Genomic DNA, 55,254 nt, shown 5'->3' with positions numbered 1-55,254 from the left:
TCACCGCATGGCGGATCACATGATAATCGGCCGAGATGCCGTTGCCGCCGTGCATATCGCGCGCGACGCGCGCGATATCGAGCGCCTTGCCGCAATTGTTGCGCTTGAGCAGGCTGATCGCGTCGGGAATCAGGCGGCCTTCGTCGATCAGCCGGCCGACGCGCAATGCGGTCTGCAAGCCCAGCGCGATTTCGGTGAGCATGTTGGCCAGTTTCAGCTGGACGATCTGGTTCGCCGCGAGCGGCCGCCCGAACTGCTTGCGCTCGCCGGTATAATTGCGCGCCGCTTCGTAGCAGAATTCGGCGGCGCCCATCGCGCCCCAGCCGATGCCGTAACGCGCGCGGTTGAGGCAGCCGAACGGGCCCTTGAGCCCCGACACATGCGGCAACAGCGCATCCTCGCCGACCTCGACCGAATCCATCACGATTTCGCCCGTCACCGACGCGCGCAAGGACACCTTGCCCTCGATCTTCGGCGCCGAAAGCCCCTTCATCCCTTTTTCGAGCACGAAGCCGCGAATCGCGCCGTCATGCGCCTCCGACTTCGCCCACACGACGAAGACGTCGGCGATCGGCGAGTTGGTGATCCACATCTTCGCGCCCTTGAGGCGGTAGCCGCCCTCGATCTTCTCGGCGCGCGTGCGCATCCCGCCCGGGTCGCTGCCCGCATCGGGCTCGGTCAAGCCGAAACAGCCGACGAGTTCGCCCGAGGTCAACCCGGGCAGGAACTTCCGCTTCTGTTCCTCGCTGCCATAGGCGTTGATCGGATGGATCACGAGCGAGCTTTGCACCGAACAGGCCGAGCGATAGCCCGAATCGACGCGCTCGACTTCGCGCGCGATCAGCCCGTAACTGACATAGTTGAGCCCCGCACCGCCATATTCGGGGTCGATCGTCGCGCCGAGCAGGCCGAGCGCGCCCATTTCGGACATGATCTCGCGGTCGAAGCGCTCGTCGAGAAACGCCGAGGTGACGCGCGGCAACAGCGCATCGGTCGCATAGGACCGCGCCGTATCGCGAACCATCCGCTCCTCTTCGCTGAGCTCGGCGTCGAGCTGGAGAGGATCGAGCGGGTCGAGCGCTTCGATGCGCTGCGGATCGGCGAGGGCCATGGAACGGGCTTTCTCTCTAAACGGCGGGCAGCCCTACCGGATTGCGCGCTATGGGGTCGGATCGGCCGCGTTGCGGGCGATCGCGGCAGCGGGGCTGTCGCGCGGCTCCAATATCGCCGCCGTCTCGATCAGGTCAAGCGCACGCCGTGCCTCATGATAGCGCCGCGCATCGATCACCCACTCCCCCGCGACCTCCGACCCGGGCATCGCCTCGACCTCGGCGATCGCGAGGTCGGCTTGCCCGGCCGCGAGATAGCGCCGGGCGCGGTCGAGCCGTTCTGAGGCGCGCGGCGACTGGGTTCCGGCGGCACGCACCACGAACAATTCGCCCAGCTCGCGGCGCAGCCCGGTCCACAGGCTGCCGCTTCCGTCGCCGCCGCGCCCGACAAGCTGCGGCCCCATCGCATCGAGTTCGGCGCGCAGCTGTTCGAGCGTCACCGGATCGCGCGACGTATCGATGATCGTCTTGACGGCGTTGGGCTGGTCGTCGCCGAAGCGCAGCCGCAGCTGCGCGTCGAGATAGCCCAATGACAGCCCGCGATCGAGCGCGCGGCGCACGGCAAAGGCGACGAGCAGCCCCTCGGCGCGCGATGCGTTGCCCGACGCCGATTCGGCCTCGAGCGTGATCCGCGACAGGCGCTGTTCGAGTTCGGCGACGCGCGCCGCGAGCGCATTGGCGCCGTCGATCGGCGCGACCATCAGCGGCGGCGCGTTAGCCCCGCTTTTTGCGGCAAGCGGATTGGCCGCCCCCGCGGGCGCCGCGACCATTTTCGCGGTGGGTGGTAAGTTGTTGCCCGTCAGCCAGCGATTCACAGCCCATCCGCCGCCGGCGATACCGATCAGAAGCAGCAGGAAGGCACCGATGGCGAGAGCGCGAAACGATAGTCCCCTTTCGGGTACTGCCTCGTCCGCCGACGAGGACGTGTCGATGCTGTCGATTGCCATGTTTCTCTTTCGAACGACCCTATTTTGCACCCTTGTGCCACAAAGCACGCGCTTGTGCCAATATTGCGACATCGTCGGGCTGTCCCGCGATGGCCAGATCGCGCCAGCCGTCGCCCGCCGCCGCCGCCGCCGCAGGGCTGATCGCGACAAGCGACAGGTGCGCGCGCGCACCGCCAACGAGCTGCGAAATTCGCTGGGCGGCGCGCGCCGAATGCGCGAGCAGGATCGCTGGGGCGGCGATCAGTGCGTCCCATTCCGCCGGCACCGGGACGGGATCGACGGCATAGCAGGGCAGCGCCGTAATCATCGCCCCCCGTGCGTCGAATTCCGACCGGTCGGAGCCGCAAAGCCAAAGAATATTGTGGATATTTTCTGACGTCATATCGTCAAGAAGCCGCTGTGCGCCCGATGATCCGGTCATCGCCACCGTCAGACCCGCGGCCTCGGCCGCGCGCGCGGTTGCTGCACCGACGGCATAGACGGGCAGCGACGCCAGCTCGGCCAGTCCCCGCCCCGCCAGTCTTGCGGCAAAGGCGCTGGTCAGCAGCAGCGCGTCGAAATCTTCGGGTGCCGGCGGGCTCCAATCAAGCGCGCGCGCGGCGAAAAGCGGTATCGCGCGGGCGTCGAACCCCAGTTTTTTGGCCCGCTCGACCGTCGCTGCATTGCCCGGCTCGGGTCGCGTGGCGATCAGCGGCGGGCCATCGGTCATGCCGCGAACAGGCTCCGCACGCTCTCGGGCGCCTCGCCGAGCAGGCGATGCGCCAGCGCCGCGGGCGCATCGGAATCGGCAACAAGAATGTGCCCGGCGGCATGTTCGGCCCCATCGTCGGAGAAAATCTCGGCATCGAGCCGCAGCGTGCCGTCATCGCGCCAATGCGCATGGGCGGCGACGGGCGAGCGGCAGTCGCCGCCAAGCGCCGCCAGAAACGCGCGCTCGGCCGCAACGGCAAGATGCGTCGGCGCGTGATCGACCACCGACAGCAGCGCGCGCGTCGCCGCGTCGTCGTCGCGGCATTCGATCCCGATCGCGCCCTGCGACGCCGCGGGGAGCAGCAGGCTCGCTTCCTGTACCAAACCGACGTCGTGCATCCCCAGCCGCTCGAGCCCCGCCGCCGCGAGCAAGGTCGCATCGGCATCGCCCGCCGCAATCTTCGCGAGCCGCGTCGCGACATTGCCGCGCAGCAGCACTGTTTCGAGGTCGGGACGGATCCGCTTCACCTGCGCGGCGCGGCGCGGGCTGCTCGTCCCGAGCCGCGCTCCCTGCGGCAGGTCGGCGATCGTCGCCGCCTTTATTCCCTCGCGCACCACCAGCCGGTCGCGCGGGTCGGCGCGTTCGAGCATCGCGCCGAGGAAAAAGCGCGCGTCGCGGATCGTCTCGACATCCTTCAGCGAATGGACCGCGATATCGATCGTCCCGGCATCGAGCGCCGCATCGAGCTCGCGCGTCCACAACGCCTTGCCGCCCACCTCGGCGAGCGCGCGGTCCTGGATCTTGTCGCCCGTCGCGGTCATCGGCACGATTTCGAGCGCCGCCATATCGATGCCATGGCTGGCAATCAGCGCCGCAGCCGCCATATGGGCCTGAGCCATCGCGAGCGGCGAGGCCCGGGTGCCGATACGCAGCGGGTTTTCGGGGGTCGGAAGTCTATTCATCGTCCCGCTGCTAGAGCATTTCCAGAAAAAGTGGGAACCGGTTTTTCGACTGGAAATGCTCCGACATCATCAGGAGCCTTTTTAAAGGCTCCGCCGCGGCTTGCCCTGCCGATAAAGGGGCGGGTAAAGGAACGCGCAATAATATGACCCTGATCCTCGGCCTTGAATCGAGCTGCGACGAAACCGCGGCAGCGCTCGTCGACAGCGATCGGCGCATTTTGGCGCACCGCGTCGCGGGGCAAGAGGCCGAACACAGCCCCTATGGCGGCGTCGTTCCCGAGATCGCGGCGCGCGCGCATGTCGACCGGCTGGCGCCGATCGTCGAGGGCGTGCTCGCCGACGCCGGCGTGTCGCTGGGCCAAGTCGATGCGATCGCCGCGACCGCCGGGCCAGGGCTGATCGGCGGGGTGATGGTCGGGCTCGTCACCGGCAAGGCGCTCGCCCACGCGGCGAACAAGCCGCTGATCGCGGTCAACCATCTCGAAGGCCATGCGCTCAGCCCGCGCCTCGTCGAACCCGGCCTCGCCTTTCCCTATCTGCTCCTGCTCGTCTCGGGCGGCCATTGCCAGCTGCTGCTGGTGAAGGGCGTCGGCGATTACCGCCGCCTCGCGACGACGATCGACGATGCCGCGGGCGAAGCCTTCGATAAGACCGCGAAGCTGCTCGGGCTCGGCTATCCTGGCGGCCCCGCGGTCGAGCGCATCGCGAAGGACGGCAATCCGCATGCGGTGCCGCTGCCCCGCCCGCTCGTCGGCAGCACCGAACCGCATTTCTCCTTTGCGGGGCTCAAGAGCGCCGTCGCGCGGGCCGCTGCATCGGGTGCGCACGGCATTCCCGACCTTGCCGCCTCGTTCCAACAGGCGGTCGTCGACTGCCTCGTCGACCGCAGCCGCATCGCGCTCGCCGCCTGCCCCGATGCGACCGCTTTCGTCGTCGCGGGCGGGGTCGCCGCCAATGGCGCGATTCGCGGCGCGCTGACCGATCTCGCGGCGCGATTCGACAAGCCTTTCGTCGCGCCGCCGCTCTGGCTCTGCACCGACAATGGCGCGATGATCGCCTGGGCGGGCGCCGAGCGTTTCGCGGTCGGCCTCACCGATCCGCTCGACACCGCCGCGCGCCCGCGCTGGCCGCTCGACCCCGAGGCCGAAGCCGTGCGCGGCGCCGGAGTAAAAGCATGACAGGTGAAAGCATGACGTCATATGCCAGATTCGGCGTGATCGGCGGCGGCGCGTGGGGCACCGCGCTCGCGCAGCTTCTCGCCGCCGATGGCGCGCCCGTCCGTCTGTGGGCGCGCGAGGAAGACGTCGTCGCGGCAATCAACGCCGAGCATCGCAATCCGGTTTTCCTTCCCGGCGCCGCGCTCTCGCCCTCGCTGACCGCGACCGGCGCGCTTGCCGACATGGCCGATCTCGACGCGCTGCTCGTCGTCGTCCCCGTGCCTTTTCTGCGGGCGGTGCTCGCCGAACTTCCGCCGGGCGACGCGCCGCTGATCTTTTGCAGCAAGGGCATGGAGGCGGGCAGCTTCGCCTTTCCGATCGACATGGCGCGCGATCTCGCGCCGTCGCGGCCGCATGCCGTGCTCTCCGGGCCAACGTTTGCGCACGAAGTCGCTGCGGGTCTGCCGACCGCGATCACCCTCGCTGCCGCCGACGCCGATCTCGCGGCCGGGATAGCGCAGGCGCTCGCACGCCCGCATTTCCGCCCCTATGTGTCGACCGACGTCATCGGCGCCGAGATCGGCGGCGCGGTCAAGAATATCCTCGCGATCGCGTGCGGTATCGTCGACGGCGCCGGGCTCGGGCTCAACGCGCGCGCCGCACTCATCAGCCGCGGCTTTGCCGAAATGACACGCTTCGGACTCGCGCGCGGCGCGCAGGCCGAAACGCTGGCGGGCCTCGCGGGCCTCGGCGACCTCGTCCTCACCTGCACTTCATCGAACTCGCGCAACTTCGCGCTCGGCCAGGGGCTCGGGCGCGGTGAGGCAGCCGAGATACTGATGGCCGACCGCCGCACCGTCGCCGAAGGGGCGTTCAGCGCGCCCGTGGTCGCAGCCGCAGCGCGCGCCGACGGCATCGACATGCCGATCACCGACACCGTGGCGCGGCTGGTTGCCGGCGAAACGCGCGTCACCGACGCCATTCAGGCCTTGCTCAGCCGCCCGCTGCGACCCGAAGGGCGATGAATATCTTCGCACAATTGCCTGCACTCCCCGGCCACGCTAGACTGACGGTCAGGGCAAAGCAGAAGGGGCGGAAGGCTTGAGCCAGACGGACAGCGCAGCCGCGCCCTCTTCACCTCCCGGCACGCCCCCGGGCGATGCCGACACGGCCGCGCTCGCCAAGGGCGGACGCACCAATTTCTTCGGCTTCATCCTCCGCCTCGTCGCGCGCCTGCCCTTCCTCTATGTCGCGGGCCGCTGGTACGGGCCCGAGGCGGTCGGGCGCTTCGCCTTTGCCGTGCTCGTCATCGAACTAATTGCGCAGCTCGCGACGCTCGGCCTCAAGCGCGGCCTCGCCGAACAGCTCAGCGCCCCCGGGGCCGACCAGCGCACCGTCGTATGGGACGGCATGTTCGTCGCCTTTGTCGCGTCGGCGGCCGGATCGGTGCTGTTGGTGCTGTTCCCGCAACTGATGTTCCCGTCGGGCGGCATCGACAGCGCTGATCGCTGGATGGCGCTGCTGGTCTTCGCGATCGCGGGCACCGATATCGCGCTCGCCGCCTGCGCGTATAAATTCGACGTCGGCGCCACCGTTCGCGCCCGCGCGGTGGTCGAGCCGTGGGTGATCAGCATCGCCGCCGCCGGATTCTTCTTCGTGTCGAAGCGCGACGGGCTGATGCTCTCCTACGCCGCCGCAATGCTCGGCGCCTTCCTCACCGCGCTGATCCCGATGCTGCGTCATTATGGCGGACCGCGGGGATGGCAACCGCATCCCGCGCACCTGATCGCAGTTGCGCGGCGCAACGCGCCGCTCGCCGCCGCCGACGCGATCGAATGGGGCACGCGCCGCCTCGACCTCTTCATTCTCGGCCAGTTCACTTCGCCGACGATTTACGGCATCTATTATATGGCGCAGCAGGTCGCCTCGCTGCCGCAGAAGCTCAAAACCAGCTTCGAGCCGATCCTCGGCCCCGTCATCACGCGCAACCTCGCCGAAAAGCGGCTTGCCGCCGTGGCGGCACAGGTCAGCCAGGTCGGTTTCTGGATCATCGCCGCGCAGGCCGGCGTCGCGCTCGCGCTCGGCATTCCGGGCGAAGCGGTGATGGGGCTCGTCGGCCCCGAATTCGTCAGCGGCACCGCCGCGCTCGCCTTCCTGCTGGCCGCCGAGGTGGTCGCCGCAACCGCGGTCGTCAGCGAGGCGGCGCTCGTCTATGTCGCGCGCCACCGCAATTTGCTCATCAGCATCGCGACGCTCGCGCTGCAGGCGGGGCTCAGCGTCGCGCTGATCCTGATCGCGAAATCGATGGGCCTGCCGCCGATCTATTACGCCGGCGCCGTCGCGCTCGCGCTGATGCTCGCACTCGGATTTGCGTCGCTGGTGAAGGCACGACTGCTTGCGCGGATCCTCGGCGCGCCGGTGAACAGCCTGCGCTGGGCGCTCGTCTGGGCGACCGCGGGCGCAACCATCCTCGGCTATGGCGCGACGCAGCTTCCCGAATGGGCCGAGCTCCTGATCGGCGTGCCCTTCATTCTCGGCATCTATGGCTGGCTGATCTGGACGCGCGGCTTCGGCCCGGCGGACCGCGAACTGTTCAGGAAACACCCCGAACCCGCCGCGGCGCCCGCAGGCTGATCCTTAATCGACCGCTTTCTGCGCCGCGTCGCCGACATTCTCGGCGGCATCGCCGACCTTTTGCGCCGCTTCGCTGACCGCGCCGCTCTGCGCCTTGTCGTTGGCGAGGAACTGGAAGGCGAAAAAGGCCGCGACCAGAATCGCGACGAGGAAAATCAGCCCCATCCCGAACCCGCCGCCACGGCGCGGTTCGCGGTCGATGACCGTGGTCGTGTGCGTCGTCCCGTCGGGATCGCGCGTCTCGTGAATTTCGTCGGCCATAAGAATCTCTCCCATGCTGTCTGGCGCATAGGACGCTCCATGGCCGACGAAGGTTCCTAACCCAGTCGTTCGGCGATCTTCGCCTTGAGGTCGGTCTGCGCGCGCGGACCGACCTGCGCGATGATTTCGCGCGCGCACACGGCGCCCATCGTCAGGCAATCGGCAATCGGACGGCCCTGCGCCTGTCCCGACAGGAAACCCGCCGCGAACAGGTCGCCCGCGCCGGTGGTGTCGACGACCGTGTCGATCGGCTCGGCACCGACTTCGGTGCGCGTCCCGCCGGTCAGCGCGATCGCGCCATGCGAGCCCCTTGTGACGACGAGCAGCGGCACCTGCGCCGCAACGGCGGCGACGGCTGCTTCGAAATCGTCGGTTTCGGCGAGCGCGCAAATCTCGACCTCGTTCGCGAAGAGGATGTCGAACAGTCCCTCGGCGATCAGCTTGCGGAAATCGGCGCCGTGACGGTCGATGATGAACGCATCCGACAGCGTGAAGGCGACCTTGCGTCCCGCCGCGCGCGACACGTCGATCGCGCGCCGCATCGCTGCGCGCGACAGCTCGGGATCCCACAAATAGCCTTCGAGATAGAGAATCTCCGAATCGGCGATCCACGCTTCGTCGATCATTGCCTGATCGAGCAGATGGCTCGCGCCGAGGAAGGTGTTCATCGTGCGCTGGCCGTCGGGGGTGACGAGGATCAGGCAGCGCGCGGTCGGCGCGCCTTCGCTGAGCGGCGGGGTTTCATAAGCGACGCCAAGCGCGCGCAGGTCGTGCGTGAAGACATGGCCGAGCTGATCGTCGGCGACCTGGCCGATAAAGCTGCAACGCTGGCCGAGCGCGGCCATTCCCGCCAATGTATTGGCCGCCGAACCGCCCGACATTTCGATCGCGGGTCCCATCGCGGCATAAAGCCGTTCGGCTTCTTCGGCGTCGATCAGCCGCATCGACCCCTTGGTCAGACCTTCGGCGGTGATCAGCGCATCGTCGGCGCGGGCGATGACGTCGACAATGGCGTTGCCGATGGCGACAACGTCGAAACGGGCGGTGGAGGCCATGAAAAATCCTGTGATGCGTGGAAAAAGCTGCCGCGCGCCTTAGGCGGCGGGGCCCGCCAAGGCAAGCATAACGCTTGACCCGCGCCGCGACGGCCACCATCCCCGGACCATGGCCCGCGCCGTTCATGCTTTTCTGCTCGCGCTAAGGGACTTGCCGCAGCCCCGCGTGATGCGCGTGCTGGCGCAAAGCCTCGCGCTCACGCTCCTGCTCCTCGCCGTTTCGGGCGCCGCGATCTTTTTCGCGACCCGCTGGGCACTGGCGCACTGGAAGTGGCTCGACAAAGCGCAACTCGACATGGCGGGCATATTGATCGTTCTGGTCATCATTGCGGGAAGCTGGTTGCTCTTCCGCGCCGTTGCGATCGTCGTCGTCGGCCTGTTCGCCGACGGCATCGTCGCCGATGTTGAGGGCCGCCATTATCCCGCCGCCGCAAGCCAAGCCGTCGATGTCGGCTGGCGCCAGAATATCGGCCTCGCGCTCGCTTCGCTGGTGCGGCTCATCGGCGGCAATCTGCTCGCGCTGCCGGTCTATATCCTGCTGCTCGTCACCGGTATCGGCACCCCGATCTTCGCCCTGCTCGTCAACGCATTGCTGCTCGGCCGCGATCTTGAGGCGATGGTGCTCGCGCGCCATCCGGACCGTCCACGGCTCGACCGGCCGGCGCGCTGGTCGCTGGGGCTGCTGTCTGCCGCAAGCTTCGTGGTACCCATCGCCAATCTATTGGCGCCGATTCTGAGCGCGGCTATGGCCGTACACATGCTGCATCTGCGCAATGGGGACCAGAAAAGATGATCGAAAACCGCCGCCTGGCCGCCATCGCCGGTCTCGCTTTGACGCTCGGCGCGTGCGCCGGCCCCGCGATCCCGCGCCCGTCAACCCCATCCGCGGCGACCCCACCACCGACAACGGTGGTCCGGCCGGTGCAGAATAATGCGCTGATCGGCAACAGCGCCGATGCGATCGGCCGGATGTTCGGCAAGCCGCACCTCGACGTCACCGAAGGCGCCGGCCGCAAGTTGCAATTCGCCGGGTCGAACTGCATCCTCGATGTCTATTTCTACGCCCCGCGCGCGGGCGCGAATCCCGTCGCGACGCACGTCGATGCCCGCACCCCCGATGGCCGCAACGCCGAAGTGAACAGCTGCGCCCAGTCGTTCCGGCGCTGATCGCCAACCCTTGTCAGGCGTCATGACGCCAGTTCGGCGAGCGCCCAGAGCGCCGCATCGGCGACCATCGGCGATTCATCCTTCGCCAGTCGTTCGAGCACCGGCACAAAACGGACATCGCCGCTGTTCCCCGCCGCGATCGCGGCATTGCGCACCATCCGCCCGCGCCCGATCCGCTTGATCGGCGACCCCGCGAACACCTGCCGGAAATCGGCATCGTCGAGCGCGAGCAGGTCGGAAAGCGACGGCGCGACCAGTTCGGCACGCGGCAGAAAGGCGCGATGCGCGTGCGCGGTTTCGGCGAATTTGTTCCACGGGCACGCCGCAAGACAGTCGTCGCAGCCATAGATGCGGTTCCCGATCCCGCGCCGCAGCGCGACCGGGATCGGGCCATTATGCTCGATCGTCAGATACGAGATGCAGCGCCGCGCATCGAGCCGGTACGGCGCCGGAAAAGCCTGCGTCGGGCACGCGTCCTGACACGCCGAACAGCTGCCGCACGTATCGCGGCCCGGCCTCGACGGCTCCAGCTCCAGCGTCGTGTAGATCGCGCCGAGGAACAGCCAGCTGCCATGATCGCGGCTGACGAGGTTGGTGTGCTTGCCCTGCCAGCCGAGCCCCGCCGCCGCCGACAGCGGCTTTTCCATCACCGGTGCGGTGTCGACGAACACCTTGACCTCGGCGTCCTTCACCTCCGCCACCAGCCAGCGCGCGACCGCTTTCAGCGCCTTTTTGACGACGTCATGATAGTCGCCGCCCTGCGCATAGACCGAGATGCGCCCGCGACCCGGATGATCGGCGAGCGCCAGCGGATCGAGCGCGGGCGCATAGCTCATGCCGAGTGCGATCACCGATTTGACCTCCGGCCACAGTCCCCTGGGCGATCCGCGCTGTTCCGCGCGGCTTTCCATCCAGATCATGTCGCCGTGGCGCCCCTCGGCGAGCCATTGGTCGAGCCGCGCCGCGGTCTCAGGCGCGGCATCGGCATGCGCGATCCCGAACGCCGCGAAACCATGCGCGCGCGCGACGGCTTCGAGCCGGTCTTCGAGGGAAGGCGTTTCCAGAGGCAAGGCTTCGGCAACCATTGCCGCTCTATACGCGAGCGGCCTTGCCGTGCCATAGTTTGGTGAGCCAAGATTGGGGACCCGGGTTTGAGCGATTTCAGCGTCGAGGCGAATGGCCTCACCAAATATTTCGGCAATTACAAAGCGGTCGATCATGTGTCCCTCGCGGTGCCGACGGGCAGCATCTATGGCGTGCTTGGTCCCAATGGCGCGGGCAAGACGACGAGCCTGCGCATGACGCTCGGCATCATCGACCCCGATGAGGGCACAAGCCGTCTCTTCGGCGGGCAGCGGCCGCAATCGGTACGCCACCGGATCGGCTATCTTCCCGAGGAACGCGGGCTGTATCCGGGCATGAAAGCGCGCGAGGCGATCGCCTTCATGGGCGCGCTGCGCGGGCTCGACTGGTCCGAAGGGCGCCGCCGCGCCGCGGGATTCATGACCGAACTCGGGCTCGAACGCGTGATCGACGAAAAAATCCGTAAAATGTCGAAGGGCATGGCGCAGATGATCCAGCTGATCGGATCGATCGTCCACGCCCCCGATCTCATCGTGCTCGACGAGCCTTTCTCGGGGCTCGACCCCGTCAATCAGGAGCGGCTCGAAATGCTCGTGCGGCGCGAGCGCGACCGCGGCGCGACGATTCTGTTTTCGACGCATGTCATGGCGCATGCCGAACGCCTCTGCGACCGCATCGCGATCATCGCGCGCTCGGCGCGCCGCTTCGAGGGCAGTGTCGACGAGGCGCGCGCGCTTCTCCCGATGCAGGTGCGTTACACGCCGCGAACCGCGGGCGATTCCGCCGGCGTCGCCGCGAATCTCCCGGCGGGCGCAGAGCTGCGGGGCGACGCCTGGCATTTCGCGATCGAGGACGCCGATGTTGAGCCTTTGCTCGCGCGAATCACCGCGAGCGGTCATGGCGTCACCGGCCTGTCGATCAGCCGCCCGGCGCTACACGACGCGTTCGTCCATATCGTCCGCCAGGTCGACGCGGGATTCGACGCCGATGCCACCGAGGACGCCGTAGAGGAGGCCAGCGCATGACCCCCTTCATCCGCAGCATGTTCGTCGTTGCGCGGCGCGACTTTCTCGCGATCGTCGCGACGCCGACCTTTCTCCTCTTCCTGCTTGCCCCCTTGTTCATGGTCGCGATGGGGCTCGCCGGCGGCGTCGGCGCATCGCAGCTTGCCGACAGCGCGCGCGGCGCCGGCCGCATCGTCGTCGTCGCCGATCCGGCAGATATCGAGGCGCTTCGGGCCTCCGATCAGCGCCTCCGGACTGGAATGACCCGCGAACCCGCACCGCTCGATATCCGGATCGCCAGCTCCGTCAACGGCGATCCCGTTGCGATCGCCCGCAAAAAGGGCAGCGACACCTATGCCGTCATGAGCGGCCCGCTGACCGCCCCCCGCATCGTCGAGCGCGAAAAGGAGAGCAGCGCGGGCCGCTATCTTGCGCTGCTTGCGGGCGATGTGCTGCGCGCGCGCGCCGCCGGGCCGATGTCATCCATCACACCCGAATTCGAAGCGCTATCGAGCGGCGGCACCAGCATCGCGGTGCAACAGTCGCTCGGATTCGGCGCGGTTTTCATCATCTTCCTCCTGACCTTGCTGCTGGCGGGCCAGACGGTAAGCTCGCTCGCCGAGGAAAAGGGCAACAAGGTCATCGAAATCCTCGCCGCCGCGGTGCCGCTCGAAAGCGTCTTTCTCGGCAAGCTGCTCGGCATGCTCGGCGTCGCCGTGCTCTTTATCGCCTTCTGGATGATCGTCGCGATGGGGGGCGGGCTGATCGCCGCGACGCAGGTCGACCCCGCCGCGATCGCCGCCGCGGGCAAGGCCGGCAAGGCGACCGCCGCGCTCGTCTCGATGCCCGCGACGGGCTGGCCTTTCTTCCTCGGCATCGGTTTCGCCTATTTCATCCTGTCCTTCCTCCTGCTCGGCGCGGTCTTCCTCGGTGTCGGCGCGCAGGCGGGATCGGTGCGTGAAATCCAGATGCTCAGCCTGCCGATCACCATCTTCCAGGTCGGCATGTTCAGCCTGTCGGCCGGCGCAGCGAGCGCGCCGGGCAGCGGCCTCGCCCAATTCGCCCAGATCTTCCCCTTCTCCTCACCGCTTGCGATGGCTGCGCGCGCCGCGACCGACGATGCCAAGGCGGTCCATTTGCTCGCGCTCGGCTGGCAGGCGATCTGGGTCGGGCTCGTCATCTTCCTGTCGGTCCGCCTGTTCCGGTCGGGCGTGCTCAGCGGCGGCAGCGGCTGGAAATTCTGGAGCCGGAACAAGGCTGTTGCGCCTGCCGCGGCGGCTGCGCAGGCCGCTTCGTCCCAGTCTCATTGACAAAGCTGTTAGCAGTGGCATTCTGCAACTGATTTCGCCGACGGCGGCAAGCGTCGCGGCGAGTCCTTTGCAAAGAGAGGAGGCCCCCCGATGGCGACTGCAGCGAAGCCCCAGCCTGTCACCCCCCAGCCTGTCACCCACGCCTATGACATGAGCCCCGCCGCGATCTATTCGGAAGATCGCTGGCAGGAGCCCTTCGCCGAACTTCGCAAATTGGGCGGCATCGTGAAATGCGAGGACAGCGTCCACGGGCCCTATTGGAATATCGCGAGTCACCAGGCGATCCAGCATGTCGAGGCGCTGCCCGACATCTACAGCTCCTCTTGGGAATATGGCGGCATCACGATCCTAGAACGCGACGAGGACGAGGATTTCCGCCTGCCGATGTTTATCGCGATGGACCGGCCGCAGCACACCGACCAGCGCCGCACCGTCGCCCCCGCCTTCACCCCCGCCGAAATGACGCGCCTGTCCGAAGATATCAGGAACCGGACCGGCGAAGTGCTCGACGGCCTGCCGTGGGGCGAGGCGTTCGACTGGGTCGACCGCGTGTCGATGGAACTGACGACGCAAATGCTCGCCATCCTGTTCGATTTCCCGTGGGAGGATCGCCGCAAATTGAGCGAATGGTCCGACTGGATGGGCGACGTCGAACTCGCGCAGAAACCCGAGCTCAAGGAACAGCGCCGCGCGGTGCTCGAGGAAGCGTTCGTCTATTTCCAGCGGCTGTGGATGGAAAAGCTCGACCAGCCGCCGACCCCCGACCTGCTCTCGATGATGCTGCACAGCGAAGCGATGAGCCACATGGACAAATATGAGTTCATCGGCAACCTCGTCCTCCTGATTGTCGGCGGCAACGACACGACGCGCAATACCATGTCGGGGCTCGCTTACGGTCTCGACCAATATCCCGAGCAGCGCGCGAAGCTCGAGGCCGATCCGGCGCTGATTCCGAATGCGGTCAGCGAGATCATCCGCTGGCAGACCCCGCTCGCGCATATGCGCCGCACCGCGCTCGCCGACACCGAGCTGTTCGGGCACAAGATCGCCAAGGGCGACAAGCTGATCCTATGGTATCTGTCGGCGAACCGCGACGAAAGCGTGTTCAGCGACGCCGACGACATCGACCTGACGCGTGAAAACGCGCGGCGGCACCTGTCTTTCGGCTATGGCGTCCACCGCTGCGTCGGCGCACGCCTCGCCGAATTGCAGCTGCGCATCCTGCTCGAGGAAATGGCGGCGCGGCGCATGCGCGTGACCGTGACGGGCACCCCCGAGCGCGTCCACGCCTGCTTCGTCCACGGTTTCCGGTCGATCCCCGTCCAGATCGAGAAATATTGACGCGCGCTTGTAACCCTTCGGCCCCGGCGCACGTATCGAGGATATGATCGAACGTCGTCATCTCCTCGGCGGACTCGCGCTCGGCGGCGCCATCATCGGCGCACCGATGCTTTTCGCCAAATCGTCGCGTCCGAAGGCACAAGCCGGTTGGCAGCTTTCCGATGCCGAATGGAAAAAGCGCCTGTCGCCGCTGCAATATCGCGTGCTGCGCGAAGCGGCGACCGAGCGCCCCTTCACCAGCCCGCTCGACAAGGAAAAGCGCGCCGGCACCTTCGACTGCGCCGGCTGCGCGCTGCCGCTCTATTCGAGCAGGACCAAGTTCGACAGCGGCACCGGCTGGCCCAGCTTCTGGGCACCGCTGAAGGGCGGAATCGGCACATCAACCGACCATGAACTCGGCTATGCGCGCACCGAGGTGCATTGCAAACGCTGCGGCGGCCATCTCGGCCATGTCTTCAACGACGGGCCGAAACCGACGGGCAAGCGTTATTGCATGAATGGCGCGGCGCTGACCTTCCGCCCCGCCTGACCTCTTACTCGGGCTTCACCCGCCACACCGACAGCCCGGCACGCGACGCGATCGGCACCGCTTCGAGCCACGCGGGCGGCGTTCCGGCGTAGAGCTGCGCCGCGAGCGCATCTTTACGCGCGCTGCGATATTTAGAGAAATCGTTGGCGGTCCGGCAAAATATGATCAGGGTCGCCGCCTGCTTGCGGACCAGCGCCTCGGCGTGTCCGGGGTCACCGGCAAAGACGCGGATCGAGTCCGCCATCGCCTCCTTGTTGCGATGATGCGGCGTCGCGACCAGGCTGTGGTGCGTCCAGAAAATCACCGGCGCGCCCAGATCGATCGGGGTCAGGATCGTCGTCGTCGGCAGACGGTTCAGCTCGGCGATCGCCGCGGGATTGAGGCAGTCCTCCTGGTAGGGATTTACCGCGGCGACCTCTTCGATGGCCTTGTCCTCTTCGGCGTTCAGCGACGGGATCACCAGCCCGAGCACGGCTGCCACCGCCATGCTGCCGAACAGCGGCAGCGTCAGCGCGGCGGCAGCCGACGCAAGGATACGCAACAAGGTCGATGGAATCGTCCGCGCCCATGCCCAGGCGCGCAGGCCGAGCCACGCGCAGCCCGGCAACGCAAAGACATGGGCGGTCGAAACGCTGCGCAGGACGAGCAGCGACAGCGCCGCCGCCCCGAGCAGCGCAACGATGATCGTCGCCCAATTCCTGCGGTCGATGGCCGCCGAGCAGCTCCGCCACGCGAGCAATGACCCGGCGAGACCGATCAGCGATGGCACGAGCACGTGGATCGCACTGGACGGCGGCGACATCCACAGGGGCTGGCCCTCGAGGACATTAAGATACCAATATTGCACGACGATCGGATCGAGCGCGGCAAAGGGGCCGTTCGCGCATTGCGGTTCGGTCCACACCAGCGCCCCCGCCGCCGACAGGCCGGCCAGTCCCAGCAGCAGGAAGCGAACCCACGGCTGGTCCGGTTTGGCGCGCGCGGCCGCGAAAGTCACCGCGGCGGCGGCGATGAACGCCGCCATATAGGGCGCCGAAAGCGAATCGCACCAGTTGCCGAGCAGCCCCTCGGGGCCGCGCGTCGCAAACTGGAGCAGCAGCGCGCCGCCGGCGAGTGCGCCCATATAGCCGCAAAGCCGGGCGCGATCCTCGGCGCGTCCGTGGAGCGCCCAGCGCAGCGCGGCAAGGCCGGCGAACAGCGCGACGATCGGCAGCCCTTCGATCGACACCGCGAGCAGCGCCGCGGCGAACAATCCGCCGAGCAGGCCCGCCTGCCAGCTTGCCGGCCGAAGCGCCTGCGCCATGATCAGCATCGCGAGGAAAATCTGCCAGCCGTGATGGTCGACCCGAAGCGGGCGGAACTGCACCAATATATAACCCGACATGATCAGGAAGAGCGGCACGGCATAGGCGATCCGCCGGTCGGACAGACCCCGATAACCGAGCGCGCAGGCGACGCTGAGCGCCGCACCGAGCAGCGGCGGCCACAAGGTCATCACGATCCGTTCGGCCATCGCCTGCCCGAACAACGGTTTCAGCAGCAAGATGCCCGTCGCCAGCGGCGCATCGACGATGCGCGACCAGTGCATCAGCACCCCGCCGCCCGCCGGATTGACGCGATATTGCGAGAGATCCCACCAGCCCTGCCCCGCAAGGAGATCGCGGACCTGCGCCATGCGCATCGCGTCGTCGGTATCCGACAGATCGAGCGCGCCGATTGCCTGCCATTTCGCGATGATCGCGACGAGGCTCATCGCCCCCCAGATAATCAGCGCGATGCGGACCGGGGTGAACCACGGGCTCAGCACGATGCCACCGGATCCCGGTGCGCGAACGGATGGCTCCGCGCCCGCGGGAAGCGCGGACGCGTCGCTCATGTCGTGACAGCCCGAAACACGATATGGCGGCGCAGCAAATAGGTCGTCTGAAAGCTGACGATGATCGCCGCGAGCTTTGCGAGCCGCGGATCGAGGCCGAGCGCGCTGCCGCCGCCGACGATCGCGGTCGTGACCGCCAGACCGACGAGCGCCGACCCGACAAAAAGCAGTTTCTGGCGTTGGCGTTCACCGGTGCCGCGCGCCGCGGCGCCGTCGGCAAAGACGAGCCGGCTCGACACCAGCCAGTGCACGAGAATCCCGGCGCAATAGCCCGTCGCCGAGGCCGTTACGGGCGACAGCCCGGCGTCGAGCAGCAGCAGGAAGAGCCCCGCATCGCTGCCCAGCGCGAGCCCGCTCGCGAGCAGATAGTTCAGCCAGCGAATCTCGCCGCGCCGCACCGACGCGATCAATCTGGTCACCGGTAGCATGGCGCCGATCCCCCCGGCCAAGCGCTTACGCGGCCTTCGCCACGCGCGTGGGAACCTCGCGGACCGACGCCAGCGCCGCCTGCTCGCCCTCGGTGCCGCTTTCATGATATTCGGCATCTTCGTTGACGCCCCAGATATCATAGAGTTTTTCGCCCGCGACGATGTTGCGCACCGTCAGCATCGCGGTCATCATCGCATGATCCTGGTTGTTATAGCGATGCATGCCGTTGCGCCCGACCATGTGCAGCGTCGGATAACGCGCCTCCAGCTCGCTGCGCATCGTCTCGACATGCTTGGCATAATCATCGTCATAGACCGGATAGGCCTTTTCCTGCCGCACCACCGCGCCGCCGACGACATCTTCCGGATCGCAAAGACCCAGGATTTCCATTTCCTTCGTCGCCAGCGCGATCAGTTTTTCGTCGCTCGACGCCCAGAGCCCGTCGCCCTCGAAACAGAAATATTCGAGGCCGACGCACGCGAGTTCGGGGTCGGGCACCATTTCGGGCGACCAGCTGCGGAAATTCTGCACCCGGCCGACCTGCACCTTGCTGTCGTGGATATAAATCCAATTGTCGGGAAACAGATCCTCGGAGCGAATCTTGAGCGCGACGGTCAGAAAGTCGCGATATTTGAGGTTCGGCGCGGCGCTGAGCGCCGACGCGGGCAGCGGATGGATACGCGCCGCGAGTTCGCGCATCGGCGCCGAGCTGATGACATGCGCGGCATCGATCACGACATCGCCGTCGGGGCCATTCGCGGTCATCCGCCAGCGGCCCGTCTTCTGATCCTGCGTGAGCTGCTTGAAGCTGTGGCCCATCAGCACATGGTTGCCGCCCGCGACGACCTTGTCGCGCGCCGCGTCCCACATCATGCCGGGGCCCAGCCGCGGATAACGAAAGGTTTCGAGCAGGGTCTTGGTCGCCATGCCGTCGTTCGGGCGCTTGTTAAGCCCGAGGCTGCGCTTCAGCCCGTCGATCACTGCGCCGCCGAGGCTAAGCCCCTTGATGCGCTGCGCCGCCCAGTCGGCCGACATTTCATCGCACGGCATGCCCCACACCTTCTCGGTATAGGTCTTGAAAAAGATCGAATAGAGTTTCCGCCCGAACTGGTTGATCGTCCAGTCCTCGAAGCTGCGAACATTCTTGTTCGGCAGCAGCTTCGCCTGCGCATAGCTGACCATGCACAGCGTCGAGCGAAAGATGCCAAGGTTCCACAGCGCCTCGAAAGCGCGCAACGGATAGGAATAGAATTTGCCCTCATAATAGATGCGGCTCATCCGCGGGCGCTCGATGAAATCGTCGGGAAGAATCTCGTTCCAAAGGTCGACGACTTCGCGGCTCTTCGAAAAGAAGCGGTGGCCGCCGATGTCGAAGCGAAAGCCCTCATGCTCGACCGTGCGGCTGATCCCGCCGACATAGACCGGGTCCTTTTCGATCACCGTCACGCTGTACCCCTGCTGGGTCAGCTGATAGGCGGCTGTCAGTCCCGCGGGCCCCGCGCCAATGATGGCGACGTCGGCGCTCGTCGGACGGCTTTTCGACACTTGGGCGTTGGTCACTTCGATATTCCCCCACACAGGCAAATTGCTGTCCGTCGCAATGGAGGAAACATGGATAAGAAACGGTTAATGGAAGGAAGGATTTCGCTCTAACCGCGGGCTTTGCTTGGCGGACGCGACGATGCGATACACATGAAAAGAGCCCGAGGAGAGCCTGGGTTGTGGTTCCAGCCAATCGACCGGCTGACGGTGCAGCAAATGCGCAGCCAATCCATGCGGGCGGGCGGCCGCCAGAGGCGCGATGTCATTCTCGCAGAACGCCAGATATTGCGCCCCTCCCTCGCTGACCAAAGGCCGCGCCGCGGCGGGCGGCGCGAGAAAAGCCGACAGGACGCGATTGATCGTCGCATGGTTGCGGTGATGGCCCGTTGTCACCACGCTGTGCGGCGTGCTGACCAAGAGGGTCGGCGCAATATTGATCGATGCAAAGAGAAGCGCCGGAGGTTCGCCGGCAAGCGCCGGACGCCCTTGCGACAGACAGACCGGGTTGCTGCCGCTCGCCGCCGCCGTCGCTGACCCGGCTTTCAGCAACGAAAGGTTGAAACCCAACGCCATGGCAATCGTCGGAATTGACAGCAAAAGGAGCAGCGTTCCGGTCAGGCGGCGCCAAATGCTCGACCCCGCATCTCCCCAGCGCCAAAAGGCCAGCGCGAGGGCGGCAAACGCCGGGATCATATAGGCATGGGCCACGGCGAGCGAACGGATCACCAGAACCGCCATGATCGCGCCGAACAGGATCATTAGGCCAAGGCGCCCCCAATTTTCGGCTTCGGGACGACCCCGCGCCCGGTGCCAGGCCCACAAGGCCGCTCCCAAGCCGATAACAGTGGTAAGGATATAGGCCGCCCTCCGCGCGGGCACCTGCTCCCACAAAGGCCGTCCTTCGAGAATCGGTTCATACCAATAGGTGCGGACAAGCGGTTCGAGTTCGCCAAACGGCCCCGCCAGGCAAGCCGTCCCCGTCAGGACAAAGCCCGCCGCAAAGACGATCCCCGCTGCCCCGACGATCGACACGCGCTGGCCAAGCGAAGCGGTCCAGCGGGGCGGCGCGGTCAAAGCAATCAGGAACACCGCCCCGGCCGCGGCGGTGGCAAGCAGATAGGGCAAGGAGAAGCTGTCGCAAAAAGCGGTCGAGAGATAGGTCGCACCGCGGAACGGCAGCGACCAGAGCGCGGGGAGCAGGATCATCCCGGCCGAAAAACCGCGGAGCCGGCTCGCCTTGGCCGGATCGCGCAGCCAGTCGAAGACAAAGAGCGCCCAGAAAAGACCCAGGAAGGGAAATCCTTCCAGCGAAATCTCGACATAGATGCTCGCCGCGAGCGCCGACCATAATCCGTTCGCGAAGCTCGCCGGCCGCAGCGCGAGCCACAGAAGAATGACCGAGAGCAACACCTGCCAATTGTGATGATCGATATTGAGCGGGGCGAAATGATGGAGATAGCTGATCGTCGTCGCCGCGATCGCGAGGCCGATGAAGACAAACGGCCGGTCGCCCAAAATCTGCAATATCCGGGAAAAGACGAGCAGCAACGGCAGCGCCAGCAGCGGCGGATAGATCGCCAGCACCCAGCGCTCGGCGGTTTGCGGATCGACGAACAGGCTGAACAGATCGATCAGCACAACGATCGGCGCATCGATGAACCGCGACCAATGCGTCGGCCCGCCCCCGCCGCCCGGGTTGGTGCGATACTGCGCCGTGTCGAACCAATTTTGTCCGCCAACAAGGTCGCGCACCTGCGCCAGCCGCATCGCATTGTCGGGATCGGAAAAGGCCAGGTTCGCGATCGCGTCGCGATGCAGAAACAGGCTGGCAACAACGAAGCCCAGCCACAGGATCAGCGCCAGCCGATCGGGCGAAAGTGCGGCGGCAGAACCCGCATCATGGCGCGTTTTTGCCACCGTCGCGGCCATCCGTCTCTCCTATGGCCATATCCAGCCCCGCCGCTCTCCATAGCTATTGCGCGCTAAAGACTGGTTAATGTCGTGGTAGCGATAGACGTGCGCGGTGGCTCTTTCCCTGCCGATCATGGCTAAAAATCGGTTACCGGCATCCTGTGTTTCTGCGCGAAGCGCCGCTTCGCCACTTGGGGCGGCACCCGGCTTGCGGTAAACTGGCGCCGATCAAGGAGACGCAGGCATGGCAGGCGGTCTGGCAATCGTATTGAGCGGCGGCGGCGCGAAAGGCGCCTTTCAGGTCGGCGTCGTCCACGAACTCGTCGTCAATCGCGGCGTTCGCCTCGACATTGTCGCGGGCGTATCGACCGGCGCGATCCAGGCGCTCGGCGTCGCGCAGGACGATGTGCCGGGGCTGCTCGACGCCTGGCTCGGCATCCGCGGCAACAGCTCGATCTACAAGTCGCGCCCGCTCGGCGTCGTCGGCGGGCTGCTCGGCGAGGATGCGCTCTACGACACCGCGCCGCTCAAACGGCTGCTCAAGGGCTTCGCGAACGACGCCAAACTGCGCGCGAGCGGGCGCAAGCTGCTGCTCGGCGTCGTCAACCTCGGCACCGGCACCTATCGCAGCATCGACGAGAGCGTGCCCGGCATCCACAATTGGGTCTATGCGAGCTGCGCGATGCCGCTCTTTTTCGACCCGCTCAAGACGCGCGCGAGCGACGGGACCGAGGAACAATGGGTCGACGGCGGGGTGCGCGATGTGACGCCCTTGAGCTCGGCGCTCGAAATGAACCCCCGCGGGGTGATCGCGGTGCGCGCCTCGCCCGCGCCGCGCCCCGGCCCGGTGCGCACCTTCCCCAATCTGATCAAAATCGGGCTGCGCGCGGTCGATATATTGCAATCCGAAGTATCGGCGAACGACCTCGCCGGCGCCGCGCTGATCAACGACCTGATCGCCGCGCGCGAAGGCCAGCTGCGCGCGCTCCAGAACGAAGGCATCGGCGGCGCGCAGGCGGCGCGCATCCTCCGCCCGCTCGACGTCCAGATCGCGCGCTACCGCTTCGCCCCGATCCGCATCATCGAGCCTGAGGAAGAAGTCGCCGAAACGCTCGAATTCAATCCCGCGAAAATCCGCGCCGCGATCGACGCCGGCCGCCGCGCGGTCGACCGCGAATGGGACGCGCTGGAGCCGTTGCTGAGCTGAAGCGGTCGAACGTCCGTAATCGAGCGAAGTAACCGCCTCACTACATACTTCGTCATCCCCGCGAAAGCGGGAACCCAGTTGCGACGTTAGCTCGCTGGGTCCCCGCTTTCGCGGGGATGACGAAGGTGGGGGATGGCCGCTCCCCACCCACAGCCGCCTGGCAACTACAATCCACCATCCCCCGCGCCCGGCGGCCCGCGCGCACTGGTGCTGCCGGGCAACGCTCCGTCACGTATCGCAACGTCGCGGTGCAGGGGCTTCAGCGTCATCGTCCCCAGCCGCACGCGCGGCGTCGCCTTGCCCGGCGCCGCGCTGGCCGCAAAAGCACCATCAAGCCCGAGCGCCGCGGCCGACGCCTTGCCCAGCCGCACCGTGTAGCGCCCGTAAGCGACGCCCTCGAACAGAAAATAACCGTCGAATTCGGTGATCGTCGTCGCGCGCACGCGGCCTTCGGCGTCGACGAGTTCGACACCCAGCCCCTCGATCGGGTTGCCGCCGTCGCGCCGTATCGTTCCCTCGATCTCACCCGCCGCCGCCATCGGCAGCAGCACGCGCGTCGCGACCCCGGGCCGCGGGGTGACCACGACCCCCGGCAGCGCGGGCTGGACATAGGGATCGGGCAGGCTGCCGGCGTCGATGCCGATCATCACCGGCCGGAAGGGTTCGAGCCCGTCGATCGCGCCGCGCCCCGCCTTGTCGGTCGCGGCGTCGATGAACGCATTGCCCGCGGTCAGCGGCACATCGGGCAGCGCGGTTTCGCCGGACTGGCGGACCCCGTCGCCATTCTCGTCCATCCACACCTCGGCGATCACCTGTCCGCGGCTCGCAAGCTTTTCGCTCGACACGCGCCAGCCGCCGTTTGTTTTCGGCCCGAAGCTGAACGCGAGTGCGAGCGACGCCGCAACCGATCCGTCGCTCGCGACCTCGCCGAATCCCGTCAGCTGCAACTTGTTGAAACGGCGTGTATATCCGATCCCCGCCCGCGCGCGATCGAGTCCGCGATCATAGCCGAGCTCGGTGCGCCACTCGGCGTCGCCCTTCCCCGCCCATTCGCCGATCAATGTCACGCGCGTGTCGCTATTGTCGCCCGACAGCGCAAAACGCGCCTCGCCGCGGAGGCGAACGCGCCCGATGCGGGCGTTGGCGAGCAGGCTGGCGGTGAGGTTGTCGGGCGGATCGGGGCCGATAGGCACCTTGGTCCGGCTCCAGTCGAGCTGCCCGGTAAAGGTCAACGCGCGAAAACTCGCCGACGCGCGCGCGCTCGCTTCGAGGCTGTCGACCCCCGACCATCGTTCGACGTGCCGCACGTCGAAATGCAGCGGCAGCACCGTGCGCCCCATCTTGACCGACTGGTCGACCGATACTGAATATATGCCGTTGATATTATTGATCAAGCGATCCGAAACGAACCCGCCCCACCCGCGCATCGCGTCGGCGCGCACATAGGTTTCGCCGAACGCCGCAAGCCAGCTCGCACGCGCGGCCAAACCGCCATTATCGGCATAGCTGCCGCCCACCTCAAGCAAGGTCGGCCCGATCGAGCGGCGCAGCGCGACTTCGCCATAATTATAGCGGACATTTTCGATCAGCAGGCTGTGGAAATAGGCGGCCGCCGACGTGCGTGTATCGAGCCCGCGCTCGATCCCCATCGTCCCGCGCCAACCGCGCCGGAACGCCCCGCGCCGCCGATCACCGAACTCGATCAGATCGGCATTTTCCTGCGCGAGGCCCGCCCAGTACCAGGTCTGCTGCGGCGGGATCGAATCCATCCCCACCTGCACCTGCCGGATTTCGCGCCGGACCTGCCCCTGCGGCCCGTACAGCACGATTTCGAAACGATTCGCGCCATATTGCAGCGGCACATCGATGAATTCGTATCGCCCATCGCCGTTCGGGTTCGTAAAAGCGAGCAATTGCCCGTTGCGATACAGCTCGGCATCCCAGCCTCCGGGCAGATCGCCGCGAAAGGTCGTCTTGTCGAAGGCGTCGGGCCGCTCGATCGGGCGATTGGTGAGCACCGCGCCGCGCCCCGGCGCCGACGCCGCGACGATGCCGGTCGAGAGCAGGCTGACATCGCCGACGCCATAATGCGTCGCCTTCAGCGGCCCGAGCAGCTGCCCCTGTGGATCGGTGCGATAGAGCCGCATCCGCAGACTATCGGGCACCCCTTCATTGTCCGACGACAACCGCGCATCGAAACTCTGGCCGACCACCTCGCCCGCCGCGAAAATCTCATAGCGCCCCTGGACATAGGATCCGCCGCGTTTGTCCGACACGACGCCCGCCGAGGCGACGACATCGACCGACGGCGTCGCCCACGCCTGATACGGCCGCGCCGCCTGCGGAAGCGTCGCAAGGTCGAAGGCGGCCTGCGGACGGATCGAGGCTGCGCGCGCGCGGCGTTCGGCTGCAAGCTGGAACGGCAGCTTGTCCTTCGAATCGATCCGCAGCACGGCGTTGGACAGATCGGCGTCGAGCGGCACCCCCAGCCAGCTATTGAGGCTATCGAGATCGACGCACCAGCCCGCAGGCGTGTCCCGAATCGTCGTCGCGGTCAGACGGAAGCTCTGGCTTCCGGCGCGCACGTCGCCGGCGTCGCGGTCGATCGTCAGGCTGCGCCGCTCGTCGAACACCCAGCCGGTTGCGCGGCGCAACTTCTTGTCGACGCGGACCGCGAGGTCGAGCGCGAGCACGACATCGCCCAGATCGACGCAAATCCCCTGCGGCGTCTGATAGCCGCGCACGCCGTCGCCGAGTCGATATTGCCCCGAGCGCACGTCAAACAGCCAGCTGTCATCCTCGTTCGGCGCCCAGCTATCGCTCGACACGGAAACAGGCTTTTTCTCAATGGCTTCGGCGCCGGCAGGAACAAGCCCCACCAGCGCCAGCCCGGCCAGTATCGCCGGTTTCCATCGCGAGAGCGCCGCGCGGATCATCCCCCGCCCGCTTCGCTCCGTTCCTATCCGATCATTTCACCACCCGCTCGGCCTCGTCGATCGTGCCGCCGCCGATTTCGCGGTCTTCGCTATAGCGAATATGCACCGGCCCCTTCAGCTTCGCCGCGAGCTCCCCCGGAACGCGCAGCGACACCTTGCGTGCGCCGACCTCGGGATAGACCGCGATGCCGCGTGCGACGAGCAAGGGCTCGGCGACGCCCGGCCGCGTCACCTCGATATCGCCATAGACCGAGCGGTTGCCCGTGCGCGTCAGGTCGAAATTGAACGCCGGTCCGTCCTGGGTCTCGCTCACCCACGCCGCGCCGATCGCGGCTTCGGCGCCGAGGTCGCCGACGCGGACGATCACCGGAATCGTGATCCCGTAGATCGGCGTCAGCGCGATCGACACGCCCTCGCTCGCCGGCTTGGGCTCGCCACTCGCTGGCGCCGCGTCGGGAACCGCACGAAACAGCATATGCGCGCGATATTCGCCCGGCGGCGTGCCTTCGGGCAAACGCACCCCGACGCGCACCACCTGCGGCTGGTTCGGCGGCAGGGTGACGCGGCGCGGGCTGAACGCGATCATGTCGAGCGCGGTCCGCTCGGCCGCCGTGACATTCTCCTCGGCGATCTCGTCGAGCCCGCCCTCGGCGGTCATCCTTTTGATCTCGAGGCTGATGCGATAGGTCGCGGGCTCGGTGCCGATATTGTTCAGCACCACCTCGGTCCCGCGCGATCCGTCGAGGATGACGCGCGTCGGCGCGACGAGCAGGTCGCCCGCCGCCAGCGCGGGCGATGCCGCGGCGCCGAGCGCAGCCGCGGTGAACAGGCCAAGGGCCTTCAAAAAGCGAAGCATTGGATACGATCCCCACAATCGTCCGGGAAACGGCCCCACACCGCCCCGATGGTCGCATCCTGCCTGCACCGACATGGTTGATATTTCGCTAACCATGCGGACCGCGGCCGAAAAAAGGGGTCGCCGAACGTTGCCCGGCGACCCCATTTTAACGGCTGGCGGATCTCGGCCCGCCAGGCGCCCCCAACCTTATTGGTAGTTCGCGGTCACATTGAACGTACCTGAATAGTCGCCCGACGCCTGGTTGGCGCCAACGCTCAGCGTGCCGCCGACCTGAAAGCTGCCCCCGGTCGTGCCCAGCGTAATGTTCGGCGACGAATAGGTCAGCGTCGACGACATCGTGCCGCCGAGCGACCCGTTGAGCGTCACGCTCGAATCGCCGCCGACCAGCACCACGGCACCGTTGGTGCCCTGGACGTTATAGCTGCCCGCCGTCGTCGTGCCCGTGCAGGTCAGGCCCGCGCCGCAGGTCGCGGCTCCAGCGGTCGACACTGCGACGGTCGAGGCGGTCGCGCCGCTGATGATCGTCGCATATTGCAGGTCGCTGGTCTTGGTGAGCGTGATCTGGCGCAGGATCTTGGCCGTCGCCGTGCCGGTGGCCGACGCCGCATGCGCCGCCGAGGCGTTCATGGCGAGGGCAGCAATCGCGGCGCCAGCGAGGGCGCGCTTCATTCCATAGTTGCGCATATGATTTGGTCCCTTGAATTCGGTCTAAAACTCGAATGGAAATCCCACCCCATTCGGCGACCTGTTTAGAGGGCGACCTGTTCAGGCTTTGCCAGCAAGCTTGGTTAACAGCACAATAGGGATTGACCCGCGGTACGCAAAATAAACAATATAAATCAGTGATTTATATTCATTTTCGGCGGGTTGTAGGGACTCTGTTTCGTTCATTAACGGCCCGGACTGGCACAAATCGGGTGAGCGCGGGGCAGAATCGCGAGGAGCCCGTCAGAGCCGTTTCAAATCGATTCGCCCGTCTTTCATCATGGCGATCAAATCCCCTCACCCGACAACCGCTGGCAGATCATATCGAGCTGGTCGAGCGATGCGAATTTCAGCGTCAGTGCGCCCTTGCCCTCGCCGGCATAATGAATCGCGACACCGATTCCGAGCAGTTCGGACAAATGCCGCTCGACCGCGACGATGTCGGGATCGCGGCCGCCGTCGGCGCTCTTATATTCGAGCGGAACCTTGCGCGGCGCATCGCCCCCCTTGCCCGCGCGCACCAGCGCCTCGACCGCGCGGACCGACAGCCCTTCCTTGACGACGCGGCGTGCGATCGCCTCGCCGCCGTCGGCACCGATCAGCGCGCGGGCGTGGCCCATCGCGAGCGACCCGTCGCCAACGAGCGTTTGCACGCTCGCGGGCAGGTCGAGCAGGCGCATCAGATTCGCGACATGACTGCGCGACTTGCCGACCAGCTTCGCCAGCGCTTCCTGATTATGTCCGAAATCCTCGATCAGGCGGCGATAGGCGCTCGCCTCTTCGATCGCGTTGAGGTCCTGGCGCTGGATATTCTCGACCAGCGCGATCTCGTAAGTCGCGGCATCGTCGAGTTCGCGCACAAGCGCGGGAATCTGGTGCAGCCCCGCGCGCTGCGCCGCGCGCCAGCGCCGTTCGCCGGCGACGAGCTGAAACCCCTCGCCGTCGGGCGAACGTCGGACGATGATCGGCTGGAGCAATCCGCGCAGCCCGATCGAATCGGCCAGCTCGGCAATCGCATTTTCGTCGAAATGGCGACGCGGCTGGCCCGGCAACGGGCGAATCGCGCCGACGGGGACATGCTGCACCGAATCGCCCGTTACCGGCGTCGCCTTCGCTGCCGCCCCGGGAGTCGCGAGCACCGGTGCCTCGACCGCGACGTCGCCGAACAGGGCATTGAGCCCGCGGCCAAGGCCCGAAGGTCGCTTGCGCGCGGGCGTCGATTCCGATCCTGTTTCGTCTTTGTTATCAGACATTTATGCAGCCTTGCGGACGTTGGGAAGCCGGTCGATCAACTCGCGCGCGAGCGCGATATAGGCGGCGGATCCGGCGCAGCGATGATCGTAGATCAAGGCCGGCAAGCCATGGCTCGGCGCTTCGGACAGGCGGACGTTGCGCGGGATTACCGTTTCGAACACGACCGGGCCAAGCACCTCGCGCACGTCGTCGGACACCTGATCGGTCAGCCGGTTGCGGCGGTCGAACATCGTCAGCGCGACCCCCAGGATCGACAATTTCTGGTTGAAGCGCTCGCGCACGCGTTCGACCGTGGTGAGCAGCTGGCTCAGCCCCTCGAGCGCGAAAAACTCGCATTGCAGCGGCACGATCAGCGATTCGGCCGCAATCAGCGCGTTGAGCGTCAGCATGCCCAGCGACGGCGGGCAGTCGATCAGGCAGATATCCCACTGCCCCGCCTCGGCGCCCGACAGTGCCTGTTGCAGGCGGTGCAATCGGTCCTGAAATTCGATCAGCTCGATCTCGGCGCCGGAGAGGTCGACCGTCGCGGTGACGATATCGAGCCGCGGCACCGCAGTCGGAATCGCGCATTCGGCGAGCGTCGCGTCGCCGCGCAGCAACTCATAGCTCGAACATTCGCGTTGCGACTGCTTGATCCCGAGCCCCGTCGACGCATTGCCCTGCGGATCGAGGTCGATGATCAGCGTGCGCCAGCCGGTTGCCGCGAGCGCGGTCGCCAGATTGATCGCCGTCGTCGTCTTGCCGACCCCACCTTTCTGGTTCGCCACGGCAATGCGGATCATCGCTTTCCTCGCTGTTTTGCCGCGATTTTTCCCGTGCCCACCAAAATCTGGCTCTCGGCATCGGTGCGGCTCTGTTCCACGTGGAACATTCTCTGCCATGGCTGGGGCAGCAAAGCCAGTTCCTTAACCGCGTTTCGCCCCTTTGGCAGTAACCATCGCGTCGATTCGGTGGAAAAACGAGCGGATAAGTCGAGCAGCTTGTCGAGCGGGGCAAAAGCACGCGCGCTGATCGTCGCTCCGGGCCGGATCTCGATCCGTTCCAAAGGCGCCTCGACGACCTCGACATTTGCCAGACCCAGCTCCGCAGCGACAGTCCGCAGGAAATCACAGCGCCGCTTGCGCGATTCAACGAGCAGCATCGGGCGCGAACTCAATATGGCGATAACAAGCCCCGGCAACCCCGCGCCGCTCCCGAGATCGATCCAGAGACCGTCACCGTCGCGCGTATCGAAAGACAAGAGCTGGGCGCTGTCAGCAATATGCCGGACCCACATCGTCGGGATTGTTGACGCAGCGATCAGATTCTGCCGGTCGTTCTCGGCAACAAGCTTGGCAACAAAGCGGTCAAGCTTTTCCCACTGATCCGGTGTCGGCGCGAACGCTTCGCCAATCCAGGCGCGCGCGGCGTCTTCACTCTCCAATGGCTTTGAGACGTCGGACAAGCTGCCCCCTTTCTTCGTCATTCCCGCGAAGGCGGGAATCCCGCTCTTCCCATTCCCTGCAAACCGACAAACCCGAGCTTGGGTCGGACTAAAAGCGGGATTCCCGCCTTCGCGGGAATGACGGGAAGAGAATCATATTCTGAATTTCCACTACGCCGCGCGCCGCCGGCTGTGCACCATGATCGCGGTCAGCGCCGCGGGTGTTACCCCATCGATCCGCGCCGCCTGCCCCAGCGTCTCGGGGCGCGCCTTCGTCAGCCGCTCGACCATCTCGCGCGACAGCCCGCCGATCGCGGCATAGTCGAGCACGGGATCGAGCATGATCGCCTCATTCGCCGCGAGCGCGCGCAGCTCGGCATCCTGCCGCGCGATATAGGGTGCATAATGCGCGTCCTCGGCGATCTCGGACAGAATCGTCGGATCGATTGAAGCGAGTTCGGGTGCGAGTATGACAAGCCGCGCCATCGTGATGTCGGGATAGCGCAGCAGGTCGATCCGCCGGCGGGCGATACCGTCGCCCGGAAGCGCCAGCCCGACCGCGGCATAATCGGCGGTCGCGACCGGCCGATCGAGCAAGGCTTCTGCGCGTGCCCGCTCGGCCTGCCGCGCTTCGAACAGCGCGGCGGTCGCGGGCCGCACCAACCCCAATGCGATCCCCTTCGGAGTCAACCGCGTTACGGCATTGTCGGCGCGGAGGCGCAGCCGATATTCGGCGCGCGCGGTGAGCATGCGATAGGGTTCGGTGACGCCCTGCAGCACCAGATCGTCGACCATCACACCGATATAGGATTCGGATCGGTCGAGGATCAACGGATCGCGGTCTTGCACAGCGAGCGCGGCATTCGCGCCGGCGACCAGCCCCTGCGCCGCCGCCTCCTCATATCCGGTCGTTCCGTTGATCTGCCCCGCGCACCAGAGGCCCGGCAGTGCACGCACCTGCAAGGTCCGGTCGAGCGCGCGCGGATCGATATGATCATATTCGACCGCATAGCCCGGCACGACCATCTCGACTGTCTCGAGCCCCTCCATCGTGCGCAACATCGCAAGCTGCACGTCGGCGGGAAGCGAAGTCGATATCCCGTTCGGATAGACGAGAAAGCTGTCGAGCCCCTCGGGTTCGAGAAACACCTGATGCCCGTCACGGTCGGCGAAACGGTGGATCTTGTCCTCGATCGAAGGGCAATAACGCGGCCCCGCCGCCCCGATCGCACCCGTGAACAGCGGCGAGCGATCGAGATTCGCCGCGATGATCGCATGGGCTTGGGCATTGGTGCGCGTGATCGCGCAAAAGATCTGCGGCACCGTCCGTTCGCTGTTCCACGTGGAACAGGTCCAGCGCGCGCCTTCCGCGCCATCCGACGGCTGCTCCTCGAGCCGCGCCCAGTCGATCGTCCGCCCGTCGAGCCGTGGCGGTGTCCCCGTCTTGAGCCGCGCCATCGGCAGGTCGGCCGCGCGCAATTGCTCGGCGAGTCGGTGCGCGCCGGCCTCGCCGATGCGGCCGCCTTCCATCCGCTCTTCGCCGCGGAAGAGCCGGCCGCCGAGGAATGTCCCCGTTGCAAGCACGACCGCGCGCGCACTCAAAGCGGACCCGTCGGCCAGATCGAGTCCTGCGACGCACCCATCCTCCGACAGCCGCAGCGCCGCAGCCTCGCCCGCCACGACGGTGATGCCGTCCTCTGCCGCGAGCAATTTCTGAATCGCCGCGCGATAGAGTTTGCGGTCGGCCTGGACGCGCGGCCCCTGCACCGCCGCGCCCTTCGATGCGTTGAGCATGCGATAATGGATCGCCGCGCTGTCGGCGGCGCGCGCCATCCAGCCGTCGAGCGCGTCGACCTCGCGCATCAGATGGCCCTTGCCGAGCCCGCCGATCGCGGGGTTGCACGACATCGTCCCGATCAGTGCGGGGTCGAAGCTGACGAGCGCCACGCGCGCGCCGAGCCGAGCCGCCGCCGCGGCGGCTTCGGTTCCGGCGTGCCCACCGCCGACGACGATGACATCGAAAATTGCTTCATTCTGCATGATTGGTGCGGCCTTTACCGCAAAGCGCGCGTCGAATCCACCGTGCTGCTTGCCGCTCGATGTTTCACGTGGAACATCATTTCCCGATGCAGAAACGCCCAAACAGCGCATCAAGCATTTCCTCGACTCCGGCGCGCCCCGTGATCCGGTCGAGCGCGGTCGCGGCGAGCCTAAGTCGCTCGGCGAGCAAGATTAAATCACTCGCCTCGCGCGATTCTGGCTCGATCGTCAGCCAGTCGCGCGCTTCGGCGAGCGCGGCGCGCTGGCGCTGGCGCAGCGCGGCTTCGCCCTCGCGCGGCAACAAGGTGCGTGCCATGTCGACGATATAGCGATGGAGCTTGTCCATCCCCTCGCCCGTCGCCGCTGACAGAATCAGGTCGCAATGCGCCGCGCCGGCCTCCGCCGCCGCATCGCCCGACCAGCGATCGGCCTGCGCGGCGATTGCGATGCAGCGCGGATGCTCCGGTGCTTCCTTCGGCGGACCGAGCCACAACAGGATGTCGGCGCCCTCGACCGCCGCCCGCGCGCGGTCGATTCCGATCGCCTCAATCACATCGGCGCCCTCACCCCGAATCCCCGCGGTATCCGAAAAGCGCATCGCGATCCCGTCGAGCGCGAGCGGCGTTTCGATCACATCGCGCGTCGTCCCCGCTACCGGCGACACGATCGCAAGCTCGCGCTGCGCCAAGGCATTGATCAAGGTCGATTTTCCGGCGTTCGGCGGCCCCGCGATCACCACCGACAGCCCTTCGGCGATCACCTCCGCCGCCGGCCGCGCCAGCCATTCGCCGAGCTCGGCTGAAAGGGCCCCCATCCCCGCAATCAAACGCTGCGTGATAGCGTCGCCCACTTCGACATCATCCTCGTCGGCAAAATTCAGCTCGGCTTCGGCCCCCGCCATCAGGTTGAGGAGCCGGTCCTGCCAATCTGCGACCGCTCGCGAGACATGCCCGCTCGCCATGCCGAGCGCCTGCACGCGCTGGCTTTCGGTTTCGGCGGCGAGCAGGTCGGCCAGCCCCTCGGCCTCAGCCAAGTCGATTCGTCCATTGTCGAACGCACGCCGCGTAAATTCCCCCGCGACCGCAGGGCGTACCCCCGGCATCGCGCCAAGCGCCGCCTCGACCGCCGCGACCACCGCGCGACCGCCGTGCAGATGCAATTCGGCGAGATCCTCGCCGGTCGCCGTGGCCGGTCCGGGGAACCACAGGATCAACGCATTATCGAGCGGCGCTCCATCAGCGTTTTTCAGTTCGGCCAGCGACGCACGGCGCGGCTCAGGCAACCGCCCCCCGAGCGTCTGCAGCGCTGCCCCAGCCGCCGGCCCACTGACGCGCACAACGCCGATCGCCGCCGGCGGCATCCCGCTCGACAGCGCAAAAATCGTATCGCTTACAATGGCTTGGCTCAGCTCTTGCGCCCCTTGGCGGACTTGTCGTCATCGTCCGTGCCGGTCGATTTCGATGCGCCGCCCATCAGTCCGCCGCCGAACTGGCCGAGCAATGACTGGACGAGCTCGAGCCCGCTGCCGCCCATCGGCACCCAGGTCTTGACCATCGACTGGACCATGTCGGGGGTGATCCCCTTCGCCATCAATTCCTTGACGCGGTCGAGATAGATGTCGTGGAGCGGCTCGAGATCGGGAAGGCCGAACAGGCGCCGCGCCTCCTCAGGGGTGCAATCGATCTCGATATTGAACTTCATCGCCTGTCTCCGCCCCGAAATGCCGGTTAGCCGCTTGAGCCACGCCCGCAGCCCCGCTAGCTTCGCGCTTTCACCACAAAGAAGCAAGAGTCAGGAGAGCTCCCCACATGGCCGCAACGAACACCGACATCCCGACGCTCGACGGCGCCGGCACGATCCCCGCCTATGTCGCGCGACCCGACGCGGACAGCACGCGCGCGATCATCGTCATCCCCGAAATTTTCGGCGTCAACGAAGGCATCCGGCAGAAGTGCGACGACTGGGCGGCCGAAGGCTATCTCGCGATCGCCCCCGACATCTTCTGGCGCTTCGCCCCCGGGGTCGAGCTCAGCCCCGATATCGAGGCCGAATTCCAGCAGGCGCTCGGCTATTTCGGCCAATATGACGCCGATGACGGGGTCAAGGATATCGAGGCCGCGATCCACTGGCTGCGCAGCCAGGGCGCCGGCAGGATCGGCGCGGTCGGCTTCTGCCTCGGCGGCCGCCTCGCCTATATGGCCGCGACGCGCACCGATATCGATGCATCGGTCGGCTATTACGGCGTCATGATCGACCAGATGCTGAACGAAAGCCACGCGATCGCCAACCCGCTGATGCTTCATATCCCGACCGAGGATCATTTCGTCGACCATGCGGCGCAGAAAAAGATCCACGACGCGCTCGATCCGCACCCGAAGGTCACGCTCCACGACTATCCCGGGCTCGACCATGGTTTCGCCGCGACGATGGGCAATCGCCGCAATGAGGAAGGCGCCCAGCTCGCCGACGGCCGCACCCGCGCCTTCTTCGCCGAGCAGCTCGCATGAGCGCGCCGCATCCCGGCCTCGCCGCCTGGCACGCCTATATGGCGGGCGGCGGCGACCCGCAGGCGCTCCGTGACCTGCTCGCCGAGGATGCGGTGTTCCATTCGCCCGTCGTCCACACGCCGCAGGAGGGCCGCGACAAGGTCTTCGCCTATCTCCACGCGGCGAGCCACGTTCTCGGCGGCGACGATTTCCGCTATCTGCGCGAGATCGTCGATGGCGACCAGGCGGTGCTCGAATTCCAGAGCAGCCTCGACGGCATCCAGATCAACGGCGTCGACATCATCACCTGGAACGACGAGGGAAAAATAAGCGATTTCAAGGTTATGGTTCGCCCGCTCAAGGCGATCAACAAGGTCTGGGAAAAGATGGGCGAAATGCTGGCAGCGCAAGCCGCGAATTAAATCAGCATCAGTTCGGCGAGCTCGCGATAGAGTTCGGGCGGTAGTTCGCCGACCCCGCTCTGATCGCCGACGCCCTTCGGCGCATCGGCGTCGGCCAGATAGCGCCAGCCCTGATGCGCACGCTTCGGCTGCGGATGCACGCGCTCGAGACCGGCGACGCACACGATGTCGACGCGCCCGTCGCTGCGATCGTCGAAGCGCAGGATTTCCACGCGCGCAACGAGCGTATGCTTCACGATGAAATGCAGCTTGCCACCGATCAGCTCGTCGGCGCGCTTTGGCCGGAACCGCGTCGCAAAGCGAATCTCGCCGCCTTCGGCATAATTGGCGATCCGCGCCTCCAGCGCCGGATAGTCGGTGCAGCCGACGGCAACGCGGGTCATGTGGAGTGCGGACATGACCGAGAGATGGGAACGGACAAGAAAAAAGCCAGCCCCGCGAAGGGCTGGCTTTCCCTTTTTTAGCCGAACAGCGTCCCGACCCCGACACCCGGGTCGACCCAGCCTTCGTAGATCATCTTGACCGCGACATAGACGATCACGGCAAGGCCGACGTAAGCGATCCAGCGGTAGCGCTCGATATATTTGGCGATGATGTTCGCCGCGAGGCCCATCAGCGCGACGGCAAAAATCAGCCCGACGATCAGGATGCCCGGATGCTCGCGCGCCGCGCCCGCGACCGCAAGCACATTGTCGAGGCTCATGCTGACGTCGGCGACGGCCACCGCCCAGGCGGCGCCGGCAAAGCTCTTGGCGGGCTTCAGGCCCGAATGCTCGTCACCCGCAATCTCGGGCGAACCGTGCGACTGGCCGGCGTGACGCAGCTCGCGCCACATTTTCCACGCGACCCACACGAGCAGCAGCCCGCCGACGAAAATCAGCCCGACGATCTGCATCAGCTGGGTGACGACGAGCGCGAAGGCGATGCGCAGCACCAATGCCGCGATCACGCCGATCAGGATGACCTTCTTGCGTTGCTCAGCGGGAAGACCCGCGGCGAGCGCGCCGACGACAATCGCATTGTCACCCGCGAGGACGAGGTCGATCATCAGCACCTGCAGGAAGGCGGCAAAGGCCGCGGGCTCGGTGATGTTCGAAAAATCGTTGACGATCGCGCCCCACATCTCGGCGGGTCCGCCAAATCCGGCGGCGTGCGCGCCGGCCTGGGTCAAAAATTCCAAAATCACAGCGGCTCTCCGAAATAGCTGACCTCTGGCATAGGGTCATAAAAATGATGCAGCAACGCCCGCCACTGCTGGTAGCGGTCCGATTGCCGGAAGCCGTCCCGATGATCCTCGACCGACCTCCACTTCACTAAAAGCAGATAAGCCTGTCCGGTTGCTATCGGGCGGCAAATTTCGAGCGAAATAAAGCCGGGCGACGCGGTGATCAGCGGCCGCGCTTCGCGGACGGCCGCCTCGAAATCGGCTTCGCTGCCCGCACGGACGTGCAGCAAGGCGTGTTCGATCACGGCCATCGCGGCGGCTTATTGGTTCATGCTGTCGAAGAAATCTTCGTTGGTCTTCGAATCCTTGATCTTGTCGAGCAGGAATTCCATCGCGTCGATCGTGCCCATCTGCATGAGGATGCGGCGCAGCACCCACATTTTGCTGAGCTTGTCCTTCTCGACGAGCAATTCTTCCTTGCGGGTGCCCGACTTGCCGACGTCGAGCGACGGGAAGATGCGCTTGTCGGCGACCTTGCGGTCGAGCACGATTTCCGAGTTACCCGTGCCCTTGAATTCTTCGAAGATCACTTCGTCCATGCGGCTGCCGGTATCGATCAGCGCGGTCGCGATGATCGAGAGCGAACCGCCTTCCTCGATGTTACGCGCGGCGCCGAAGAAGCGCTTGGGACGCTGGAGCGCATTCGCATCGACACCGCCGGTCAGGACCTTGCCCGAGCTCGGAACGACGGTGTTATAGGCGCGGCCGAGGCGCGTGATCGAGTCGAGCAGGATGACGACATCCTTCTTGTGCTCGACGAGGCGCTTCGCCTTTTCGATCACCATTTCGGCAACCTGGACGTGGCGCGTCGCGGGTTCGTCGAAGGTCGACGAGACGACTTCGCCCTTCACGCTGCGCTGCATGTCGGTGACTTCCTCGGGACGCTCGTCGACGAGGAGGACGATCAGGTAAACCTCGGGATGGTTGTCGGTGATCGCCTTGGCGATATTCTGCAGCAGCACCGTCTTGCCGGTACGCGGCGGCGCGACGATCAGCGCGCGCTGGCCCTTGCCCTGCGGGCTGACGAGGTCGATCACGCGCGCCGACTTGTCCTTGACGGTCGGATCGACGGTGTCGAGCGACAGCTTCTGGTTGGGATAGAGCGGCGTCAAGTTATCGAAATTGACGCGGTGGCGGACGACATCGGGGTCGTCGAAATTGACGCTGATCAGCTTGGTGAGCGCGAAATAACGCTCGCCGTCGCGCGGGGCGCGGATTTCGCCTTCAACGGTGTCGCCGGTGCGCAGGCCATATTTGCGGACCTGGTTCGGCGAGACATAGATGTCGTCGGGACCGGCGAGATAATTGGCTTCGGACGAGCGCAGGAAACCGAACGAGTCCGGGAGGACCTCGATCGTGCCCGACCCGATGATTTCCTCGCCCTCTTCGGCGAGTTCTTTCAGGATCGAGAACATCAGGTCCTGCTTGCGCAGCGTCGATGCGCCCTCGACCCCCAGCTCTTCAGCCATTTCGACGAGCTGGGCGGGGGCTTTGGTTTTAAGTTCTTTAAGATGCATGGATGGATTCCAGGTAGATTTTCAGGAGAGAATAACAGTCGATTTCGATGCACCGCTGGGGTGCCTATCCGGCCGTGGGACGACCGTTACAGATAGCTTCGGCGCAAGGAAGCGCCGCCCGCGCGGAGCGGGGTTGATCGGCCCCTATAACCGGGCCGGGTTCAAGTCAATCGGGCAGCGGTGATCGGGCGCTTTCGCGCTGCCTTTTAATCCCTCGTCACCCCGGACTTGATCCGGGGTCCATTTGCGCTGGCGCCGGATGGGAGATTAGGGGCGAACCACGACGAGGATAACGATAATCGCCGCGGCGATCCCGGGAACCTCGTTCAGCATCCGCAGCCGCTTTTCGGAGAGCGGACGCTCGCCGCGCGCGAGTTTCTTCGCATAGCCGATCATCCAGCCATGATAGCCCGACAGCGCGATCACGAGCAGGAATTTGGCGATAAACCATCCCTCGTGCCAATAATCGCCGTTGAAAGCGAGCATCAGCCCGAAGATCCAGACGATGATCAGCGCGGGATTCAAGATGATCCGCCGCAGCCGGTCTTCGCGCTCGATCCATTTCTTGTCCTCGTCGGATCCGACCGGACATTGATGGTGATAGACGAAAAAGCGCGGCATCATGAACAGGCCGGCCATCAGGAAAATCACGAAAATGATATGCGCGGCTTTGATCCAAAGCATCGTCGCCCCCAAAAAACCAGCCAGTTCCATAGATTATCCGCCGCGAACGCGCCTGATCAGATGCTCGACATGCGCGATCGGCGTGTCGGGCACGATGCCATGGCCGAGGTTGAAGATATGGGGACGCGACGGGAAGGCCGCAAGGATTCGATCGATCGCGGTATCGAGCGCTTCGCCGCCGGCGACAAGCGCGAGCGGATCGAGATTGCCCTGCACGGGAAGATGCGCCGGCAGGATGGCGTCGGCCCACAGCGGATCGACCGTTTCGTCGAGCCCGATCGCGTCGACCCCGGTCTCGTCGGCATAGGCGCGGAGCTTGCCGCCCGCACCCTTTGGAAAGCCGATGATCGGCGTGTCCGGATGCAGCGCCCTCAATCGGCGCACGATCTCGGCGTTAGGCGCGATCACCCATTGCTCATATTGCGCCGGCGACAGGCTTCCCGCCCAGCTGTCGAACAACTGCACTGCGTCGACGCCATTTTCGATCTGACCCGACAGATAGGTGACCGTCAGCTCGACGATCGCGTCGATAATCGCCTGGAACGCCGCTGGATCGCCGAACGCGAGCCGCCGGGCGGTAGCCTGATCCTTCGACCCCTGCCCCGCCACCATATAGGTTGCGACCGTCCACGGGCTCCCTGCAAAGCCGAGGAAGGTCGTTTCAGACGGGAGCGAGGCCGCGACGCGCGTCACCGTCGCATAAACCGGATCGAGCCGCTGGTGCGCCGCTTCGAGTGACGCCAGGGCGCTATCGACGAGCGGCGGGGCGAGCCGCGGTCCCTCACCCGCCTCGAACCACAAATGCTGGCCGAGCGCGTGCGGGATCACGAGAATGTCCGAAAAGAGGATCGACCCGTCGAAACCGAAGCGCCGGATCGGCTGCAACGTCACTTCGGCCGCGGCCTCGGGATCGTAGCAAAGCTCGAGGAAGCCGCCCTTCGTTTCGCGCAAGGCACGATATTCGGGCAGATAGCGCCCGGCCTGGCGCATCAGCCAGAGCGGCGGGCGCTCCTGACGCGCCCCGCGCAGCGTTGCCAGAAGCTTCTTCGGTGACGCCTTCACGCGAGCCCTCTTTCTCTTCTCAATATAATCTTAAATGAAATTGTGGTGGTTTGTTGGTCGGCGGACAAGCGCGGCTTTAGGCCGGGGCGTCCTTTTTGCCAACAGCTTGACTCCACAGCCGCCGCCGCCCGCCGCAGAGTCGACCCTCGCTTATCCCGCTATTCACAGCCTGTGGATAAGATTCGTCCCTTGTGGATAAGCGATGGAGCGGAATCGACACGGTCGGGGATGAATCGATCGTCCCGATTTGCTCCCCGCGCTTCTCCAAAAATTATCCACAGGGCTCTATTCGTCATCCCGGACTTGATCCGGGATTGCCTTTTTCGGCAGTTTCCCGCCATGGTGCCGCGATGGGCCGGCTCCACTTACATCTCATATCCGACTCCACGGGCGAGACACTCGAAAATATCGCCAAGGCGGCGATCGCGCAGTTCGACGATGTCGAGGTCGTGCGCCATTTCTGGCCGATGGTGCGATCGGAATCGCATCTCGACCGGATCATGGCCGAGGTGCAGGCAAGCCCCGGGATGATCCTCTTCACGCTGGTGAACGGCGAGCTGCGCGTCAGCCTCGAACGCCGCGCGACCGCGCTCAACCTGCCGACGGTTGCGGCGCTCGACGCGGTGACCGACGCGCTGTCGCGGATGCTCGGGCAGGAAGCGAAGGCGCGTCCCGGCCGCCAGCATCAGCTCGATGCCGCCTATTTCGCGCGCGTCGAGGCCATTCAATTTACCGTCGCGCATGACGACGGCATTGGCTGGGAAAATTGGGAACAGGCCGACATCGTGCTTGCCGGCGTGTCGCGCACGTCGAAAACCCCGACGAGCATCTATCTCGCGAACCGCGGCTTCAAGACCGCGAATATCCCGATCGTCCCCGAATCGCCGCCGCCGAGCGCGCTGTACACGCTGAAGCGTCCGATGATCGTGGGGCTGACGACCGGGCTCGACCGGCTCGTGCAGGTCCGCCGCAACCGCCTCCTGTCTTTGAACCAGGCGCCCGAGACGAGCTATGTCGACGACGAGCGGGTGAAGGCCGAGCTCGCCTATGCGCGGCGGATGTTCGCCGACAATGGCTGGCCGGTGATCGACGTCACGCGCCGCTCGATCGAGGAAACCGCCGCCGCGGTGATCAAGCTCGTCGAAGACCGAAGCGCCGCATGACCCTCCTCCTCGCCTCGCAAAGCAGCGGCCGCGCCGCGATGCTCCGCGCCGCCGGGCTCACCTTCGAGACGAGCGCGGCGCATGTCGACGAAGAGGCGCTCACCGCCTCGCTGCTCGCCGCCGGGCAGACCCCGCGCAACATCGCCGACGCGCTTGCCGAGGCGAAGGCGATCAAAATCTCGTCGCGGCTTCCCGGCGTGACGGTGCTCGGTGCCGACTCGACGCTCGCGCTCGACGACGGGTCGATGCTCGCGAAGCCCGAAAGCCCCGAAGAGGCGGCCGAGCATCTCCGCCGCATGGCGGGCACGCGCCACCGGCTGTTCAGCGCCGCGGTTGCGGCGCGCGACGGCGCCCCCATCTGGCGCGCGATCGGCGAGGCGAAGCTGTGGATGCGCCCCTTGTCGGGCGCCTTCATCGCCGACTATGTCGCGCGCGAATGGGACAGCATCCGCTGGACCGTCGGCTGTTACGAAATCGAAGGAGCGGGCGTGCAATTGTTCGAAAAGGTCGAGGGCGATCCCTGGACGATCATCGGCATGCCGATGCTTCCGTTGCTGGCGTGGCTGCGCACCACCGGGCTGGCACCGCAATGAACACGCCCTATGCCCCCCCTTATGCCGAGGTGATCGGCGATCCGATCGCCCAGTCGAAATCGCCGCTGATCCACGGCTTCTGGCTCGAAGCGCTTGGCCTCGAAGGCGACTACCGCCGCGCGCATGTGAAGCCCGAAGGTCTCGCCGCTTACATCGCCGAACGCCGCGCCGATCCCGACTGGCGCGGTTGCAATGTCACCATGCCGCACAAGGCGGCGGTGATGGATCTGGTCGACGATCCCGGCGATATCCGCGGCACGATCGGCGCGATGAACACGATCGTCCGCCAAAAGGACGGGTCGCTGATCGGCACCAACACCGATGCGGCGGGCTTTTATTCGCCGCTCGCCGAACTCGATCTCGAGGGCGCACCCGTCGCCGTCGTCGGCGCCGGCGGCGCCGCGCGCGCGGTGCTCTTTGCGCTCGCCCGCGCCCATGTCGGCCCCGTCACGATCCTCAACCGCAGCCCGCTGAAGGCGATGGGCCTGCTCGCGACCTTCGGCCTCAAGGGCGATGTCGTCGCGCTCGACGCGCAGCTCCCGCCGGTGTCGCTGCTCGTCAATTCGAGCAGCCTCGGCATGAAGGGCCAGCCGCCGCTCGACCTCGACCTGTCGCCGCTCGCCGACGATGCGATCGTTTACGACCTCGTCTACTCGCCGCTCCAGACCGGCATCCTCAAGGCCGCCGAAGCGCGCGGGCTCGATACCGTCGATGGGCTCGACATGCTGATCGGCCAGGCCGCGCTCGCCTTCGAGCTTTTCTTCGGCGCCTCGCCCCCCGAAGGCCGCGACGAGGAGCTGCGCGCGCTGCTGACCGCATGACGCATAACAAGCGCCTCGGTTCGCGGCTCCGCCGTCCCTTCATCCTCGGCCTCACCGGGTCGATCGGGATGGGCAAATCGACCGCGGCGATGATGTTCGAACGCGAAGGCGTGCCCGTGTTCGACGCCGACGCCGAGGTCCACCGGCTGCAAGGCCCCGGCGGCGCATTGGTCGCCGCGATCGAGGTGCGTTTTCCCGGCACCACCGGCCCGAACGGCGTCGACCGCCAGAAACTCGGCGCGCTGGTGCTCGGCAACACCCACGAACTCGCCGCGCTCGAAGCGATCGTCCACCCCGCCGTCGGCAAAGCGCAGAAAAATTTCCTTGCGCGCCACCGCGCGCGCGACGTCGTGGTGCTCGACATCCCGCTCCTTTTCGAAAAGGGCGGCTGGCGAAAGGTCGGGGCGATCGCCGTCGTCTCGGCGCCGGCATGGATGCAGCGGAGGCGCGTAATGCGCCGCCCGGGCATGACCGCGGCGAAGCTCAAGGCGATCCGCCGGCTGCAGGTTCCCGACCGCGTCAAGCGCGCGCGCGCCGATTTCATCATCGAAACGGGTCGCCCGAAAAGCGAGACGCACCGCCAGATAAGATTCATCGCCTCTTGTTTCCACGCCCGATAGGGTCCAGATTAAAGCCTCGATGCGCGAGATTATTTTCGATACCGAAACCACGGGTTTCGATCCCAGGAGCGGGGACAGGCTGGTCGAAATCGGGTGTGTCGAGCTGGTCGACCGCCGCGAAACCGGCGTCACCTTTCACGCCTATTTCAATCCCGAACGCGACATGCCCGCCGCTGCCGAAGCGGTCCACGGCCTGTCGATCCAGTTCCTGTCGGACAAGCCGCTCTTCGCGACTCGCGTCGACGAGCTGATCGAATTTCTGGGCGACGCGCCGCTCGTCGCGCACAACGCCGCCTTCGACTTCGGTTTCGTCAACGCCGAACTTGCACGCGCCGGCCGCCCCGCGCTCGACATGACGCGCATGTGCTGCACCGTGCAGATGGCGCGCAAGCTCCATCCCGGCGCAAAACACAGCCTCGACGCGCTCTGCACGCGCTACGGCATCGACCGCAGCCACCGCGTCAAGCATGGCGCGCTGCTCGACGCCGAACTGCTCGCGCATCTCTATATCGAAATGACCGGCGGCCGGCAGATCGGCCTCGGACTCGCCGCGTCGAGCGCGAGTATCACCATCGCGACTGCCCCCGCGCCCGCGGCATCGCGCGGCCCCGACCGTCCCTTTCGCGAACCCCGTCCCCATATGGCGTCGGCCGCCGAACTCGCGCGCCACGCCGAATTTGTCGCAGGGCTGAACCAGCCGCTGTGGCTCGATACGGTGTGATGACCTTTCCCTAAATCATCGCACCGGCCAAGAAGGAGAAGAAAAATGGAAATCCGCGTCTCTGGCCACCAGATCGAAACCGGCGAAGCGCTTCAGGCGCATGTGTCGGACCGGATGAACGCGATTGCCGACAAATATTTCTCGCGCGCAATCGGGGCGCACGCGACCTTCGGGAAGGGGCCGCACGACAGTTTCCAATGCGACATCGTCGCGCATGTGATGCAGGGGCTGGTGCTGAAGGGGCACGGCCAGGCGCAGGACGCGCATGTCGCCTTCGAAGGCGCCGCCGAACGCATCGAAAAACAGCTTCGGCGCTATATGCGGCGATTGAAGGATCATAACAACGGCGTTGCAGCACCCTCGCCGACGGTCGACGAGATCGAGGACAACGCGGGCTACACCGTCTTCGACGGCGGTACTGATGAGGATGCGGGCGACGCGCCCGCGATCATCGCCGAAACGCGCGTCGATATTCCGAGCAGCAGCGTGTCCGACGCGGTGATGATGCTCGACCTCAGGAACACCAACGCGCTGCTCTTCGTTAACAGCAGGACCGGCACGCATAATATGGTCTATCGCCGCGACGACGGGACGATTGGCTGGGTCGAACCACGATAGGACTGGATTTTCTCCGCCATCCGGCTTAAGGGCCGCGCCCAACGATGCCCGAAGCCGGGTTGGCGGGGGGCCTGCCACGACAGATCCGCGATCGCTTGCCAGCATGGTTTCTGGCGGTGGCCGGCGTTTAACAAGATTTGACCAGACAATGAATCTTTCTTCCCTTCTCTATCCGGCGACCGTGCGCGCGCATGTGCAGCTCGATTCGAAAAAGGCGCTCTTCCCCTTTGTGGGTGATCTCGCGGCACGTTCGCTCGGCCTCGATGCGGGCGAAGTCAGCGAGGCGCTGCTCGAACGCGAACGCCTCGGCTCGACCGGGTTCGGGCGCGGGATCGCACTTCCGCATGCCAAGATGGCCGATCTCGGCGGCGTGCGCGGCCTGTTCCTGCAGCTGGCGCGGCCGATCGACTTTACCGCGGTCGATGGCCTGCCGGTCGACCTGCTCTTCATCCTGCTGTCGCCGCTCGATGCCGGCGCCGATCATCTGAAGGCGCTCGCCGGCGTGTCGCGGATGCTCCGCAACGATGCGATCGCCGAACGGCTGCGCGGCGCGAAGAGTGACGAAGCGCTTTATGCGATGCTCGCCGACACCGAAGCGCGTGACGCGGCGTAGCGCCGCGCTGCGAGCCATCCCGTGACGCGGCTCAAAAGCCGTTTTCTCGTCGACCTGCTGCTTCGCCGCACCGAAGCGGCCGGCGGCTTTGCGACCGTGGTTATCAAAGGCGACGAAACCTCCGGAATCATTCTCGTCCAATGCAGCGATCGCGGTGAACCCGGACCGCTGCTCGAACGACGCTTTTCAGCAGGCGGCAACTATATCTGGGAGGCGGTCGGCCCGGCCGACGCAAAAGATAGTGAATCGCGCGCGATCTATCAGGACCGGCGGCGAAAGGCCGATCCCGATATGTGGCTGATCGAACTGGATATCGCGGATGCGCCACAACTCGTCGCGGAGTGGGCCGCGTTAACTTGACTCTGTTGCGGCGCACAATAAGTGCCGCCCATTCGATAACGCGTAGGTCGTTCCGCGGGTTGCACTGCTTTGCAAGCACCCGGCAAACGGTTTGGACACGCAGTCGGACGATGACCGCAGGCGGCGATACAGGACCATAGTCCCCCGCCTGTTTTGAGAGGTTCGGTTCATCGGCCGCACTTTTGACGGACAATATGAGTCGCATTCTGAACGTAGCCGGCATGGCTGCCGTCGGCATGACTGCCGCCTCCATGCTGCTTTTGGCGGAACCGGGCTTTGCAAGCGATCTTGCGGCCGACGCCAATATCCCCGCGATCATCCTGCCGGGCGCCGACGCGCCGGTCGTGGCTGAGAAGGCGGACCTGTCGACCGATGCCGAACTTCCGGTCGAAGACAGCCAGAAAACCGAAGATGAATCGGCGCCCGAGCCGCAGCCGGCGCCGGTCACCGCTGACTCGACCGCCGATTCGCTCGCCGAACTCGTCGCTGCGACACCGAAGCCCGCCGACATCGACCCCGAACTGCGCTGCCTTGCCGGCGCGGTCTATTTCGAATCGCGCGGCGAATCGCTTCCCGGCCAGCTCGCGGTCGCGCATGTCGTGATCAACCGCGCCCAGTCGGGACGTTTCCCCAAGAGCCTGTGCGGTGTCGTCCTTCAGAAGAGCCAGTTCAGCTTCGTGCGCGGCGGCCGGATGCCCGCGGTGCGCAACGCGGCGCAGTGGAGCAACGCCGTGGCGATCGCGCAGATCGCGCGCGACGGCAGCTGGAAGAACCACGCCCCGGGCGCGCTCTTCTTTCACGCGCGCTATGTCTCGCCGGGCTGGCGCAAGACGCGCATCGCGCAGATCGACAACCACATCTTCTATCGTTGACCGGGCGGGCGCCGCGAGAAGCCGCGCTCCCTCTCTTCGTCACCCCGGGCTTGATCCGGGGTCCAGCTGCGCCATCGCCGATAGATGCCGGATCGAGCCCGGCAAGACGAAGCGATAGACCGTTCATTGCCAAGCCATATTTGCTGGCGCATGAAGCGGTGATGACGCGTCCCATTTCTGTCGCCCTGCTCTCTGCAGCGGCGCTCGCTCTCGGTGGCTGCGCCACCGCGGTTCCCCCGGTCGAAGTCACGCGCTTCCACGCCAGCGCGCCTGCAGGCTGGGCGCCGGGCACGCGCTATACGGTCGACGCCGCGCCGCTCGGCAACGCCGGGGCGATGATCGACGCGCCCTCGCTCGAATGGAACAGCTACCGCACCGCGGTCGAACAGCAATTGCAACGGCAGGGACTCGTTGCGGCGCCCGACGGCGCCCGCGCGCCCTTGAAGGTGCGCATCGGGTTCGAACGCATGAACCGCGACGGCGTCGGCAGGCGATCGCCCGTCTCGGTCGGCGTCGGCGGTTCGACGGGCAGCTATGGGTCGGGCGTCGGACTCGGGATCGGCCTCAACCTCGGCGGCGGTCCCAAGCGGATGGCCGACCTCCAGCTCGCGGTACGCATCGACGATGCCGCGAGCGGCCAGGCCTTGTGGGAAGGCCGCGCGTTCACCGCGGTCCCGGTGAAGGCGCCCGCCAGCCAGCCCAGCCTCGCCGCGGCGAAATTGGCCGACGCGCTATTCAGGGACTTCCCCGGGGAATCGGGACGCACTATCAGCGTCAAATGACCATCAGCATCAACGCCGCTTTCGACAGCGGCAATATCGTCGTGGAAAATGTCGACGGCACGTCGGCGCGCCTTTCGATTCGCAAGGACCGCGAATCGGACTTTTTCCAGTGGTTCCATTTCCGCGTGTCGTGCGCAGTCGGCGACGCGCTCGACCTCGCGATCACCGGGCTTGGCGACTCGGCCTATCCCGATGGCTGGCCGGGCTATGCCGCCTGCGCGAGCACCGATCGCGAAACCTGGTTCCGCCTCGATACAGCTTATGAAGCCGGCACGCTGACGATCCAGCACACCGCCGAAAGCCCGATCCTCTATATCGCCTATTTCGCGCCCTATTCGATGGAGCGCCATCACGACCTCGTCGCGCAAATCGCCGAATGCGAAGGCGTCACCTATCGCTGCCTCGGCACCAGCCTCGAAGGCCAGCCGATCGACTGCCTCGAACTTGGCACCGGCGACACACAGGTCTGGCTCTATGCGCGCCAGCACCCGGGCGAAAGCATGGCCGAATGGTGGATGGAAGGCGCGCTCGAAAAGCTCGTCGATCCCGCCGATCCGCACGCGCGCTCGTTGCGGAACAAGTGCCGTTTCCACATCGTCCCGAACATGAATCCCGACGGCTCGTGCCGCGGGCATCTGCGCACCAATTTCGCCGGCGTGAACCTCAACCGCGAATGGGACAATCCGACCGCCGACCGCAGCCCCGAAGTGCTCGCCGTCCGCAACGCGATGGACGCGACCGGTGTCGACTGGGCGATGGACGTCCATGGCGACGAAGCGATCCCCGCGGTGTTCCTCGCGGGCTTCGAGGGCATTCCGTCGCTCAAGGCCGAACAGACCGAAAAATATAAGGCGTTCGAGACCGCGCTTGCCGCGAACACCCCCGATTTTCAGGTCGACCTCGGCTATGCCGAAACCGCGCCGGGGCAGGCGAATCTGTCGATGTCGACGACGCAGGTCGCCGAACGCTTTGGCGCGGTGTCGATGACGCTCGAAATGCCGTTCAAGGACAATCGCGACCTCCCCGACCCCGCCCAAGGCTGGTCGCCCGAGCGTTCGAAGCTGCTCGCGCACGCGTGCCTCGCGACGCTGGACCAGCTTCTCTGATGTCCAATGCGGGCGCCTGGCGGATCGTCGAGGATGATCTGTCGGGCGCCGACATCCGCGCGCTGCTCGAGCAACATTTTGCGGGCATGCTCGCGAACTCGCCGGCCGGAAGCTGCCATTTCCTCGATTTCGACGGGCTGCGCGCCGACGGCGTGACCTTCTGGTCGATTCACCGCGGCGACGAGCTCGCGGGCTGCGGGGCGCTCAAGATGCTGGGCGCCAAACACGGTGAGATCAAATCGATGCGCACCGCGGAACCCTTCCTGCGGCAGGGTGTCGCGGCGCATATGCTCGACCATATCATCGACGTCGCGCGGACCCGCGGTCTCGGTCGCCTCAGCCTCGAAACCGGATCGAGCGGCGCCTTCGAACCGGCAATCGCGCTTTACCAGCGTTACGGCTTCACCGAGTGCGAGCCTTTCGCCGACTATAAACTCGACCCGTTCAGCCGCTTCATGACGCGCGTGCTCTAGTCACGAAAACGGGGCCCGGAAGGGACTCCGGACCCCGCAAATTCGTTCAGCCGAGAAGGTCGCGTCACGCGGCCTTCTTTTCCTCAATCGCCGGCGTGCTGCCGCCGATCGCGATCTTGTGCGGCTTCATCGCCTCGGGCACTTCGCGCACGAGGTCGATCGCGAGCAGCCCGTCGGCGAGGTCGGCCTGTTCAACGCGCACGAAATCGGCGAGCTGGAAGCGGCGCTCGAACGCGCGCGTCGCGATGCCGCTATAGAGCAATTGGCGCGCCTCGCCTTCGGCCACCGGCGCCTTGCGTCCGCTGACGGTCAGCATGTTCTGCTGCGCGGTGATGTCGATTTCGTCGGACTTGAAGCCGGCGACCGCGACGGTGATGCGGAAATGGTCGTCGGCGAGTTTTTCGATGTCGAACGGCGGATAATTTTCGGCGCCCGAACCACCCGTTTCGAGGAAATCGAACAGGCGGTCGAAACCGACGGTCGAACGGCGATAGGGGGTCCAGTCGAAACTGTTACGCATGGATCTTTCTTCCTTTTACAAAGCGAAGGCAGGGACCGCGGCGGCGTGCCGCGATCGCCACCCGGCCCCGTGTCGGCGGCCGGATAGGGTCAATCTGGTAGCCAGCGAAACCATTTCAAGAGGGCGGTTGGCGTTCGGCGAAAACCCGCGCTAAAGGGCGGCGTCTCTCTCCAGCGCAAGGATCCGAAATGCCCCAGCTCATCCTCATCCGTCACGGCCAGTCGCAGTGGAATCTCGAAAACCGCTTCACCGGCTGGTGGGATGTCGATGTCACCGAAAAGGGCGTCGCCGAGGCGATCGCCGCGGGCGAATTGATGAAGGCGAAGGGCATCGCTCCCGACACCTGCTTCACCTCGGTCCAGTCGCGCGCGATCAAGACGCTGAACCTCGCGCTTGAGGCGATGGGCCGCCTCTGGCTCCCCGTCACCAAGGACTGGCGCCTCAACGAGCGTCACTATGGCGGGCTCACCGGGCTCGACAAGGCCGAGACCGCGGCCAAGCATGGCGACGATCAGGTCAAGATCTGGCGCCGCAGCTTCGACATCCCGCCGCCGCCGCTCGAAGCCGGCTCGCCGTGGGACCTGTCGACCGACCCGCGCTACGCCGGCATCGCCATCCCTTCGGCCGAAAGCCTCAAGGACACGATCGAGCGCGTGCTGCCTTATTATGAGGCCGCGATCGTCCCCGAACTCGCCGCGGGCAAGACGGTGCTGATCTCGGCGCACGGCAACAGCCTGCGCGCGCTCGTCAAGCATCTCTCGGGCATTTCGGATGCCGACATCACCGGCCTCGAAATCCCGACCGGCCAGCCGATCGTCTATGAGCTGAACGACGATCTGACCGCGCGCGAGCGCTACTATCTCAGCGAGCGGTAAGGTCCCGTACCCCGGCGAAAGCCGGGGTACACCGCGGGGACGCTAAAGCGTCCCCGTCACGGTCAGCTGGAAAAACCGCCCGAACTTGCGCAGCCTCTGCTCGCTGAACGCGACCGGCCCGTCGCGCCGGTCGACAAACACCGTCCGGTTGAACCCGTCCCTCATATTCGCGAGGTTGCGGTACGACAGCTTCACCGTGAAGCCCGCGACATCCTTATGCTCGACGAACGCGGTGACGAACGGCCCGTCGGTATATTCCTTCTCGATCGCGCCGAGCCGTAAATTCGGGCTGTAGCGCTCGTCGAAATAGCCCGCGCCCCACGCGAGGTTCGTCCCCGGCACGTCATGCCGCAGGCTCAAATCGACGACATATTCCTGCCCCTCGCTCTGGTCGCGCCACAGGTCGGTGAGCGGGTCGCGCACGCGGTTGCGACGCCAGGTGATGTCGCTGTTGATCCGCGCCCCCTTCCACCCCAGCCGGTCGAGCAGCAAGGTCGCCTTCGAACTGATGCGATAGAGGTGCGCGGGCGGCAGGTTGCCGCGCCCTTCGGTGGTCGGCGACAGCGGCACCTGGTCGACGAGGTCCTGCGCATAGGCGTAAGCGACGGCGACCGACGCATTGCCCCACGCGCCCATATCCTGCACGAATTCCAGCTCGGTGCGATTGAGGACCGGCGGCACGAGCAGCCCGTTGCCGCCATTGCCCTGCCCGTTCGCGACATCGACCGAGCTCGCGAAATCGAAAAAGTCGAGCTGGTCGACGCGGCGCTGTACGAACCAGTTGATCGTCGTCTTGGGCGCGACCTTCCACGCCAGCGCGACCTTGCCCTTCGGCCGGACGAAGCGGCGCGTCAGCCCGCCCGGCCCCGACGAGGTCAGCTCGCTATATTCGGCGCCGAGGTTGATCTGTGCGGTGAGGTTCGACGCGAGCGACCGGCCCCAGGTCAGCGACCCTTCGCCGCGCTTCTCCTCGACCCTCGTCCGCTCGCCGCCGAAAACGACGGGCCGGAAACTGCCATCGGGTTGCAGCACCGCAAATTCGGAATCGACATCGAGTATATTGTACGCACCCTCCAGCGCGACCTGCCAGTCGGTGCCGCCGCCGGTGCGCCAGCTATATTCGCCGCGCACGATCGACTCGCCCTCGTCGGCGGTCTGCTTGAACCGCTCGCCCGTCCGCCCGCCGATTTCGCGGTCGACGATGAAACTGTCGACGAACGGGCTGTGTTCGAAGCGGTAGAGGGTGATCAGCTTCAGCCGCCCCTTGCCCAGCCCCAGCTCATAATCGCCGCCGATATCGAAATTATGCTCGTCTTCGGTGAAGCGGAACGCCTCGCGCACAATGCCGGTGCCGGGCTGAACCGACGTCCCGTCGACCCGCTCGTCGAGGTTGACCAGCTGACCGCCCAGATTGAAATTCCATTTGTTGCCGTTCGCGGTGGTCCGCGCGAGCGCCGCCGACAGGCGCGGCTGGTCGGCGTTGTAGCGGCCGAACTCGTCGCGCACGAACAACAGGTCGCCATTGCCGTCAAACCGCTGTTCGGGCCCCCAATGCCCCTGCCGCCGCGCTTCGTTCTTCAGGCTGAGCGTCACATTCGTCCCGCCGAGCTTGCCCGTCGTCGAAACCTCGCCGTTCAGCCAGTTCTTGTCGAGCCGCGGGCGCCATTCGGGCTGCCAGCGGATCGTCGTCTTGAACCCGCCGCTCCCCGCGCCCGCGACGAGCACGACATTGGCGACCTGTCCGGTCAGCCCCGGGACGTTCAGCCCCGCGCCGTCGACGATGTCGATATAGGCGACCTCGGCCGCGGTGATGCGGGCCAGCGCGGTGCGCGCATCGGTCGATTTGTTCGCGATGCGCTCGCCGTCGATCAACACATTCTCGGTCGCCGCGCCCAGCCCGCGCTCGCCGCCGTTGGTGCCGGTGACGATCAGGAAGCCCGGCACCTTTTCGACCATGTCGAGCGCGGTGCGCGGTGCGAAGCGCGTGAAGTCGGCGGGCGTATAGCGTTCGGCGCCATTCACCGGCACGGGGATCGCCGCCGGTGCGTCGCCGGTGGGTTCCTGCGCAGCGGCGGGCGCGGCCGACAGCAGAGCCAATATGGTCAGCGATGACCCGTGAAAAACAGCCGACATAATTCCCCCTCGCGGCCGCTATCGAAACAGATGGCCTCCCCAATCGCGAATAATTCGCAATAATTATCCAGCGCTATATTGTCTACCAACGGCTGGCGTCATTCGACGAAGGCCTGGCGATCAGCTTCGACCCCGCTTTTGGCAGCCACCTCGGGTCTCTTCTTGCATCGTGATGAATTCACGACATTATGCTGCGGAGTCGGGGGGGTATAGTGCGCATTCCAGTTTCGATATTCGTGGCGGCCGTGCTCGCGCACGCGCCGGTCCGTGCCGAAGACAATCAGATCCAGCGCGGCGCGGTGCCGCCTTGGGCGGTTCCGTCCGAACTGATGCCGGTTCCGGGCGATGCCGGCGGGATGTTTTTCGTGCGGCGTCAGGATGTGCTCATTCATCTGGATGAACGGGGGCAGGCGCAATATTTCGGTTATCGCATCCGGATCCTCCATCCGAATGCGTTGCAAATCGGAAATGTCTCGACCGCCTGGAATCCCGCATCGGGCGCCCCGGTGGTGCATCTGGTCAAGGTTCATCGGGGCAACGAGACGATCGACGTTCTCGAAAAGACATCGTTCGAAATCCTGCGCCGCGAGGATCAGCTGGAAGCGGCGAAACTCGACGGCGTCCTCACCGCGGTGCTTCGCGTGCCCGATCTGCGCGTCGGCGACGAGCTTGAGGTCGAGCTGACGACCCGGTCGAGCGACCCCACTTTGGGAAAGAATGATTCGGGCCTTCTCTTTCTCGCGCCCAACCCGGCGCCCGGCCGCTACCGGCTGGGACTGAGCTGGGACAAGGGGCTGAAGCCGGCGGTCAGGATGACCCCCGACATGACGGCGATCGGCGTATCGCGCGACGGCGGGATCGACTTCCGGTTCGACAATCCGGCGCTTCTGACGCCGCCGAAGGACGCGCCGGCGCGCTATCAATGGCAGCGGATCGTCGAATTCACCGACTTCGCCGACTGGGCCACGATTTCGCGGCACTTCGCCCCGCTGTACGCAAAGGCCGCGGCGATCGCCGACGGTTCGTCGCTCGACAAGGAAGCGCAGCGCATCGCCGCGGCGCACGCGAAGCCGCTCGACCGGGCCAATGCCGCGCTGAAACTGGTGCAACAGGATGTGCGCTACATCTATGTCGGGCTGGGCAGCGGAAATCTCACCCCCGCCACCGCCGAGGAAACATGGCAGCGGCGTTACGGCGACTGCAAGGGCAAGACGGCGCTGCTGCTGGGCTTGCTCGGCAAGCTCGGGATCGACGCCGAAGCTGTCCTCGCCAACAACAGCGGTGCCGACGACGGCCTCGACGAACGCCTGCCCAATCCGGGGATATTCGACCATGTGCTGGTGCGGGCAAAGATCGACGGCGCTGCCTACTGGCTCGACGGCACGCTTCCGCCGGTCGTTCCGTCCGCTGCCACCCCGGCGATTCCCTACCGATGGGTCCTGCCGGTGACCGCGAAGGGCGGCGCGCTCCAGAAACTCGAATGGCGCCCGGCCAGCAAGCCGAACGAAATCACCCTCTATGAAATCGACGCGCGGGCGGGCTTCGATCGGCCGGCGCGGGTGACGAACACCACCATCGTCCGCGGCATCCGGGGGTTGCAGCAACAGGTCGAGCTGTCCGGACTGACCGCCGATCAATTGCGCGACGGCATGCGCCAACAGCTGGTGGGCGGAACGTGGGAGACGGTCGACGACGTCAAATGGCGCTATGATCAAAAGGCCGAGGCCAGCGTCCTCACCATCACCGGCACATGGACGGTCGACTGGGACGATGACGGCGACGGCGACAAGTCGCTCGCGCTGCCCGGCGGGGGTTTCAACCCGCCCGAACGGCGCGCGCGGGCGGCGGACCAGAATCAGGACCTACCCTATTATAGCGCCCCTGAATTCGACTGCCGCGTGACGACGCTGCGGCTGCCGGCGACGACGAACGCCGCGAACTGGTCGTTCAAAACGGGCTATGACACGCGCATTTTCGGCAAGAATCATTACCGCGCCTTCGACCTTCGCGACGGATCGATCCGCCTGGTCCGCGGCCTGCGCGTCGAACAGCCCGAAATCGACGCGATCAGCGCGCGGCGCGACAATGGCCGGATTGCCAGTTTTGACAACAGCATGGCATGGGTCTTTTACAAGCCCGACGTCGCCAAGCCGCCGGCGCCCGGCGGCAGGCTCGTGCCCGCCACCTACGAGATCGACTGGACCGCCGACACCGTACCCTGCCTTTCGCCCGCCACGATGCGCTGATCGCGGCGCAGGCGGCGATCAGTCGCGCAGCAGCTCGTTGATCCCGGTCTTTGCGCGCGTCTTTGCGTCGACGCGCTTGACGATCACCGCGCAGTACAGCGACGGCCCCGGCGTCCCGTCGGGCAGCGGCTTGCCCGGCATCGCGCCCGGCACAACGACCGAATAGGCCGGGACTTCGCCGATGAAGATTTCGCCCGTCGCGCGGTCGACGATCTTGGTCGATGCGCCGAGGTAGACGCCCATCGACAGCACCGCGCCCTCGCGCACGATCACACCCTCGGCAACCTCGGCGCGCGCGCCGATGAAGGCGCCGTCCTCGATCACCACCGGGCCGGCCTGCAGCGGTTCGAGCACGCCGCCGATCCCGGCGCCGCCCGACAGATGGACGTTCGCGCCGATCTGCGCGCAGCTGCCGACGGTCGCCCAGGCGTCGACCATCGAGCCTTCGCCGACATAGGCGCCGATGTTGACGAAGCTCGGCATCAGCACCGCGCCCTTGCTGATATAGGCACCGCGGCGGACGATCGACCCGGGAACGGCGCGGAAACCCGCGTCGCGAAAGCGGTTCTCGCCCCAGCCGGCGAATTTCGACGGCACCTTGTCCCACCAGCGCGCGCCGCCGGGGCCGCCTTCGATCAATTCCATGTCGTTGAGGCGGAAGGACAGCAGCACCGCTTTCTTCAGCCACTGGTTGACCTGCCAGGTTCCGCCCGCATCGCGCTCGGCGACGCGATAGCTGCCGTCGTCGAGCCCCGCGAGCGCGGTCTCGACCGCCTCGCGCACCGCGCCCGTCGTCGTCAGCCCCAGCGTGTCGCGGTCATCCCATGCGGCTTCGATCGTCGATTGCAGGTCGGTGGTCATGAAATTCCCCATGGTAAAGGCAGATTGTCGAGCCAGTCGGCGATGTCGGTCGCGTGGAAATCGACATGCTCCGGCAGGTGGTCCCGATGACCGCTTTCGCTGCCATTGTCCAGCCAGACGGTCGTCATGCCGAGCGCTTTGGCGGGCGTCAGGTTGCGCGCCATATCCTCGACGAAGACGCTTTTCGCCGGGTCGATTCCCAGATGCGTGATCATCATGGCATAGGCTTCGGGATCGGGCTTCGGCGTATAGCGCGTGACGCGGATATCGCAGATGCCGTCGAACAGGTCGGCGATCCCGCGCGCGTGAAGCACGCGTCCCGCATAATCGGCATCGGCGTTGGTGAAGATCAGCTTGCGCCCCGGCAGGCGTTCCAGCCCGGCGCGCAGCCGCGCATCGACACTCAGCCGGTCGAGCGCAATGTCATGGACGTCGACCAGAAAATCCTCGGGGTGCACGCCGTGGTGCCGCATCAGCCCCGCCATCGTCGTGCCATGGTCGTGGAAATACTGCTTCTGCACCCGCCGCGCCTCGGCGGCGTCGACATTCAGCAGCCGCATGATGAAGGCGCCCATGCGTTCGTCGATCAGGTCGAAAAGCCTCGCCGACGGCGCATAGAGCGTGTTGTCGAGATCGAAGATCCAGCTGTCGATATGGTCGAGCGGCGCGGGCATGATGCCGGGCGCATAAAGGCTGGGGCGTATGGGAGCAAGCGGAGGTGAAAAGATCCTCCCTGTGGCGAAGCCATGGGGAGGTGGCAGCGCGAAGCGCTGACGGAGGGGCCAATGCGCAACGTCTCCGGCCCCTCCACCACCGCCTGCGGCAGCGGTCCCCCTCCCCATGCCTGCGGCACAGGGAGGATCGGTTAACCGCATGATGCTACCCCTCCCCCCTCCGCCGCGCTAAAAGGCGGACATCACGGCAAAGGGGAACGGCGATGGCCGACGCGAACCGACGCAGCAGCATCCGGCGGATGGCCGCGCGGCCTTTGCCCCTTCTGCTGGGTCTTGCCGCGCTCTCGCTCGCCGCATGTGGCGGTGGCGGTGCAC

At 66.0% G+C, this 55,254-nt stretch carries 56 protein-coding genes (1 of these 56 only partly in view); 26 read left to right on the top strand and 30 right to left on the bottom strand.

Annotation, left to right across the window (positions count from 1 at the left end; translation table 11 throughout):
- The 4 genes in view from ATE70_RS19220 to hemC are tightly spaced (at most 48 nt apart) and all read right to left on the bottom strand, a layout consistent with a single transcriptional unit that may run on beyond the window.
- Positions 1-1,111, bottom strand: the 5' portion of a protein-coding gene (locus ATE70_RS19220) for an acyl-CoA dehydrogenase (protein ID WP_058539307.1). Its footprint begins 92 nt before the window's first position; the window shows 1,111 of its 1,203 coding nt (coding positions 1-1,111); the start codon lies at positions 1,109-1,111; the stop codon falls past the left edge of the window.
- 48 nt (positions 1,112-1,159) lie between these two features.
- Positions 1,160-2,056, bottom strand: a complete 897-nt coding sequence (locus tag ATE70_RS19215; RefSeq protein ID WP_058539306.1) for a hypothetical protein — start codon at positions 2,054-2,056, stop codon at positions 1,160-1,162.
- 19 nt (positions 2,057-2,075) lie between these two features.
- Positions 2,076-2,765: a uroporphyrinogen-III synthase gene (locus ATE70_RS19210; protein WP_058539305.1), complete on the bottom strand. Its 690-nt coding sequence runs from the start codon at positions 2,763-2,765 to the stop codon at positions 2,076-2,078.
- The gene (gene hemC, locus ATE70_RS19205) at positions 2,762-3,709 is read right to left on the bottom strand and encodes a hydroxymethylbilane synthase (protein WP_058539304.1); all 948 of its coding nucleotides are present in this window, start codon (positions 3,707-3,709) and stop codon (positions 2,762-2,764) included. The genes ATE70_RS19210 and hemC overlap by 4 nt, the downstream gene beginning before the upstream one ends.
- Before the next feature lie 143 nt (positions 3,710-3,852).
- Between hemC and tsaD the strand changes: the two genes are divergently transcribed.
- The 3 genes from tsaD to ATE70_RS19190 all read left to right on the top strand — a co-directional run bounded on the left by tsaD (position 3,853) and on the right by ATE70_RS19190 (position 7,500).
- On the top strand, positions 3,853-4,887 hold the full coding sequence (tsaD, locus tag ATE70_RS19200) for a tRNA (adenosine(37)-N6)-threonylcarbamoyltransferase complex transferase subunit TsaD (protein WP_058539303.1): 1,035 nt from the start codon (positions 3,853-3,855) through the stop codon (positions 4,885-4,887).
- Positions 4,888-4,898: 11 nt separating this feature from the next.
- A complete protein-coding gene (locus tag ATE70_RS19195; RefSeq protein WP_058539302.1) occupies positions 4,899-5,891 on the top strand; it encodes an NAD(P)H-dependent glycerol-3-phosphate dehydrogenase in 993 nt (330 codons plus the stop codon).
- A gap of 76 nt (positions 5,892-5,967) precedes the next feature.
- Positions 5,968-7,500: a lipopolysaccharide biosynthesis protein gene (locus tag ATE70_RS19190; RefSeq protein ID WP_058539301.1), complete on the top strand. Its 1,533-nt coding sequence runs from the start codon at positions 5,968-5,970 to the stop codon at positions 7,498-7,500.
- 3 nt (positions 7,501-7,503) lie between these two features.
- On the opposite strand, the gene ATE70_RS19185 is transcribed toward ATE70_RS19190, so the two are convergent.
- Together ATE70_RS19185 and ATE70_RS19180 are read right to left on the bottom strand one after the other, a co-directional pair.
- Positions 7,504-7,761: a hypothetical protein gene (locus ATE70_RS19185; protein ID WP_058539300.1), complete on the bottom strand. Its 258-nt coding sequence runs from the start codon at positions 7,759-7,761 to the stop codon at positions 7,504-7,506.
- A gap of 56 nt (positions 7,762-7,817) precedes the next feature.
- The gene (locus tag ATE70_RS19180) at positions 7,818-8,816 is read right to left on the bottom strand and encodes an adenosine kinase (protein WP_058539299.1); all 999 of its coding nucleotides are present in this window, start codon (positions 8,814-8,816) and stop codon (positions 7,818-7,820) included.
- Positions 8,817-8,925: 109 nt separating this feature from the next.
- Here ATE70_RS19180 and ATE70_RS19175 point away from each other — a divergent pair, with 109 nt between their 5' ends.
- The gene (locus ATE70_RS19175) at positions 8,926-9,609 is read left to right on the top strand and encodes an EI24 domain-containing protein (protein ID WP_058539298.1); all 684 of its coding nucleotides are present in this window, start codon (positions 8,926-8,928) and stop codon (positions 9,607-9,609) included.
- Complete coding sequence (locus tag ATE70_RS19170) at positions 9,606-9,983, top strand: hypothetical protein (protein ID WP_058539297.1); 378 nt, start codon at positions 9,606-9,608, stop codon at positions 9,981-9,983. Before ATE70_RS19175 ends, ATE70_RS19170 begins: the two co-directional genes overlap by 4 nt.
- Before the next feature lie 20 nt (positions 9,984-10,003).
- Here the strand turns inward: ATE70_RS19170 and queG are convergent, their stop codons facing one another.
- Complete coding sequence (gene queG / locus ATE70_RS19165) at positions 10,004-11,068, bottom strand: tRNA epoxyqueuosine(34) reductase QueG (RefSeq protein ID WP_058539296.1); 1,065 nt, start codon at positions 11,066-11,068, stop codon at positions 10,004-10,006.
- 66 nt (positions 11,069-11,134) lie between these two features.
- On the opposite strand from queG, the gene ATE70_RS19160 reads away from it, so the two are divergent.
- From ATE70_RS19160 to msrB, 4 genes are all read left to right on the top strand, one after another.
- On the top strand, positions 11,135-12,091 hold the full coding sequence (locus ATE70_RS19160; RefSeq protein WP_082639744.1) for an ABC transporter ATP-binding protein: 957 nt from the start codon (positions 11,135-11,137) through the stop codon (positions 12,089-12,091).
- The gene (locus ATE70_RS19155; protein ID WP_058539294.1) at positions 12,088-13,380 is read left to right on the top strand and encodes an ABC transporter permease; all 1,293 of its coding nucleotides are present in this window, start codon (positions 12,088-12,090) and stop codon (positions 13,378-13,380) included. The genes ATE70_RS19160 and ATE70_RS19155 overlap by 4 nt, the downstream gene beginning before the upstream one ends.
- 90 nt (positions 13,381-13,470) lie before the next feature.
- Entirely contained in the window at positions 13,471-14,721 is a 1,251-nt protein-coding gene (locus tag ATE70_RS19150) for a cytochrome P450 (protein ID WP_058539293.1), read from the top strand.
- Between the two features lie 43 nt (positions 14,722-14,764).
- Complete coding sequence (msrB, locus tag ATE70_RS19145) at positions 14,765-15,250, top strand: peptide-methionine (R)-S-oxide reductase MsrB (RefSeq protein ID WP_058539292.1); 486 nt, start codon at positions 14,765-14,767, stop codon at positions 15,248-15,250.
- Between the two features lie 4 nt (positions 15,251-15,254).
- Here msrB and ATE70_RS19140 read toward each other — a convergent pair whose 3' ends face one another.
- From ATE70_RS19140 to ATE70_RS19125, 4 genes are all read right to left on the bottom strand, one after another.
- Positions 15,255-17,126, bottom strand: a complete 1,872-nt coding sequence (locus tag ATE70_RS19140) for a hypothetical protein (protein ID WP_058539291.1) — start codon at positions 17,124-17,126, stop codon at positions 15,255-15,257.
- Positions 17,123-17,545, bottom strand: coding sequence for a GtrA family protein (locus tag ATE70_RS19135; RefSeq protein ID WP_405053487.1), 423 nt, complete (start codon positions 17,543-17,545; stop codon positions 17,123-17,125). Before ATE70_RS19135 ends, ATE70_RS19140 begins: the two co-directional genes overlap by 4 nt.
- Before the next feature lie 34 nt (positions 17,546-17,579).
- Positions 17,580-19,115, bottom strand: a complete 1,536-nt coding sequence (locus ATE70_RS19130) for an NAD(P)/FAD-dependent oxidoreductase (protein WP_197411518.1) — start codon at positions 19,113-19,115, stop codon at positions 17,580-17,582.
- 66 nt (positions 19,116-19,181) lie between these two features.
- Positions 19,182-21,026, bottom strand: a complete 1,845-nt coding sequence (locus tag ATE70_RS19125) for a hypothetical protein (RefSeq protein ID WP_058539290.1) — start codon at positions 21,024-21,026, stop codon at positions 19,182-19,184.
- Between the two features lie 226 nt (positions 21,027-21,252).
- Here ATE70_RS19125 and ATE70_RS19120 point away from each other — a divergent pair, with 226 nt between their 5' ends.
- Positions 21,253-22,215 carry a patatin-like phospholipase family protein gene (locus ATE70_RS19120; RefSeq protein WP_058539289.1) on the top strand — a complete coding sequence of 321 codons (963 nt, stop codon included), beginning with the start codon at positions 21,253-21,255 and terminating at the stop codon, positions 22,213-22,215.
- Between the two features lie 164 nt (positions 22,216-22,379).
- On the opposite strand, the gene ATE70_RS19115 is transcribed toward ATE70_RS19120, so the two are convergent.
- The 9 genes from ATE70_RS19115 to ATE70_RS19075 form a co-directional block, all read right to left on the bottom strand.
- On the bottom strand, positions 22,380-25,151 hold the full coding sequence (locus tag ATE70_RS19115; RefSeq protein WP_058539288.1) for a carboxypeptidase-like regulatory domain-containing protein: 2,772 nt from the start codon (positions 25,149-25,151) through the stop codon (positions 22,380-22,382).
- A gap of 31 nt (positions 25,152-25,182) precedes the next feature.
- On the bottom strand, positions 25,183-26,007 hold the full coding sequence (locus ATE70_RS19110) for a hypothetical protein (protein ID WP_058539287.1): 825 nt from the start codon (positions 26,005-26,007) through the stop codon (positions 25,183-25,185).
- A gap of 189 nt (positions 26,008-26,196) precedes the next feature.
- Positions 26,197-26,679, bottom strand: a complete 483-nt coding sequence (locus tag ATE70_RS19105; protein ID WP_231733422.1) for a DUF4402 domain-containing protein — start codon at positions 26,677-26,679, stop codon at positions 26,197-26,199.
- Positions 26,680-27,002: 323 nt separating this feature from the next.
- A complete protein-coding gene (locus ATE70_RS19100) occupies positions 27,003-27,968 on the bottom strand; it encodes a ParB/RepB/Spo0J family partition protein (protein ID WP_058539285.1) in 966 nt (321 codons plus the stop codon).
- Positions 27,969-28,751 (bottom strand): ParA family protein, encoded by a 783-nt coding sequence (locus tag ATE70_RS19095; RefSeq protein WP_058539284.1) that lies wholly within the window; start codon positions 28,749-28,751, stop codon positions 27,969-27,971.
- Entirely contained in the window at positions 28,748-29,434 is a 687-nt protein-coding gene (gene rsmG, locus ATE70_RS19090) for a 16S rRNA (guanine(527)-N(7))-methyltransferase RsmG (RefSeq protein WP_058539283.1), read from the bottom strand. Before rsmG ends, ATE70_RS19095 begins: the two co-directional genes overlap by 4 nt.
- A gap of 129 nt (positions 29,435-29,563) precedes the next feature.
- Positions 29,564-31,432 (bottom strand): tRNA uridine-5-carboxymethylaminomethyl(34) synthesis enzyme MnmG, encoded by a 1,869-nt coding sequence (mnmG, locus tag ATE70_RS19085; protein WP_058539389.1) that lies wholly within the window; start codon positions 31,430-31,432, stop codon positions 29,564-29,566.
- 76 nt (positions 31,433-31,508) lie between these two features.
- The gene (gene mnmE, locus ATE70_RS19080; RefSeq protein ID WP_156419825.1) at positions 31,509-32,828 is read right to left on the bottom strand and encodes a tRNA uridine-5-carboxymethylaminomethyl(34) synthesis GTPase MnmE; all 1,320 of its coding nucleotides are present in this window, start codon (positions 32,826-32,828) and stop codon (positions 31,509-31,511) included.
- A gap of 8 nt (positions 32,829-32,836) precedes the next feature.
- Entirely contained in the window at positions 32,837-33,133 is a 297-nt protein-coding gene (locus tag ATE70_RS19075) for a DUF6489 family protein (protein ID WP_058539281.1), read from the bottom strand.
- 107 nt (positions 33,134-33,240) lie between these two features.
- Here ATE70_RS19075 and ATE70_RS19070 point away from each other — a divergent pair, with 107 nt between their 5' ends.
- Both ATE70_RS19070 and ATE70_RS19065 read left to right on the top strand, forming a co-directional pair.
- A complete protein-coding gene (locus tag ATE70_RS19070) occupies positions 33,241-33,939 on the top strand; it encodes a dienelactone hydrolase family protein (RefSeq protein WP_058539280.1) in 699 nt (232 codons plus the stop codon).
- Positions 33,936-34,340, top strand: coding sequence for a nuclear transport factor 2 family protein (locus ATE70_RS19065; protein WP_058539279.1), 405 nt, complete (start codon positions 33,936-33,938; stop codon positions 34,338-34,340). The genes ATE70_RS19070 and ATE70_RS19065 overlap by 4 nt, the downstream gene beginning before the upstream one ends.
- Here the strand turns inward: ATE70_RS19065 and ATE70_RS19060 are convergent.
- From ATE70_RS19060 to hemE, 6 genes are all read right to left on the bottom strand, one after another.
- Positions 34,337-34,738 carry a DUF1489 family protein gene (locus ATE70_RS19060; RefSeq protein ID WP_058539278.1) on the bottom strand — a complete coding sequence of 134 codons (402 nt, stop codon included), beginning with the start codon at positions 34,736-34,738 and terminating at the stop codon, positions 34,337-34,339. The genes ATE70_RS19065 and ATE70_RS19060 overlap by 4 nt on opposite strands.
- 62 nt (positions 34,739-34,800) lie before the next feature.
- Complete coding sequence (locus ATE70_RS19055) at positions 34,801-35,463, bottom strand: TerC family protein (RefSeq protein WP_156419827.1); 663 nt, start codon at positions 35,461-35,463, stop codon at positions 34,801-34,803.
- Between the two features lie 59 nt (positions 35,464-35,522).
- Positions 35,523-35,816: an antibiotic biosynthesis monooxygenase family protein gene (locus ATE70_RS19050; protein WP_058539277.1), complete on the bottom strand. Its 294-nt coding sequence runs from the start codon at positions 35,814-35,816 to the stop codon at positions 35,523-35,525.
- A gap of 9 nt (positions 35,817-35,825) precedes the next feature.
- Positions 35,826-37,082, bottom strand: a complete 1,257-nt coding sequence (gene rho / locus ATE70_RS19045; RefSeq protein ID WP_058539276.1) for a transcription termination factor Rho — start codon at positions 37,080-37,082, stop codon at positions 35,826-35,828.
- 267 nt (positions 37,083-37,349) lie between these two features.
- Entirely contained in the window at positions 37,350-37,766 is a 417-nt protein-coding gene (locus ATE70_RS19040) for a CopD family protein (RefSeq protein WP_443028792.1), read from the bottom strand.
- Between the two features lie 33 nt (positions 37,767-37,799).
- A complete protein-coding gene (hemE, locus tag ATE70_RS19035) occupies positions 37,800-38,828 on the bottom strand; it encodes a uroporphyrinogen decarboxylase (protein ID WP_082639746.1) in 1,029 nt (342 codons plus the stop codon).
- A 350-nt stretch (positions 38,829-39,178) separates the two neighbouring features.
- On the opposite strand from hemE, the gene ATE70_RS19030 reads away from it, so the two are divergent.
- The 12 genes from ATE70_RS19030 to ATE70_RS18975 all read left to right on the top strand — a co-directional run bounded on the left by ATE70_RS19030 (position 39,179) and on the right by ATE70_RS18975 (position 47,570).
- Positions 39,179-39,991, top strand: a complete 813-nt coding sequence (locus ATE70_RS19030) for a pyruvate, water dikinase regulatory protein (RefSeq protein ID WP_058539273.1) — start codon at positions 39,179-39,181, stop codon at positions 39,989-39,991.
- Complete coding sequence (locus ATE70_RS19025) at positions 39,988-40,584, top strand: Maf family protein (RefSeq protein ID WP_082639747.1); 597 nt, start codon at positions 39,988-39,990, stop codon at positions 40,582-40,584. The genes ATE70_RS19030 and ATE70_RS19025 overlap by 4 nt, the downstream gene beginning before the upstream one ends.
- The gene (gene aroE, locus ATE70_RS19020; protein WP_058539272.1) at positions 40,581-41,405 is read left to right on the top strand and encodes a shikimate dehydrogenase; all 825 of its coding nucleotides are present in this window, start codon (positions 40,581-40,583) and stop codon (positions 41,403-41,405) included. Before ATE70_RS19025 ends, aroE begins: the two co-directional genes overlap by 4 nt.
- A complete protein-coding gene (coaE, locus tag ATE70_RS19015; protein WP_058539271.1) occupies positions 41,402-42,025 on the top strand; it encodes a dephospho-CoA kinase in 624 nt (207 codons plus the stop codon). The genes aroE and coaE overlap by 4 nt, the downstream gene beginning before the upstream one ends.
- A 19-nt stretch (positions 42,026-42,044) precedes the next feature.
- Entirely contained in the window at positions 42,045-42,746 is a 702-nt protein-coding gene (gene dnaQ / locus ATE70_RS19010) for a DNA polymerase III subunit epsilon (protein WP_058539270.1), read from the top strand.
- Between the two features lie 45 nt (positions 42,747-42,791).
- Positions 42,792-43,364 (top strand): ribosome hibernation-promoting factor, HPF/YfiA family, encoded by a 573-nt coding sequence (gene hpf / locus ATE70_RS19005; RefSeq protein ID WP_058539269.1) that lies wholly within the window; start codon positions 42,792-42,794, stop codon positions 43,362-43,364.
- A 148-nt stretch (positions 43,365-43,512) separates the two neighbouring features.
- Positions 43,513-43,977 (top strand): PTS sugar transporter subunit IIA, encoded by a 465-nt coding sequence (locus ATE70_RS19000; protein ID WP_037514302.1) that lies wholly within the window; start codon positions 43,513-43,515, stop codon positions 43,975-43,977.
- A gap of 21 nt (positions 43,978-43,998) precedes the next feature.
- A complete protein-coding gene (locus ATE70_RS18995) occupies positions 43,999-44,337 on the top strand; it encodes a DUF1491 family protein (RefSeq protein WP_058539268.1) in 339 nt (112 codons plus the stop codon).
- A 194-nt stretch (positions 44,338-44,531) separates the two neighbouring features.
- Positions 44,532-45,209 (top strand): cell wall hydrolase, encoded by a 678-nt coding sequence (locus ATE70_RS18990; protein WP_058539267.1) that lies wholly within the window; start codon positions 44,532-44,534, stop codon positions 45,207-45,209.
- A 161-nt stretch (positions 45,210-45,370) separates the two neighbouring features.
- Positions 45,371-45,991 carry a DUF4136 domain-containing protein gene (locus ATE70_RS18985; RefSeq protein ID WP_058539386.1) on the top strand — a complete coding sequence of 207 codons (621 nt, stop codon included), beginning with the start codon at positions 45,371-45,373 and terminating at the stop codon, positions 45,989-45,991.
- Complete coding sequence (locus ATE70_RS18980; protein WP_058539266.1) at positions 45,988-47,097, top strand: M14 family metallopeptidase; 1,110 nt, start codon at positions 45,988-45,990, stop codon at positions 47,095-47,097. Before ATE70_RS18985 ends, ATE70_RS18980 begins: the two co-directional genes overlap by 4 nt.
- Positions 47,097-47,570 carry a GNAT family N-acetyltransferase gene (locus ATE70_RS18975; RefSeq protein ID WP_058539265.1) on the top strand — a complete coding sequence of 158 codons (474 nt, stop codon included), beginning with the start codon at positions 47,097-47,099 and terminating at the stop codon, positions 47,568-47,570. The genes ATE70_RS18980 and ATE70_RS18975 overlap by 1 nt, the downstream gene beginning before the upstream one ends.
- A 64-nt stretch (positions 47,571-47,634) precedes the next feature.
- Here the strand turns inward: ATE70_RS18975 and ATE70_RS18970 are convergent, their stop codons facing one another.
- Positions 47,635-48,090 carry an Hsp20 family protein gene (locus tag ATE70_RS18970; RefSeq protein ID WP_058539264.1) on the bottom strand — a complete coding sequence of 152 codons (456 nt, stop codon included), beginning with the start codon at positions 48,088-48,090 and terminating at the stop codon, positions 47,635-47,637.
- Positions 48,091-48,278: 188 nt separating this feature from the next.
- On the opposite strand from ATE70_RS18970, the gene gpmA reads away from it, so the two are divergent.
- Complete coding sequence (gene gpmA / locus ATE70_RS18965; protein ID WP_058539263.1) at positions 48,279-48,965, top strand: 2,3-diphosphoglycerate-dependent phosphoglycerate mutase; 687 nt, start codon at positions 48,279-48,281, stop codon at positions 48,963-48,965.
- 42 nt (positions 48,966-49,007) lie between these two features.
- Here gpmA and ATE70_RS18960 read toward each other — a convergent pair whose 3' ends face one another.
- Positions 49,008-51,098 (bottom strand): TonB-dependent receptor, encoded by a 2,091-nt coding sequence (locus ATE70_RS18960; protein WP_058539262.1) that lies wholly within the window; start codon positions 51,096-51,098, stop codon positions 49,008-49,010.
- 212 nt (positions 51,099-51,310) lie between these two features.
- Here ATE70_RS18960 and ATE70_RS18955 point away from each other — a divergent pair, with 212 nt between their 5' ends.
- On the top strand, positions 51,311-53,344 hold the full coding sequence (locus ATE70_RS18955) for a DUF3857 domain-containing protein (RefSeq protein WP_231732760.1): 2,034 nt from the start codon (positions 51,311-51,313) through the stop codon (positions 53,342-53,344).
- Between the two features lie 18 nt (positions 53,345-53,362).
- On the opposite strand, the gene dapD is transcribed toward ATE70_RS18955, so the two are convergent.
- A complete protein-coding gene (gene dapD, locus ATE70_RS18950; RefSeq protein ID WP_058539384.1) occupies positions 53,363-54,205 on the bottom strand; it encodes a 2,3,4,5-tetrahydropyridine-2,6-dicarboxylate N-succinyltransferase in 843 nt (280 codons plus the stop codon).
- A complete protein-coding gene (locus ATE70_RS18945; RefSeq protein ID WP_058539261.1) occupies positions 54,202-54,879 on the bottom strand; it encodes a pyrimidine 5'-nucleotidase in 678 nt (225 codons plus the stop codon). Before ATE70_RS18945 ends, dapD begins: the two co-directional genes overlap by 4 nt.
- Positions 54,880-55,254 lie beyond the last annotated feature (375 nt).

Origin of the sequence: Sphingopyxis sp. H053, assembly GCF_001468225.1 — a bacterium.
In the GTDB taxonomy this organism is placed as follows: domain Bacteria; phylum Pseudomonadota; class Alphaproteobacteria; order Sphingomonadales; family Sphingomonadaceae; genus Sphingopyxis.
The sequence above is the reverse complement of the archived record's forward strand: the minus strand, read 5'-3'. Positions and strand labels throughout refer to the sequence as shown.

What these genes read in the sequence shown, in the direction of transcription:
- ATE70_RS19215 (WP_058539306.1), bottom strand. Translation starts at nt 2,056, where the DNA reads ATGGCAATCGACAGCATCGACACGTCCTCGTCGGCGGACGAGGCAGTA.
- ATE70_RS19210 (WP_058539305.1), bottom strand. Translation starts at nt 2,765, where the DNA reads ATGACCGATGGCCCGCCGCTGATCGCCACGCGACCCGAGCCGGGCAAT.
- hemC (WP_058539304.1), bottom strand. Translation starts at nt 3,709, where the DNA reads ATGAATAGACTTCCGACCCCCGAAAACCCGCTGCGTATCGGCACCCGG.
- tsaD (WP_058539303.1), top strand. Translation starts at nt 3,853, where the DNA reads ATGACCCTGATCCTCGGCCTTGAATCGAGCTGCGACGAAACCGCGGCA.
- ATE70_RS19195 (WP_058539302.1), top strand. Translation starts at nt 4,899, where the DNA reads ATGACGTCATATGCCAGATTCGGCGTGATCGGCGGCGGCGCGTGGGGC.
- ATE70_RS19185 (WP_058539300.1), bottom strand. Translation starts at nt 7,761, where the DNA reads ATGGCCGACGAAATTCACGAGACGCGCGATCCCGACGGGACGACGCAC.
- ATE70_RS19180 (WP_058539299.1), bottom strand. Translation starts at nt 8,816, where the DNA reads ATGGCCTCCACCGCCCGTTTCGACGTTGTCGCCATCGGCAACGCCATT.
- ATE70_RS19175 (WP_058539298.1), top strand. Translation starts at nt 8,926, where the DNA reads ATGGCCCGCGCCGTTCATGCTTTTCTGCTCGCGCTAAGGGACTTGCCG.
- ATE70_RS19170 (WP_058539297.1), top strand. Translation starts at nt 9,606, where the DNA reads ATGATCGAAAACCGCCGCCTGGCCGCCATCGCCGGTCTCGCTTTGACG.
- queG (WP_058539296.1), bottom strand. Translation starts at nt 11,068, where the DNA reads ATGGTTGCCGAAGCCTTGCCTCTGGAAACGCCTTCCCTCGAAGACCGG.
- ATE70_RS19155 (WP_058539294.1), top strand. Translation starts at nt 12,088, where the DNA reads ATGACCCCCTTCATCCGCAGCATGTTCGTCGTTGCGCGGCGCGACTTT.
- ATE70_RS19150 (WP_058539293.1), top strand. Translation starts at nt 13,471, where the DNA reads ATGGCGACTGCAGCGAAGCCCCAGCCTGTCACCCCCCAGCCTGTCACC.
- msrB (WP_058539292.1), top strand. Translation starts at nt 14,765, where the DNA reads ATGATCGAACGTCGTCATCTCCTCGGCGGACTCGCGCTCGGCGGCGCC.
- ATE70_RS19140 (WP_058539291.1), bottom strand. Translation starts at nt 17,126, where the DNA reads ATGAGCGACGCGTCCGCGCTTCCCGCGGGCGCGGAGCCATCCGTTCGC.
- ATE70_RS19125 (WP_058539290.1), bottom strand. Translation starts at nt 21,026, where the DNA reads ATGGCCGCGACGGTGGCAAAAACGCGCCATGATGCGGGTTCTGCCGCC.
- ATE70_RS19120 (WP_058539289.1), top strand. Translation starts at nt 21,253, where the DNA reads ATGGCAGGCGGTCTGGCAATCGTATTGAGCGGCGGCGGCGCGAAAGGC.
- ATE70_RS19115 (WP_058539288.1), bottom strand. Translation starts at nt 25,151, where the DNA reads ATGATCCGCGCGGCGCTCTCGCGATGGAAACCGGCGATACTGGCCGGG.
- ATE70_RS19110 (WP_058539287.1), bottom strand. Translation starts at nt 26,007, where the DNA reads ATGCTTCGCTTTTTGAAGGCCCTTGGCCTGTTCACCGCGGCTGCGCTC.
- ATE70_RS19105 (WP_231733422.1), bottom strand. Translation starts at nt 26,679, where the DNA reads ATGAAGCGCGCCCTCGCTGGCGCCGCGATTGCTGCCCTCGCCATGAAC.
- ATE70_RS19100 (WP_058539285.1), bottom strand. Translation starts at nt 27,968, where the DNA reads ATGTCTGATAACAAAGACGAAACAGGATCGGAATCGACGCCCGCGCGC.
- ATE70_RS19095 (WP_058539284.1), bottom strand. Translation starts at nt 28,751, where the DNA reads ATGATCCGCATTGCCGTGGCGAACCAGAAAGGTGGGGTCGGCAAGACG.
- rsmG (WP_058539283.1), bottom strand. Translation starts at nt 29,434, where the DNA reads ATGACGAAGAAAGGGGGCAGCTTGTCCGACGTCTCAAAGCCATTGGAG.
- mnmG (WP_058539389.1), bottom strand. Translation starts at nt 31,432, where the DNA reads ATGCAGAATGAAGCAATTTTCGATGTCATCGTCGTCGGCGGTGGGCAC.
- ATE70_RS19075 (WP_058539281.1), bottom strand. Translation starts at nt 33,133, where the DNA reads ATGAAGTTCAATATCGAGATCGATTGCACCCCTGAGGAGGCGCGGCGC.
- ATE70_RS19070 (WP_058539280.1), top strand. Translation starts at nt 33,241, where the DNA reads ATGGCCGCAACGAACACCGACATCCCGACGCTCGACGGCGCCGGCACG.
- ATE70_RS19065 (WP_058539279.1), top strand. Translation starts at nt 33,936, where the DNA reads ATGAGCGCGCCGCATCCCGGCCTCGCCGCCTGGCACGCCTATATGGCG.
- ATE70_RS19060 (WP_058539278.1), bottom strand. Translation starts at nt 34,738, where the DNA reads ATGTCCGCACTCCACATGACCCGCGTTGCCGTCGGCTGCACCGACTAT.
- ATE70_RS19055 (WP_156419827.1), bottom strand. Translation starts at nt 35,463, where the DNA reads ATGTGGGGCGCGATCGTCAACGATTTTTCGAACATCACCGAGCCCGCG.
- ATE70_RS19050 (WP_058539277.1), bottom strand. Translation starts at nt 35,816, where the DNA reads ATGGCCGTGATCGAACACGCCTTGCTGCACGTCCGTGCGGGCAGCGAA.
- rho (WP_058539276.1), bottom strand. Translation starts at nt 37,082, where the DNA reads ATGCATCTTAAAGAACTTAAAACCAAAGCCCCCGCCCAGCTCGTCGAA.
- ATE70_RS19040 (WP_443028792.1), bottom strand. Translation starts at nt 37,766, where the DNA reads ATGCTTTGGATCAAAGCCGCGCATATCATTTTCGTGATTTTCCTGATG.
- ATE70_RS19030 (WP_058539273.1), top strand. Translation starts at nt 39,179, where the DNA reads ATGGGCCGGCTCCACTTACATCTCATATCCGACTCCACGGGCGAGACA.
- ATE70_RS19025 (WP_082639747.1), top strand. Translation starts at nt 39,988, where the DNA reads ATGACCCTCCTCCTCGCCTCGCAAAGCAGCGGCCGCGCCGCGATGCTC.
- aroE (WP_058539272.1), top strand. Translation starts at nt 40,581, where the DNA reads ATGAACACGCCCTATGCCCCCCCTTATGCCGAGGTGATCGGCGATCCG.
- coaE (WP_058539271.1), top strand. Translation starts at nt 41,402, where the DNA reads ATGACGCATAACAAGCGCCTCGGTTCGCGGCTCCGCCGTCCCTTCATC.
- dnaQ (WP_058539270.1), top strand. Translation starts at nt 42,045, where the DNA reads ATGCGCGAGATTATTTTCGATACCGAAACCACGGGTTTCGATCCCAGG.
- hpf (WP_058539269.1), top strand. Translation starts at nt 42,792, where the DNA reads ATGGAAATCCGCGTCTCTGGCCACCAGATCGAAACCGGCGAAGCGCTT.
- ATE70_RS19000 (WP_037514302.1), top strand. Translation starts at nt 43,513, where the DNA reads ATGAATCTTTCTTCCCTTCTCTATCCGGCGACCGTGCGCGCGCATGTG.
- ATE70_RS18990 (WP_058539267.1), top strand. Translation starts at nt 44,532, where the DNA reads ATGAGTCGCATTCTGAACGTAGCCGGCATGGCTGCCGTCGGCATGACT.
- ATE70_RS18985 (WP_058539386.1), top strand. Translation starts at nt 45,371, where the DNA reads ATGACGCGTCCCATTTCTGTCGCCCTGCTCTCTGCAGCGGCGCTCGCT.
- ATE70_RS18980 (WP_058539266.1), top strand. Translation starts at nt 45,988, where the DNA reads ATGACCATCAGCATCAACGCCGCTTTCGACAGCGGCAATATCGTCGTG.
- ATE70_RS18975 (WP_058539265.1), top strand. Translation starts at nt 47,097, where the DNA reads ATGTCCAATGCGGGCGCCTGGCGGATCGTCGAGGATGATCTGTCGGGC.
- ATE70_RS18970 (WP_058539264.1), bottom strand. Translation starts at nt 48,090, where the DNA reads ATGCGTAACAGTTTCGACTGGACCCCCTATCGCCGTTCGACCGTCGGT.
- gpmA (WP_058539263.1), top strand. Translation starts at nt 48,279, where the DNA reads ATGCCCCAGCTCATCCTCATCCGTCACGGCCAGTCGCAGTGGAATCTC.
- ATE70_RS18960 (WP_058539262.1), bottom strand. Translation starts at nt 51,098, where the DNA reads ATGTCGGCTGTTTTTCACGGGTCATCGCTGACCATATTGGCTCTGCTG.
- dapD (WP_058539384.1), bottom strand. Translation starts at nt 54,205, where the DNA reads ATGACCACCGACCTGCAATCGACGATCGAAGCCGCATGGGATGACCGC.
- ATE70_RS18945 (WP_058539261.1), bottom strand. Translation starts at nt 54,879, where the DNA reads ATGCCCGCGCCGCTCGACCATATCGACAGCTGGATCTTCGATCTCGAC.